Origin of the sequence: Flavobacterium chilense (genome assembly GCF_001602525.1) — a bacterium.
Lineage (GTDB): Bacteria > Bacteroidota > Bacteroidia > Flavobacteriales > Flavobacteriaceae > Flavobacterium > Flavobacterium chilense.
This window is the reverse complement of record NZ_LSYT01000002.1, coordinates 57,672-115,342: the sequence shown is the minus strand read 5'-3', so window position 1 is coordinate 115,342 and position 57,671 is coordinate 57,672. Positions and strand designations below refer to the sequence as shown.

41 protein-coding genes (2 of these 41 cut by a window edge) are annotated in these 57,671 nt (G+C 34.8%); 15 read left to right on the top strand and 26 right to left on the bottom strand.

All coding sequences use genetic code 11. From position 1 onward, the window contains the following. On the bottom strand, window positions 1-1,169 hold the 5' portion of the coding sequence (locus A4F88_RS05535; protein ID WP_068841565.1) for an aminotransferase class V-fold PLP-dependent enzyme. 46 nt of this gene lie to the left of the window's left edge; only the first 1,169 of its 1,215 coding nucleotides appear in the window; its start codon is at window positions 1,167-1,169; its stop codon lies off the left edge, out of view. A gap of 222 nt (window positions 1,170-1,391) precedes the next feature. On the opposite strand from A4F88_RS05535, the gene A4F88_RS05530 reads away from it, so the two are divergent. Both A4F88_RS05530 and A4F88_RS05525 read left to right on the top strand, forming a co-directional pair. Continuing rightward, window positions 1,392-2,741, top strand: coding sequence for a serine hydrolase domain-containing protein (locus A4F88_RS05530; protein WP_068841564.1), 1,350 nt, complete (start codon window positions 1,392-1,394; stop codon window positions 2,739-2,741). Window positions 2,742-2,745: 4 nt separating this feature from the next. Then, window positions 2,746-3,120, top strand: coding sequence for a hypothetical protein (locus tag A4F88_RS05525; RefSeq protein ID WP_143155003.1), 375 nt, complete (start codon window positions 2,746-2,748; stop codon window positions 3,118-3,120). A 98-nt stretch (window positions 3,121-3,218) separates the two neighbouring features. Here the strand turns inward: A4F88_RS05525 and sufD are convergent, their stop codons facing one another. The 6 genes from sufD to A4F88_RS05495 all read right to left on the bottom strand — a co-directional run bounded on the left by sufD (window position 3,219) and on the right by A4F88_RS05495 (window position 8,172). Then, window positions 3,219-4,535, bottom strand: coding sequence for a Fe-S cluster assembly protein SufD (sufD, locus tag A4F88_RS05520; protein WP_068841562.1), 1,317 nt, complete (start codon window positions 4,533-4,535; stop codon window positions 3,219-3,221). A 117-nt stretch (window positions 4,536-4,652) separates the two neighbouring features. Next, window positions 4,653-5,021, bottom strand: coding sequence for a four helix bundle protein (locus A4F88_RS05515; RefSeq protein ID WP_012023264.1), 369 nt, complete (start codon window positions 5,019-5,021; stop codon window positions 4,653-4,655). A 40-nt stretch (window positions 5,022-5,061) separates the two neighbouring features. Further along, the gene (sufC, locus tag A4F88_RS05510; RefSeq protein WP_029271512.1) at window positions 5,062-5,808 is read right to left on the bottom strand and encodes a Fe-S cluster assembly ATPase SufC; all 747 of its coding nucleotides are present in this window, start codon (window positions 5,806-5,808) and stop codon (window positions 5,062-5,064) included. Window positions 5,809-5,819: 11 nt separating this feature from the next. Next, window positions 5,820-6,308, bottom strand: a complete 489-nt coding sequence (locus A4F88_RS05505) for a flavodoxin family protein (RefSeq protein WP_068841561.1) — start codon at window positions 6,306-6,308, stop codon at window positions 5,820-5,822. A gap of 7 nt (window positions 6,309-6,315) precedes the next feature. Further along, on the bottom strand, window positions 6,316-7,764 hold the full coding sequence (sufB, locus tag A4F88_RS05500) for a Fe-S cluster assembly protein SufB (protein ID WP_068841560.1): 1,449 nt from the start codon (window positions 7,762-7,764) through the stop codon (window positions 6,316-6,318). Between the two features lie 78 nt (window positions 7,765-7,842). Beyond that, window positions 7,843-8,172, bottom strand: coding sequence for a HesB/IscA family protein (locus A4F88_RS05495; protein ID WP_068841559.1), 330 nt, complete (start codon window positions 8,170-8,172; stop codon window positions 7,843-7,845). A 340-nt stretch (window positions 8,173-8,512) separates the two neighbouring features. Here A4F88_RS05495 and A4F88_RS05490 point away from each other — a divergent pair, with 340 nt between their 5' ends. The 3 genes from A4F88_RS05490 (at window position 8,513) to A4F88_RS05480 (ending at window position 13,437) form a co-directional block, all read left to right on the top strand. Beyond that, entirely contained in the window at window positions 8,513-9,370 is an 858-nt protein-coding gene (locus A4F88_RS05490) for an MBL fold metallo-hydrolase (protein WP_068841558.1), read from the top strand. Window positions 9,371-9,857: 487 nt separating this feature from the next. Beyond that, window positions 9,858-11,495 carry a S8 family peptidase gene (locus A4F88_RS05485; RefSeq protein ID WP_068841557.1) on the top strand — a complete coding sequence of 546 codons (1,638 nt, stop codon included), beginning with the start codon at window positions 9,858-9,860 and terminating at the stop codon, window positions 11,493-11,495. 61 nt (window positions 11,496-11,556) lie between these two features. Then, window positions 11,557-13,437, top strand: a complete 1,881-nt coding sequence (locus A4F88_RS05480; protein WP_068841556.1) for a M1 family metallopeptidase — start codon at window positions 11,557-11,559, stop codon at window positions 13,435-13,437. Window positions 13,438-13,509: 72 nt separating this feature from the next. Here the strand turns inward: A4F88_RS05480 and A4F88_RS05475 are convergent, their stop codons facing one another. Continuing rightward, window positions 13,510-14,448: an L-threonine 3-dehydrogenase gene (locus tag A4F88_RS05475; protein ID WP_068841555.1), complete on the bottom strand. Its 939-nt coding sequence runs from the start codon at window positions 14,446-14,448 to the stop codon at window positions 13,510-13,512. Window positions 14,449-14,737: 289 nt separating this feature from the next. Between A4F88_RS05475 and A4F88_RS05470 the strand changes: the two genes are divergently transcribed. Then, window positions 14,738-15,364: a hypothetical protein gene (locus A4F88_RS05470; RefSeq protein WP_068841554.1), complete on the top strand. Its 627-nt coding sequence runs from the start codon at window positions 14,738-14,740 to the stop codon at window positions 15,362-15,364. Continuing rightward, window positions 15,357-18,722, top strand: a complete 3,366-nt coding sequence (mfd, locus tag A4F88_RS05465) for a transcription-repair coupling factor (RefSeq protein ID WP_068841553.1) — start codon at window positions 15,357-15,359, stop codon at window positions 18,720-18,722. Before A4F88_RS05470 ends, mfd begins: the two co-directional genes overlap by 8 nt. 140 nt (window positions 18,723-18,862) lie before the next feature. On the opposite strand, the gene A4F88_RS25720 is transcribed toward mfd, so the two are convergent. The 11 genes from A4F88_RS25720 to A4F88_RS05410 form a co-directional block, all read right to left on the bottom strand. Further along, window positions 18,863-22,237, bottom strand: a complete 3,375-nt coding sequence (locus A4F88_RS25720) for an Ig-like domain-containing protein (protein WP_245179044.1) — start codon at window positions 22,235-22,237, stop codon at window positions 18,863-18,865. Window positions 22,238-22,480: 243 nt separating this feature from the next. Next, window positions 22,481-24,658, bottom strand: coding sequence for a glycoside hydrolase family 97 protein (locus A4F88_RS05455; RefSeq protein WP_068841551.1), 2,178 nt, complete (start codon window positions 24,656-24,658; stop codon window positions 22,481-22,483). Window positions 24,659-24,707: 49 nt separating this feature from the next. Further along, window positions 24,708-26,087, bottom strand: a complete 1,380-nt coding sequence (locus A4F88_RS05450; RefSeq protein ID WP_068842303.1) for an alpha-amylase family glycosyl hydrolase — start codon at window positions 26,085-26,087, stop codon at window positions 24,708-24,710. Between the two features lie 107 nt (window positions 26,088-26,194). Beyond that, window positions 26,195-27,304 carry a SusE domain-containing protein gene (locus A4F88_RS05445; RefSeq protein ID WP_068842302.1) on the bottom strand — a complete coding sequence of 370 codons (1,110 nt, stop codon included), beginning with the start codon at window positions 27,302-27,304 and terminating at the stop codon, window positions 26,195-26,197. Window positions 27,305-27,317: 13 nt separating this feature from the next. After that, complete coding sequence (locus tag A4F88_RS05440; RefSeq protein WP_068841550.1) at window positions 27,318-28,823, bottom strand: RagB/SusD family nutrient uptake outer membrane protein; 1,506 nt, start codon at window positions 28,821-28,823, stop codon at window positions 27,318-27,320. Window positions 28,824-28,831: 8 nt separating this feature from the next. Next, window positions 28,832-32,044, bottom strand: a complete 3,213-nt coding sequence (locus A4F88_RS05435) for a TonB-dependent receptor (RefSeq protein ID WP_245179042.1) — start codon at window positions 32,042-32,044, stop codon at window positions 28,832-28,834. 192 nt (window positions 32,045-32,236) lie between these two features. Then, the gene (locus tag A4F88_RS05430) at window positions 32,237-33,415 is read right to left on the bottom strand and encodes a FecR family protein (protein WP_068841548.1); all 1,179 of its coding nucleotides are present in this window, start codon (window positions 33,413-33,415) and stop codon (window positions 32,237-32,239) included. A gap of 344 nt (window positions 33,416-33,759) precedes the next feature. Further along, window positions 33,760-34,323, bottom strand: coding sequence for an RNA polymerase sigma factor (locus A4F88_RS05425; protein ID WP_068841547.1), 564 nt, complete (start codon window positions 34,321-34,323; stop codon window positions 33,760-33,762). Window positions 34,324-34,721: 398 nt separating this feature from the next. Beyond that, the gene (locus A4F88_RS05420; protein ID WP_068841546.1) at window positions 34,722-35,378 is read right to left on the bottom strand and encodes an aspartate kinase; all 657 of its coding nucleotides are present in this window, start codon (window positions 35,376-35,378) and stop codon (window positions 34,722-34,724) included. 119 nt (window positions 35,379-35,497) lie between these two features. After that, window positions 35,498-35,869, bottom strand: a complete 372-nt coding sequence (locus A4F88_RS05415) for a YraN family protein (protein ID WP_068841545.1) — start codon at window positions 35,867-35,869, stop codon at window positions 35,498-35,500. A 159-nt stretch (window positions 35,870-36,028) separates the two neighbouring features. Continuing rightward, on the bottom strand, window positions 36,029-36,928 hold the full coding sequence (locus A4F88_RS05410; RefSeq protein ID WP_068841544.1) for a S66 peptidase family protein: 900 nt from the start codon (window positions 36,926-36,928) through the stop codon (window positions 36,029-36,031). 319 nt (window positions 36,929-37,247) lie between these two features. Between A4F88_RS05410 and A4F88_RS05405 the strand changes: the two genes are divergently transcribed. Beyond that, on the top strand, window positions 37,248-38,357 hold the full coding sequence (locus tag A4F88_RS05405) for an endonuclease/exonuclease/phosphatase family protein (protein ID WP_068841543.1): 1,110 nt from the start codon (window positions 37,248-37,250) through the stop codon (window positions 38,355-38,357). Between the two features lie 83 nt (window positions 38,358-38,440). Then, window positions 38,441-38,980, top strand: coding sequence for a 3-hydroxyanthranilate 3,4-dioxygenase (locus tag A4F88_RS05400; RefSeq protein WP_068841542.1), 540 nt, complete (start codon window positions 38,441-38,443; stop codon window positions 38,978-38,980). Window positions 38,981-39,230: 250 nt separating this feature from the next. On the opposite strand, the gene A4F88_RS05395 is transcribed toward A4F88_RS05400, so the two are convergent. After that, complete coding sequence (locus A4F88_RS05395; RefSeq protein WP_068841541.1) at window positions 39,231-40,190, bottom strand: MBL fold metallo-hydrolase; 960 nt, start codon at window positions 40,188-40,190, stop codon at window positions 39,231-39,233. Between the two features lie 181 nt (window positions 40,191-40,371). On the opposite strand from A4F88_RS05395, the gene amaB reads away from it, so the two are divergent. From amaB to A4F88_RS05365, 6 genes are all read left to right on the top strand, one after another. After that, on the top strand, window positions 40,372-41,925 hold the full coding sequence (gene amaB, locus A4F88_RS05390) for an L-piperidine-6-carboxylate dehydrogenase (protein ID WP_068841540.1): 1,554 nt from the start codon (window positions 40,372-40,374) through the stop codon (window positions 41,923-41,925). A 109-nt stretch (window positions 41,926-42,034) separates the two neighbouring features. Beyond that, window positions 42,035-42,781 carry a hypothetical protein gene (locus A4F88_RS05385; protein ID WP_068841539.1) on the top strand — a complete coding sequence of 249 codons (747 nt, stop codon included), beginning with the start codon at window positions 42,035-42,037 and terminating at the stop codon, window positions 42,779-42,781. Window positions 42,782-42,795: 14 nt separating this feature from the next. Continuing rightward, window positions 42,796-43,608, top strand: coding sequence for a leucine-rich repeat domain-containing protein (locus A4F88_RS05380; protein ID WP_162268784.1), 813 nt, complete (start codon window positions 42,796-42,798; stop codon window positions 43,606-43,608). 38 nt (window positions 43,609-43,646) lie between these two features. After that, window positions 43,647-44,690, top strand: a complete 1,044-nt coding sequence (locus A4F88_RS05375) for a hypothetical protein (RefSeq protein ID WP_068841537.1) — start codon at window positions 43,647-43,649, stop codon at window positions 44,688-44,690. A 6-nt stretch (window positions 44,691-44,696) separates the two neighbouring features. Next, on the top strand, window positions 44,697-45,260 hold the full coding sequence (locus A4F88_RS05370) for a LemA family protein (protein ID WP_068841536.1): 564 nt from the start codon (window positions 44,697-44,699) through the stop codon (window positions 45,258-45,260). Then, window positions 45,241-45,645, top strand: coding sequence for a hypothetical protein (locus tag A4F88_RS05365; RefSeq protein ID WP_068841535.1), 405 nt, complete (start codon window positions 45,241-45,243; stop codon window positions 45,643-45,645). The genes A4F88_RS05370 and A4F88_RS05365 overlap by 20 nt, the downstream gene beginning before the upstream one ends. Window positions 45,646-45,710: 65 nt before the next feature. Here the strand turns inward: A4F88_RS05365 and A4F88_RS05360 are convergent, their stop codons facing one another. The 6 genes from A4F88_RS05360 to nuoL form a co-directional block, all read right to left on the bottom strand. Then, on the bottom strand, window positions 45,711-48,563 hold the full coding sequence (locus A4F88_RS05360) for a pectate lyase family protein (RefSeq protein ID WP_068841534.1): 2,853 nt from the start codon (window positions 48,561-48,563) through the stop codon (window positions 45,711-45,713). 550 nt (window positions 48,564-49,113) lie between these two features. Continuing rightward, entirely contained in the window at window positions 49,114-51,663 is a 2,550-nt protein-coding gene (locus tag A4F88_RS05355; RefSeq protein WP_068841533.1) for a pectate lyase family protein, read from the bottom strand. Between the two features lie 599 nt (window positions 51,664-52,262). Beyond that, window positions 52,263-53,033: a Bax inhibitor-1/YccA family protein gene (locus tag A4F88_RS05350; RefSeq protein ID WP_068841532.1), complete on the bottom strand. Its 771-nt coding sequence runs from the start codon at window positions 53,031-53,033 to the stop codon at window positions 52,263-52,265. 162 nt (window positions 53,034-53,195) lie between these two features. Further along, on the bottom strand, window positions 53,196-54,587 hold the full coding sequence (locus A4F88_RS05345; RefSeq protein ID WP_068841531.1) for an NADH-quinone oxidoreductase subunit N: 1,392 nt from the start codon (window positions 54,585-54,587) through the stop codon (window positions 53,196-53,198). Between the two features lie 136 nt (window positions 54,588-54,723). Then, a complete protein-coding gene (locus A4F88_RS05340) occupies window positions 54,724-56,163 on the bottom strand; it encodes a complex I subunit 4 family protein (protein WP_068841530.1) in 1,440 nt (479 codons plus the stop codon). A 10-nt stretch (window positions 56,164-56,173) separates the two neighbouring features. Continuing rightward, on the bottom strand, window positions 56,174-57,671 hold the 3' portion of the coding sequence (gene nuoL / locus A4F88_RS05335) for an NADH-quinone oxidoreductase subunit L (protein ID WP_068841529.1). Its footprint extends 386 nt past the window's final position; the window shows 1,498 of its 1,884 coding nt (coding positions 387-1,884); the start codon falls outside the window, past its right edge; the stop codon is at window positions 56,174-56,176.

The following is a 57,671-nucleotide window of genomic DNA, read 5'->3' as shown; positions in this document are numbered from 1 at the left end:
TCAATTTCTTCTTTTGTATTGTAAAAAGAGAACGAAGCACGAATGGTTCCCGGTATACAGAAAAAGTTCATAATAGGTTGTGCACAATGATGTCCGGTTCTAACAGCAATACCTAATTTGTCAATAATAGAACCAATATCGTAAGGATGAATTCCATCAATATTAAACGAAACCACCGAAGCTTTATTTTTTCCGGTTCCGTAAATTTTCAAACCTTCAATTTCCAGTAAACGTTTTGTAGCGTGTTCCAATAAATGTTCTTCGTATTTTTGAATGTTATGAAAACCGATATTATTTAAATAATCAACCGCCGTTCCTAAAACAATTCCGCCAGCGATATTTGGAGTTCCGGCTTCAAATTTATGAGGTAAATCGGCATAGGTTGTTTTTTCGAAAGTAACTTCTTTGATCATTTCGCCACCACCCTGATAAGGAGGAAGTTTATTTAGCCAGGCTTCTTTTCCGTATAAAATTCCGGTTCCTGTCGGGCCACACATTTTGTGTCCTGAAAAAGCATAAAAATCACAATCTAAATCCTGAACATCAGGTTTTAAATGCGGAACAGCCTGTGCGCCATCAATTAAAACGGCAGCACCAACAGCATGAGCTTTTTCAATAATATATTTAATAGGATTGATAATTCCTAAAGCGTTCGAAATATGGTTTACCGTTACAACTTTAGTTTTCTCTGATAGCAGCGCATCAAAAGCATCCATAATAAGTTCACCATCTTCGTTCATCGGAATAACCTTTAGAGTTGCTCCGGTTCTCTCGCACAACATTTGCCAGGGCACAATATTACTGTGATGTTCTAAAGAAGAAACAACAACTTCATCGCCCGGTTTTAAAATCGAAGCAAAACCATTTGTAACTAAATTGATTCCGTGTGTTGTCCCGGAAGTAAAAAGCACTTCATGAGAAAACTTAGCATTGATATGATGTTGGATCTTTACTCTCGAAATTTCGTATGCATCAGTTGCCAACTGACTTAGTGTGTGAACGCCTCTGTGAATATTGGCATTGATTTCCTGATAATATTCTGCTTCAGCATCGATCACAATTTGTGGTTTTTGTGAAGTTGCTCCATTGTCGAAATATACCAATGGTTTTCCGTTAACTTTTTCCGAAAGTATCGGAAAATCAGCTCTTATTTTTTGGATGTCTAACATGTCTTATTTAGAAAAATTCTATCTACAAAAGTACTAAAACTAAATTGGTTTATCCATCAAAACTATAATTTCCTTTTATGACACTATCAATTGAAGATTTGAATGTTGATTTGATAAAATTTAAATCTGTTCTTTAAATAATGTGAATTCAGAATCTAAATTAGATGTTAAAATCCTGAACATAAATTATTTATATTGCAGTAAAAATAACTATTGAATACTATGAAAAAAATTGCCAGAATAATTGCGCTTGTTTTATTGATTGTAGTTTTTTATTATGGATTTACAACCTATCCGAAGCTTGAATTAATTTCTGGTTTTTCGGCTAAGAGTGTTGCTTCCGGACATTTTCTGGATCATCGATCGAAAGAACTAATCGAGAAATCGGATAATGATATTCCGTTAATGAATTTAGCAACAAATAAAATTGATGAAGCCGGAAAGTTTGTAACATCTGCCGTTTATGGATTAAAAGAAAGAAAAGCGATTTATCGTGAAGGTTTGGGAGCTACTTTGATTAATGAAAACTTCGATGTTTCAAAACCTTATTTGCTTCCAAAACGAACTAAACTGGTGAATAATCTTCCGTTTCCTTACGGAAATAACGAGCCAAAAGACACTGTTTTTGCTAATGTTGATTATGTTGGATTAAAGAAAGCAGTCGAAAATTCTTTTGATAAAAACGACGGAAAAGAAAAACGTACCCGTGCGGTTGTCGTTTTGTATAAAGACAAATTAATCGCCGAAAAATACGATACAGGTTTTAATAAAGACAGTAAGATTTTAGGCTGGTCAATGACCAAAAGTATAACTAGCTCTGCTTTTGGAGTTTTAGCGAAACAAAGAAAAATAGACATTTATAAACCTGCACCAATTGCGGAATGGAAAAATGATGAGCGAAAAATTATTACCATAAACGATTTGCTTCATATGAATTCCGGTTTAGAATGGGAAGAAAATTACAGTACCATTTGCGATGCTACACAAATGCTTTTTCAGTCTGAAGATATGGGGAAAGTGCAAATGGATAAACCGGCAAAATATAAACCTGATACACATTGGTATTATTCGTCTGGAACAACCAATTTATTGTCCAGAATTTTAAGAAGCCAGTTTAAAACACAGCAGGAATATCTTGACTTTTGGTACAGTGCAGTTATCGATAAAATCGGAATGAATTCGATGATTGTAGAGCAGGATATGAGCGGGATTTTTGTAGGTTCTTCTTATGCCTGGGCAACACCACGTGACTGGTCAAAATTTGGATTATTGTATCTTCATAAAGGAAACTGGAACGGAGAACAAATCCTGGATGAAAGCTGGGTAAAATACACATCAACGCCAACGAATACTTCTGGAGGAAAATACGGAGCACAATTCTGGCTAAACGCTGGAGGTAAATTTCCAGACGTTCCTCGCGATATGTTTTATTGCAGTGGTTACCAAGGACAAATGGTGGCGATTATCCCATCTTTGGATATGGTAATTGTGAGAATGGGGTTGAAGGAAGATGATCAGGGCTTTGATTTTAATGGTTTCCTAAAAGGGATAATTGATAGTGTTAAGAAATAGTTTTATGAAATATAAGTTAAATCATGAACTTAGTTTTTTATACAATTTAGTTTTTAAAATAATTTTTACAGGCTCAATTGGTTTTTTGATATACAGTATATTAATTCAGGAAATTTCTACATTTTTTTTCTGTTCTGCATTCTCCTTGTTTTTGTTCTTTTTGATTCAAAGGTTCAAGAGGTTTAAAATAATAGAGTTTGATGAAAATGCTATTTATTTTGATGATATCAAAATTGATGTAAAAGATATAGAGAAGATAGGTATAGGGAAAATTACATTCAAAATGAATTTGAAAGAAGAACCAATAAGCTTTTTTTATTCTCCTCTTTTTGAGAATAATTTGAACTTGCTAAAAAAGTTTCATCAAGAGAAAATTTAACCGCAAAGATGCCAGGTAAAAAGCGCAAAGTTCGCAAAGTTTTGTAATAAACCTTTGCGAACTTTGCGTAACCTTTGTGTCTTTGCGGTAAAACCTGACTACAAATCAAATCCTAAATTCACGCCTAATTTCATGGCAATGATTTTAGTAATTCTTTGTTTTAATTCTGGTATTTTAATGCTTTCGATAACGGCATTTGAGAATGCGTACATCAACAAAGCTTTAGCTTCTTTTTGAGGGATACCACGAGACTGCATGTAGAACATTGCTGTTTCATCCAATTGTCCAACTGTACAACCGTGTGAACATTTTACATCATCAGCAAAAATCTCTAATTGTGGTTTTGCATTGATAGTTGCTTTATCACTCAATAAGATGTTATTGCTTTTTTGGAAAGCATTTGTTTTTTGAGCTTCTTTTTCTACCAAAACTTTTCCGTTGAAAACTCCTGTTGAGCGATCAGAGAAAATTCCTTTATAATCCTGAAAACTTTCGCAATTAGGTGTTGCGTGGTTTACCAAAGTATAATGATCAACGTGTTGTTTGTCATTTAAGATCGAAATTCCGTTTAACGTACTGGTCAATCTTTCACCAAAGTGATAAAAGTTTAAGTTGTTACGAGTTAAATTTCCACCAAAAGAGAAAGTGTGTACATACGCATGACTTTCCTGTTGTTGCGAAACGTAAGTATTGTCAATTAAATTGGCTTCACTATTATCGTTTTGAATTTTGTAATAATCAACAATTGCACGTTTTTGAGCAAAAATCTCGGTAACCGAATTGGTTAAAACCGGATTTTCATTCAAACTTTGATGACGCTCGATAATTTGAACATGTGAATTCTCGCCCACAATTACCAAATTTCTTGGCTGAACCATTAAAGCCGATTCGTTTCCTGTTGAGAAATACATAATCTCAATTGGTTTGTCAGCTACTTTTTTCTTCGGAATGTTGATGAATGCTCCTTCCATTGCAAAAGCAGTATTCAATGAAGTCAAACTATCATCTTTGCTTGCAATTTGATTAAAGTACGTATCAATAACCATTTTATATTTTGGTTTTGTCAATGCCGATGACATCAAGCAAACATCGATTCCGTCGTGTGTAGTAGAAGACAAATGTGAGCTGAAAACACCATCAATAAACACTAATTTATAAGTGTCGATTTCATGTAAAAAGTATTTTTTTACCTGATTAAATTCGATTGCATTTTCTTCTTTAGGAAAAACCGTAAAGTCATTTTTTAAGATGGCGTTTAGCGATGTATATTTCCAAGCTTCTTCTTTTTTGGTTGGGAAACCTTTATTTTCAAAGTTTTTTAGTGCTTTGGTGCGAATGTCATGCAAATCTGAATGCACATCGACACGCTCTTCAAAAGCCATAAAAGACGATACTAATTTTTCTTTTAAATCCATTTTTCTGTTTAGTCTTAAAGTCGAAAGTCGAAAGTCGAAAGACTTAGGATTGTCGACTGTTTTTGCCAAAAGGTCAAGAATTAAAGCATAAAGTTTTTGACTTTATGACTTTCGACTTTATGACTTTGGGCTCAAATATTTAATGAAACCGCTTAATAATTTCGATATTTCTGTTATCGATTCTAAAAGCATTTCAAATTCTTCTTTTATAATATATTCTAAATCAAATGCTAAATATAATTGAGATCTTACTTCTCCTGCTGATGCTTTGGCTACATATAAAAAGTAAATAAACTCTTTGTCTGTATTTCTCTCAAAACCCTCTGCTATATTTGATGATATCGAAAGTGATGCACGTCTTATTTGTCTAACAAAATCAAAGTCTTTTTTGAAATTAGAATTTTCAGTAATCAAATATATTTTCTTATTGAAGATTCGAGATTTTTGCCAGGAATTTATTTCCTCAAAAGATTTGAACTTACTCATATTGTATTTTCGACTTTATGACTTTTGACTTTATGACTGACTAATTCTCTGCTTTGATCCAGTCGTATCCTTTTTCTTCTAATTCGTAAGCCAATTCTTTTCCGCCAGATTTTACAATTCTTCCGTTATAAAGAACGTGAACGAAATCAGGAACAATATAATCTAATAAACGTTGGTAGTGTGTGATCACAATAATAGCGTTTTTGTCGCTTTTTAATTTGTTTACACCATTTGCCACAATTCTTAAAGCATCAATGTCAAGACCAGAATCCGTTTCGTCAAGGATGGCTAATTTTGGCTCTAACATTGCCATTTGGAAAATTTCGTTTCTTTTTTTCTCTCCTCCGGAAAACCCTTCATTTAAAGAACGAGATAAAAATTTACGGTCAATTTCTAATAATTCAGATTTCTCACGAATTACTTTCAACATTTCGTTTGCCGGCATTTCTTCCTGTCCGTTTGCTTTACGGGTTTCGTTGATTGCCGTTTTCATGAAGTTAGTCACGCTAACTCCGGGAATCTCTACTGGATATTGAAAAGAAAGGAAAACACCTTTGTGTGCTCTTTCTTCAGGAGCTAAATCAGCAAGATCTTCTCCGTCAAGAATAACCTCTCCGTCTGTAACTTCATAGTTTTCGTTTCCTGCAATAACTGCAGAAAGTGTACTTTTTCCAGAACCGTTTGGTCCCATGATAGCGTGTACTTCGCCAGCTTTAACTTCTATATTAATTCCTTTCAGGATTTCTTTATCACCAATTGAGGCGTGAAGGTTTTTTATTGATAACATTGTTTTTTATTTTATATAAATGTCAATTCTATTTTTGTTTGTTGGCTTAGGATGTTAGCATTAAAATGCGCATGTCCTAAATATTCCATGCCTAAATAATCGGCAGTTTTTTTAAACGGAATGTAGAAACTTTCTTCTATTTCATTATCGTGTGAATTTGATATCACACCAATTTTCTTTCCTCTCAGTTTTCTTCCGGTTTCTTTTTCAATTCGGATTAAATCTGAAAACCGATCAAAAAAGACCTTCATGATTCCGCTCATATTATACCAATAAATGGGCGTTGCAAAAATGAAAGTGTCATGATTCTCGATAATTCTTTTAATCAAAGGCAAAAAATCATCTTCTATATTTTTGCTTTCGTAATCATAATATGAAATATTATAATCACTTAGATTCACCACATCAATATTGTATTCTTTGGCGATTTCATCTACAATTTTGGTTGTGTTTCCATTTTTTCTGGAAGAACCTAAAATGATGACTTTTTTATTTTCCATCTTCAAATTATCCTACAGAACCTTCTAAAGAAATCTCTAATAATTTTTGAGCTTCAACAGCAAATTCCATCGGAAGTTTGTTCAATACATCTTTACTGAAACCATTTACAATTAAGGCAATCGCTTTTTCAGTTGGAATACCTCTTTGGTTGCAATAAAAAACCTGATCTTCTCCAATTTTACTTGTTGTTGCTTCGTGCTCTATTTTTGCTGATGGATTTTTACTTTCGATATAAGGAAAAGTATGCGCACCACAATTATTCCCCATTAAAAGAGAATCACATTGCGAAAAGTTTCTGGCATTTTCAGCTCTTGGGCTGATTTGTACTAATCCGCGGTAACTGTTTTGTGATTTTCCAGCCGAAATACCTTTAGAAATAATAGTCGATTTAGTGTTTTTACCTAAATGGATCATTTTAGTTCCAGTATCAGCTTGCTGGTAATTATTAGTAACGGCGATAGAATAAAATTCTCCAACCGAATTATCTCCTTTTAATACACAAGAAGGATATTTCCAGGTAACAGCAGAACCAGTTTCAACCTGAGTCCATGAAATTTTAGCGTTTGTTTCGCATAAACCTCTTTTGGTTACAAAGTTGTAAACTCCACCTTTTCCTTCTTTATTTCCTGGGAACCAGTTTTGAACGGTAGAATATTTAATTTCAGCATCATCCAAAGCGATTAATTCAACTACAGCAGCGTGTAATTGGTTTTCATCACGGCTTGGAGCTGTACATCCTTCAAGGTAAGAAACGTAGCTTCCTTCGTCAGCAATAACAAGAGTTCTTTCGAATTGTCCTGTTCCTGCCTGATTGATTCTGAAATACGTTGAAAGTTCCATAGGGCAACGAACGCCTTTTGGAATATAACAGAAACTTCCGTCAGAGAAAACCGCTGAGTTTAATGCTGCATAGAAGTTGTCTTTTTGAGGTACAACAGTTCCTAAATATTTTTTTACTAATTCAGGATGTTCTTTAATCGCTTCAGAAATTGGACAGAAAATAATTCCTTTTTCGGCCAGTGTTTTCTTGAAAGTTGTAGCTACAGAAACAGAATCGACAACAATATCCATTGCGACATTGTTCATCATTTTTTGCTCATCAACAGAAATTCCTAACTTTTTGTACATCTCTAAAAGTTCCGGATCTACATCGTCCAGAGTTTTGTTAGGATCTACTTGTTTTGGAGCTGAATAATAAGAAATGGCCTGAAAATCCGGTTTCTCATAATGTACGTTTGCCCATTCTGGCTCGATCATTTCTTTCCATGCACGAAAAGCCTCAATGCGCCATTCGGTCATCCATTCAGGTTCTTCTTTTTTAAGCGAAATAGCTCTTACAATGTCTTCATTTAAGCCAATAGGGAAGGTTTCAGATTCTATATTGGTATAAAATCCGTATTCATATTCTTTGGTTTCGAGTTCGATTTTTAAATCGTCTTCTGTGTATTTACTCATTTTTTGATTTAGAGATTTAAAGATTCAATTCGGATATTTCAAAGAATTAATCTTTATTAGTCTTGGTATTCTTTTTTATTATAGTGAAAATGATTCGCCACAACCGCAAGTTCTGCTTGCGTTTGGATTATTGAAAACAAATCCTTTTCCGTTTAATCCTCCAGAGAATTCCAGAATTGTTCCGGCTAAATACAGGAATGATTTTTTTTCAACAGCTATTTGTATGTCGTTGTCTACGAATATCTTGTCGTCGTCGCCTTTGGTTTTATCAAATTTTAAATCATATGACAAACCAGAGCACCCACCGCTTTTTACGCCTACTCTTACGTAGTCGCTGGCAGCGTCAAAACCATCATCAGTCATCAAATCGATGATTTTCTTTTTGGCAGTATCAGAAACTTTTATCATTGTTTATGGTATTTAATTTTTACTTTCGATTGAATCAGTTTTAAAATAGTAATCAAAGTATTACAATTTAAAGCGCTGTGCATCAATGTTAAAATGAAATTGTCTGCAAAGATACGACTTAAAAACCTTTTTCCATAACGGTTCACATTATTATAACAAATGTTAAAATAGACAGAACTTATTTTGAGTAAAGATCTTGCTATTATGGACGTTTTTGAGTTGCGAAAATGATTTTTGAAAAATGTTTAAAAAACAGTGCTTTTTAAGTTTTAAATAAAAATTTTTAGCATAACGAAATTGGATTTCCTAGCTTTGTTTCAATAATTAGAAATTTATTCTCATGAAACTTTACCCAATAGAATCCGGAAATTTCAAGTTAGATGGCGGTGCCATGTTTGGTGTAGTGCCTAAAACTATCTGGAATAAGACCAATCCGGCAGATGCTAATAATTTGATTGATATTGCAGCGCGTTGTTTGCTTATTGAAGATGGAAACAGACTAATTTTGATTGATACCGGAATGGGAGATAAACAATCAGAGAAATTCTTTGGTTATTATTCGCTTTGGGGATCACACTCTATCGATAAGTCATTGGCAAAATATGGTTTTCATCGTGATGATATTACGGATGTTTTTATGACACATTTGCATTTTGATCATTGCGGAGGAAGTGTACAATGGAATTCTGATAAAACAGGATACGAACCGGCTTTTAAAAATGCTAAATACTGGAGCAACGAAAATCATTGGGAATGGGCAACAAAGCCTAATGCACGCGAAAAGGCCTCTTTTCTTTCAGAAAATATTCTGCCTATGCAGGAAAGCGGACAATTGAATTTTATAAAACGTCCTGATAATGATTTTGGCTTTTCGGAAGAAATGAATTTTGGAATTTATTATGTCGACGGTCATACCGAAAAACAAATGATTCCACATATTCAATATAATGATAAAACCATCGTTTTTTGTGCCGATTTGTTAGCAACAGCAGGACATATTCCGTTGCCATATGTTATGGGGTACGACACGAGACCTTTGCTGACAATGCCTGAGAAATCGAAATTTTTGAATGCAGCAGCAGATAATAATTATTATTTGTTTTTAGAGCATGATGCACACAATCAAATCATAACCGTACAGCATACAGAAAAAGGTGTTCGCCTCAAAGACGTTTTTACCTGCGAAGAGATTCTTTAGAAACAAAGATTTTAAACATAAAAAACTCCCATTTTCAGTATGTCGAAAATGGGAGTTTTTAGGTTAACAAATTATAATTACTCTACAATTACTTTTTTAGCTGAAGCGATGCTCTGACTGATCAGATATGCATAATAGGCTTCTTTTGGTAAACCGGATAAATTGATACTATTATAAAGCCAATAACAAGAGTCGTCTTGTTTGCCAGATTGGATTTATAATTTGACGACACAAGTGTACAAATTGCAATTGATGTTTCCTTACGGGAAGCCGTAAAGACTGTTTTTATTTTATAAATTTCAAAGAATTTACAAATCATTTTGTATCAGTAAACAGGGCAAACATATTACATTTAAAAGACCTGTATGCTGTTCTGAAGCTCTTAAAAGGGCATATAAAAATCATAACACAGTGTTAATCGTTAGTTTTATGTAACAAAAAATCATAATTTAGGCGCATAATTTAACTTTATCTTTAAAACAGACACATGAGTCCTATAAAACTAAATACGTTATCTACCTTTGCATTACTTGTACTTGCAGGCTGTAGCGCGACTTTACAAGCACAGGTTTCTACTCCAAAACAAATAATTAAAGCTCCTCTGGCAGTTGTTAAAAAAGCACCTGTTAGCGAAAATGAACTAAAAAGATGGAGTCACCTTGATTTAATCAAAGATTCGATTCCCGGAATGAGTGTTGACAGAGCATACGCTGAATTGTTGACTGGTAAAACAGGAAAAAAAGTAATCGTAGGAATCGTAGATTCTGGTGTAGATATCGAACATGAAGATCTTCAGGGAATGATCTGGACGAATCCTAAAGAAATTCCGGGTAACGGAATCGATGATGATAAAAACGGATTCATTGATGATGTTCACGGTTGGAATTTTCTTGGAGATGCTGTTCACGAAAATCTTGAACTAACACGTATTATCAAAAAAGGTGATGATGGTTCTGCTCAGTATAAAAATGCTTTGGCACAGTATAACGAAAAATACGAAAAAGCTTTACAGGATAAACAGCAGGTTGACTTTTTACTTGAGGTTCACAATACAATTAAAAAAGAGCTAAACAAAACAACCTATAAAATTGAAGATTTAGCAGCTGTTACATCAACAGATCCAAAAGTGGTGCAAAGTAAAAAAATCATGACACAGATTTTTACTAACGCAGGTTCAACTTTTGATCCGGAAGCGGAATTAAAAGAATATAGCGAACAGGTTTATGATCAGTTAAATTACAATTTAAATAAAGAATACGACGGAAGAAAAATTGTAGGCGATAATCCGGAAGACATTAACAACAATCATTATGGAAATAATGTAGTTTTTGGACCAGACAAAGAAAAAGCACTTCACGGAACACACGTAGCCGGAATTATTGGACAAATTCGTGGTAATAATTTAGGCGGAGACGGTGTGACAAACAATGTTGAAATCTTAACAGTAAGAGCGGTTCCTGACGGAGATGAATATGATAAAGATATTGCTCTGGCAATTCGTTATGCAGTTGATAATGGTGCAAAAGTAATTAACGGAAGTTTCGGGAAAAGCTTTTCTCCGCACAAAAAATGGGTTTATGATGCGATTAAATATGCAGCCAAAAAAGATGTTCTAATTGTACATGCAGCAGGAAATGACGGTTATAATATTGATGAAACAAAAAACATCAATTACCCAAATGACTCTGAAGATAACATCAAGGAATTTGCAGATAATGTGATCACAATTGGTGCGATTAATAAACAATACGGAGAAAATGTTGTGGCAGGATTTTCGAACTTCGGAAAAATAAATGTTGACGTTTTTGCTCCGGGTGAAGAAATTTATGCAACAGTTCCAAACAACAAATACAAATATTTACAAGGAACTTCGATGGCATCTCCAAATGCGGCAGGTGTTGCGGCGTTAATTCGTTCTTATTATCCAAAATTAAAAGCATCTCAGGTAAAACATATCCTAATGGATTCAGGAGTTGCACTTCCGGCCAAAGTAGTTTTAGGCGAGAGTGAAAATCCGGGAGAGAAACCTGCAGCAGTTTCTTCGACAGAATCGTCAAGAACAGCGAAAATGGTCAATGCTTACAATGCCTTATTAATGGCAGAAAAAATGTCCGGCAAAAAATAAAATTACAGACGATACTAACCTAATGGAAGAGTGCGAACTCTTCCATTTTTATTGAAAAAAGATGCGCAAAATTATTTTACTTTCTCTTTTGAGTTTGGGTTTAAACTCAGCATTTGCACAAAATGCACCGTATTGGCAACAACATGTTGATTACAAAATGGAGGTATCCATGGATGTAAAAAATTATCAATACAAAGGAAAACAGGAATTAGTTTATACAAACAATTCTCCTGATACCTTAAAAAAAGTATTTTATCATTTATACCCAAATGCATTTCAGCCAGGAAGTGAAATGGATGCACGTTTGCATTCTATAAAAGATCCGGATGCAAGAATGGTAAACAAAATTAAAGATGCTGATGGAAAAGAGGTAAAGCAAAGCCGAATCGAAACCTTAAAACCAAATGAAACAGGTTTTTTAAAAATTACCAATTTTAAACAAGACGGAGTAAATGCTCAAACGAGAACTTCGGGAACTATTCTTGAAGTAACTTTGGCTAAACCAATTTTGCCAAACTCTAAAACTACTTTTACACTTGATTTTGATGGTCAGGTTCCGGTTCAGATTCGTCGTTCAGGACGTAACAATAAAGAAGGTGTTGAACTTTCGATGTCACAATGGTATCCAAAATTGGCCGAATTTGATTTTGAAGGATGGCACGCAGATCCATATATTGCAAGAGAATTTCACGGAGTTTGGGGTAATTTTGATGTAAAAATTACAATCGACAAAGAATACACAATTGGTGGTTCAGGATATTTGCAAGACAAAAACGAAATTGGTCACGGCTATGAAGATGCTGGTGTAACAGTGACTTATCCAAAGAAAACAAAAACCTTAACATGGCATTTTATCGCGCCAAATGTTCATGATTTTACCTGGGCTGCAGATAAAGAATATACACACGATATTGTAAAAGGACCAAACGATGTTGATTTGCATTTCTTCTACAAAAACGATTCAAAAACAACAGGAAACTGGAAACAATTAGAGCCTTTAATGGTAAAAGTTATGGATTATTACAACCATAGAGTTGGAGCGTATCCGTATAAACAATATTCATTTATTCAGGGAGGAGATGGCGGAATGGAGTATGCAATGTGTACTTTGATGTTAGGAAGCGGAACTCTTGAAGGTATTTTAGGAACAGCAACGCATGAATTAGGACATTCATGGTTTCAGCATATTTTGGCTTCAAACGAGTCTAAACATCCCTGGATGGACGAAGGTTTTACAACTTACATCGAAGACAGTGCTTTGAATGAATTAAAAGGAGATAAAAAAGAAGTAAATCCGTTTAAAGGAAATTATGCTGCTTATTACAGTTTGGTAAACTCTGGTAAAGAGCAACCACAAGGAACTCATGGTGATCGTTACGACGAAAACAGACCTTATAGTATTTCATCTTATGTAAAAGGAAGCATCTTTTTGTCACAACTAGAATACGTAATTGGAAAAGAAAATGTAGATGCAACTTTAAAAAGATATTTCAACGATTTTAAATTCAAACATCCAACGCCAAACGATATTAAAAGAACAGCAGAAAGAGTTTCAGGAGCAGAGTTAGACTGGTACTTAATCGATTGGACTGAAACCACAAATACGATCGATTACGGAATTAAAGAGGTAGCTGACAACGCAGGAAAAACTACTGTTTCTTTAGAGAGAATTGGCAGAATGCCAATGCCAATCGATTTGAGAGTAGAATACACAGACGGAACTTCTGAGAATTTCTACATTCCGTTGAGAATGATGAATTTCATTAAGCCTAATCCAAACCCAAATCAAAAAAGAACTGTTTTGGATGACTGGGCATGGGCACAATCAAACTATAGTTTTACCATAGACAAAAACAAAACAGCAATCAAAAAAATCATCATAGATCCAAGCGGATTAATGGCTGATGTAAAAGCTGCAAATAATGTTTATGAAGTAAAATAATCTTCGTACAGATAAATAAAAAAGTCCCGTTTAAAATTAAACGGGACTTTTTTATTTTCAGCTTATAGAGATTTATCCTAAATGCTCCAGCATGTCTTTAGTCATAGACTCTAAATCAAAAGTATGTTTCCAGTTCCAGTCTTCTCTGGCAGATGAATCATCAATACTTGCCGGCCAGCTGTCTGCAATTTTCTGACGGAAATCAGGATTGTAAGTGATTTCAAATTCAGGAATGTGTTTTTTAATTTCATTAGCAATTTCAGTTGGAGTAAAACTCATTGCTGCTAAATTGTATGAAGAATGTATTTTGATTTGCTCAGCTGGTGCTTTCATGATATTAATAGTAGCATCAATAGCATCGTCCATATACATCATTGGCATTTTTGTTTCAGAAGATAAAAAGCACTCGTATTTTTTATCGGCAATAGCCTTATAAAAAATATCAACAGCATAATCAGTCGTTCCGCCACCCGGAGGTGTTGACCAGCTAATTAAGCCCGGATAACGAATACTGCGAACGTCAACACCATAAATATTATGATAGTATTCGCACCATCTTTCACCTGCTTGTTTACTAATTCCGTAAACTGTCGACGGTTCCATCACAGTATATTGTGGTGTGTTTTCTTTTGGTGTTGTAGGTCCAAAAACGGCTATACTTGATGGCCAGAAAATCTTTTTGATCTTTTTGGCTTTCGCTAAATTCAAAACGTGAAACAATGAATTCATGTTCAAATCCCAGGCAAAAGCAGGATTTTTCTCGGCAGTAGCCGATAAAAGTGCCGCCATCAAATAAATATCAGTAATTTGATGTACTTCGACAAGATGCTCAATCTGGTTGAAATCTAAAGCATTGACCACTTCAAACGGACCAGAATTTACAACGTCAGTATTTAGTTTTCGAATGTCAGAAGCAATTACATTTTCTGTTCCGTAAAGCTTGCGTAATTTTTGAGTCAGTTCTGTCCCAATTTGACCGCAGGCACCAATGATTAATATTTTTGGATTCATTTTTTTGAATAGTTTTTTAGAGAGATGCAAATATAACGTTTTCGCAAATGTTTTTACTTTTTCAAATGCTAAATTGTAAATTTAACAATGATAAAGATGCTTTTTTGGATTATTCTCGAATTGAAAATTAATTGTTCTCTTAGGCTTGCGATCTTCACGAATTTTTTTAAGTCAAAGATCTTAAAAATGATTCGCAAAAAAATAACCTTGATTTATAGAATCTTTAGCAAAAAACAGAATTCGTAATTGTAAATTTACTTTGTAACTTTGTAGCTTAATGTTTTACCAAATGAAATATAAAATATCTCTTTTTCTACTTTTTGTTTTTGTGTTGAATTCATGTCAAAATCAAGATGAAAAGCGTCGTGCTGAAAATGAAAAAGAAGCGAAAAAAAAGGAAATTATTTTTAATAATATCAATAAAGCCTGGGTATTTATTGACGAGCCAATTAATGAAATTTCAGAACAAAAAGTCAATTCCTGGAACGAATGGCGCGAATTTCTAAAAGAACTGGGAGATAAGCCAAGAAAGACGATTGGAGCTTTTCAGAAAAAGTCGACAGCAATCTCTAAAAAAGCTCTTGCCCTAAATAATAATATCCCTGCAGAGTTTAATATTCCTCAAGTTAGAAGCCGAATTTCTATTTTGATTACCAAAGTAAAAATGATGGATTTGTTTATTCATTTAAACCAGATTCCATCTGAAAAAGTAACATTTTTAATTGGAGAAATCAATAAAGAATTAGTGTCTCTGGAAAGACAAATGGATAATATTATTGTAAAAAGTAAAATTCCGAAAGAAGAAGGAGAAGAGGATTTCCTAAGAATGTTAGATACCACACGTGCAATTCCAAATTCGGGTTCGCCTCAGGTTCCAATACAAAAAACAGATCAAAACGCACCAAAAGTTGAGTAAGAACGCCTTATATACTACATACGATAATCTGCCAAAAGCCGAGCAGATTGCCAAAAGTTTACTGGAAGGAAATCAGGTAAAAATGAATATCAGCGGATTGTTGGGATCTGCTGTTTCTTTTGTAATACGTTCTGTTTTCAGGAAAACCGAACTGCCTTTTTTAATTGTTTTAGACAATAAAGAAGAAGCTGCTTATTATCTGAATGATTTAGAACAAATGATTGGCGAACAGGATGTATTGTTTTATCCCGCCTCATTTCGTCGTCCTTATCAGGTTGATGAAACAGACAATGCCAATGTTTTGCTTCGTGCTGAGGTTTTAAACCGAATTAATTCCAGGAAAAAGCCAGCTATAATTGTTACCTATCCGGAAGCACTTTTTGAGAAAGTAGTTACGCGCCAGCAATTAGATAAAAACACCTTAAAAGTTTCTTTAAACGATAAAATTTCGATCGATTTTATCAACGAAGTTTTATTTGAATACGAATTTAAAAGAGTCGATTTTATTACAGAACCCGGTGAATTTTCGGTTCGTGGAGGAATTGTCGATGTCTTTTCTTTCTCCAATGATCATCCGTACAGAATTGAATTCTTTGGAAATGAAGTGGACAGTATTCGTAGTTTTGATGTAGAAACACAGTTATCTGTCGAAACACACAAAAAGATCACGATTATCCCGAATGTCGAAAACAAGATTTTTCAGGAAAACCGCGAAAGTTTCTTAGATTATATTGCCGAGAAAACAGTACTGTTTATTCAAAATACCGACGGACTTTTTAGTCAGTTAGACAAACAATTTGCAAGGGCAGAAGAAGCTTTTGAAAAATTGTCAAAAGAAATAAAACACGCCGAACCGGAGCAATTATTCTTGAATCAAAGTTCGTTTATCAAACGTGCTTTAGATTTCTCGATTGTTGAATTGGCTTCAAAACCCATATTCAAAACCACTAAAAAATTCGAATTTCACATTCAGCCGCAACCATCTTTCAACAAACAATTTGATTTATTGCTGAATAATCTGAGTGACAATCATTTTAACGGATACAAGAATTATTTGTTCTGTTCGAATGAAACGCAGGCAAAACGTTTTCACGATATTTTTGAATCGTTGGATGAAGCCAATTCAGAAAATATTCGCAAGCAATATCATACTGTTGTGTTGCCTTTATATCAGGGTTTTATTGATGAAGAAAATCAAATAACGGCGTATACAGATCACCAGATTTTTGAGCGTTATCATAAATTCAACATCAAAAACGGCTATTCTAAAAAGCAGAATATTACGCTTAAGGAATTAACGGCACTTTCTGTTGGCGATTATGTAACACATATCGATCACGGAATTGGGAAGTTTGGCGGATTGCAGAAAATTCAGGTCGAAGGCAAAACGCAGGAAGCCATAAAACTGGTTTATGCTGATAATGATATTGTTTATGTAAGCATTCACTCGCTTCATAAAATTTCGAAATACAACGGAAAAGACGGAACACCTCCTAAAATCTACAAATTAGGATCGAACGCCTGGAAAGTTTTAAAACAAAAAACCAAAGCGCGTGTTAAACATATTGCGTTCAATTTGATTCAGTTGTATGCAAAACGTCGTTTAGAAAAAGGTTTCCAGTTTGCGCCTGACAGTTATTTACAAAACGAATTAGAAAGTTCGTTTATTTATGAAGATACACCGGATCAAACGAAATCAACACAAGAAGTAAAAGCCGATATGGAAAGCGATCGTCCAATGGATCGTTTGGTTTGTGGTGACGTTGGTTTTGGAAAAACAGAGGTTGCGATTCGCGCTGCTTTTAAAGCGGTTGACAATAGTAAACAAGTGGCCGTTTTAGTTCCGACTACTATTTTGGCTTATCAGCATTACAGAACTTTCTCAGAACGATTGAAAGATATGCCGGTTACAATTGGTTACTTGAACCGATTTAGAACGGCAAAACAAAAAACACAAACCTTAAAAGATTTAGCTGAAGGGAAATTGGATATCGTTATTGGAACGCATCAATTAGTTAACAAAAATGTAGTTTTTAAAGACTTAGGGTTATTGATTGTCGATGAAGAACAAAAGTTTGGAGTAAACGTAAAAGATAAATTAAAAACCATTGCTGCCAATGTTGATACGCTGACTTTGACAGCGACTCCAATTCCGAGAACGCTTCAGTTTTCGTTAATGGCAGCACGAGATTTATCTGTAATTACAACGCCTCCGCCAAATCGTTATCCTATTGAAACCAATGTGGTTGGCTTTAATGAAGAGATAATTCGTGATGCGATTTCGTATGAAATTCAGCGAAACGGACAGGTTTTCTTCATCAATAATAGAATCGAAAATATAAAAGAAGTGGCAGGAATGATTCAGCGTTTGGTTCCAAATGCAAGAGTCGGGATTGGACACGGACAAATGGATGGTGCCAAACTAGAGGAATTGATGTTAGGTTTCATGAACGGAGATTTTGATGTTTTGGTAGCAACCACCATTATCGAAAGTGGTCTTGACGTTCCAAACGCCAACACAATTTTTATCAATAATGCCAATAATTTTGGATTATCTGATTTACATCAAATGCGTGGTCGAGTAGGGCGAAGCAACAAAAAAGCATTCTGTTATTTCATCTGTCCGCCATATTCATCGATGACCGAAGATGCGAGAAAACGTATTCAGGCTTTGGAACAATTTAGCGAATTAGGAAGCGGATTTAATATTGCCATGAAAGACCTTGAAATTCGTGGTGCAGGAGATTTATTAGGAGGCGAACAAAGCGGTTTCATTAATGAAATTGGTTTTGATACGTACCAAAAAATTATGAACGAAGCTATCGAAGAATTAAAAGAAAACGAATTCAAAGATTTATATCCGGAAGAAAACAATATTGATACAAAAGAATATGTAAAAGACATTCAGATCGATGCTGATTTTGAGTTATTATTCCCGGATGAATACATCAATAATGTTTCAGAACGTTTGGTTTTATACAACGAATTGGGTGCTATAAAAGACGAAGCAGGTTTACAGGAATTCGAAAGAAAACTAATTGACCGTTTCGGACCTTTACCCAAACAGGCAACAGCATTGCTAAACAGCATCAGAATAAAATGGATTGCGACGAAAGTAGGAATCGAGAAATTAGTACTGAAACAAGGCAAAATGATTGGTTATTTCGTTTCAGATCAACAATCAGATTATTACCAATCGGTGAAGTTTAGAAATGTTTTAAATTTTGTTCAGAAGCACAGTAATCTTTGCAAAATGAAAGAAAAACAAACCGTAAACGGATTACGTTTGTTATTGACTTTTGAAAATGTTAAGTCCATAAAGCGAGCCCTTGAATTAATGGAATTGTTTGAGGAGTAGGATTGAGCTTAAAAAAATAGCCACGAATTCATGAATTAATTTGAGTTAAGATTTTGAAATAATTCGTGAGTTTGTAGGAAAAAATAAAAAATGGCGTATGAAAATCTCATACGCCATTTCATTTTTAATCTAAAACAGAATTATTTTACAATCAGTTTTTTAGTCACATTTAAAGCTGTAGAATTTATAGTTACAATATAAACTCCTGATGATAAATGATGATTAATTGGTCCTGAAGTTGAAAGTTTCTGAGTTAAAACCGTTCTTCCGTTTATATCAGAAATCGTAATTGTTGCGGTATCTCCGGATTCTAATTCTGGTAAGGATACATTAAACTGACTGTCTGTAGAAGGATTTGGATAAATAGCTACTACTTTTTCCGTTGCTATAGCTTCTTCAGTTTTAAGAGCAGATTTAGCAGTTAAACCAGAAATTGTTGTCGTTTCTAATTGCCATTGTGCACTGTACCAGCCGTCTTGAGAATTGCCATATTGTGCAAATCCGGTTTGGTTTTCTACATGAATAATATTTCCGGTTTGCCATCTGTTTCTAAGTCTTACCCAGGTTCCGTCAATATAATCGCTGGACCATTGTGCGCTCCAGAAAGTAGTATCGGTTATATTACATTGTACTGTTCCGGTTTGGCTTTCGATATTGATAAGTTCACCCGTAGCCACATTTTTAAGTACAAAATAAGTAGCATCGATAGCTATTTTTTGCCATTTGTAATTGTTGTTCGCAACGGTTGCCCCATAACCAACATTTGCTCCGGCATCAGATAAATAAGCGCCTGTCCATCTGTTTTTTATGGTATAATATGTTCCTGTTGCAGTTGAAACCGTTACAGTACAAGTGGCTGTTTTACTTCCATCAACAGTAGTTACTGTAATCGTAGCTGATCCGTTTGCTACAGCAGTGACCAATCCGGATGAATTTACAGTTGCTACAGCCGTATTGCCTGAACTATAGTTTACAGCTTTGTTTGTTGCATTTGCCGGGTTCACAGTTGGAGTTAATTGTTGTGTTCCGCCAACAGACAATGATGCCGAAGCTGGACTTAAACTAACACTGGTTACAGCCACATTTGTGGCATTTACAGTCACTGCGCAAGTCGCAGTTTTTGCTCCATCCTGAGTCGTAACAGTAATCGTTGCAGAACCTGCAGCTACAGCAGTTATTAATCCGGAACTATTTACAGTTGCTACAGCCGTATTGCTTGAACTATAAGTTACCGTTTTATTAGTTGCATTTGAAGGATTAACAGTTGGTGTTAATTGTTGTGTTGCACCAACTAATAAAGTGGCTGTTGTTGGAGATAAAGTAACTCCGGTAACAGCTACAACTGTTCCTGGATTCGAATCGTACCAGGTCGTATTCATATACCAGCCTGTTTTGTTTCGGGTTAAATCGGCAGTTTGGTTGGTACCGTCATTAAAAATTAAATTAGTTGATGTTACATTGGTAAACGTATAACTGTACCATCCATTTCCGGCATCGGTCATATTTACTCCCGGCCAGTTTACTGTTGCCAAAACTCCAGTTGGTAAAGCATTCCAATAATAGATTTTAATTCCGGTTCCCCAGTTTGATGGTTTATAGAAATATACCGTGAAATTGGTATTCGGATTTACTGTGATTGTAGCCGAACCCGTTTTGTTTCCGTCTTGTGTAGTGGCTGTAATTGTAGCTGTTCCTGCAGCAACCGCTGTTACAAGTCCGCTTGAATTTACTGTTGCAATAGTCGTATTGCCTGAACTCCAGGTTACATTTTTATTAGTCGCATTTGCAGGCGAAATTGTTGCTGTAAGCTGTTGTGTATTTCCTGCATACAAACTTGCTGTTGTTGGCGAAACCGCTACTGAAGCAACCGGAATTGCTGCAACCGTTATGGCAGAAGTTGCTGTTTTGTTTCCATCTGCAGTAGTAACCGTAATTGTTGTTGTTCCTGCAGCAACGGCAGTAACTAATCCTGATGCATTTACGGTTGCTACAGCTGTATTGCCCGATGTCCAGGTTACATTTTGGTTTGTGGCATTTAAAGGAGCAATTGTAGCATTAAGTTGCTGTGTAGATCCTAAACCAACTGTTGCTGTTGTTGGACTAACCGAAACTCCTGTAACTGCTACAACGGGAGCATTGGTATTGGTTAAAACCAAATATTCATAAGCAGCGAATGTTCTTGTCGCACCTGTTGTTAAAGTTACCGAAGCATTATTATTGTATGGATTTACATAAGTTCCTGCTAATGCTGCGGGAATAACATACGATTTTGAAGCATTTCTCAAATTCGACATTACAATAACTTTTTCTGTGCCCAATGTTTTAGTGAAAATACTAATATCATCATTGGCATACGTCGTCAAATCTCCACGTCTGATCGCTGCACTTGAAGTTCTGAAATTTAATATTTTGGCAAAATCCGCAGCAGCAGTTGGATTTTGAGACCAGTTGAATTTAAAGTTCGTCCAGGGCCAGTCTGTTTTTGGTTCGTAGTCAATTTCTTGTCCGCTCATTAAAAAAGGAACACCTCTCATATAGGCAGAGACTAAGAAATTAGCAACGATTCCGTTATGATTTTTGAATACTACAAATGGTCTTCTTACGCCATCATCATTTGTGTAAGTATCGTGGTTACCAGTGTATCTAACTACTTGCTGATTTCCGGTTGCTTTAGCATATTCGTAAGTAGTCTGATCCTGGATTCTTTGAGAAACCGGTCCTCCATTAGCAATATCATACAAACCGCTATGAAACCATCTGTCACCATAATTCATGTCGAAACCAACCTGAAAGTTTTCTTGTCGGTCTCCTTCAGCTAACATTAATAATTTATGAGAAGATATTCCTCGGAGGTTTGTATTAACTTCAGACCAAAAATCTAAAGGAGGATTATTAGCATAATCACAACGGTATCCGTCAATGTTTGCGGCTAAAATCCAGTAACGCATTGCATCTTTGATAGCAGCTCGTGTGGCTGAACTATTAAGATCAAGAGCAGCAATATCTGAAAAATTTCCGAGTTGTTGAATGGTAGTCCCGCTTCTCATATAATACTCCGGATGTGAATTAATCCAGACATTATCCCAGGAAGTTCCGTTGATGGCGATATCCAAAATAACTGCCATTCCGCGGCTATGAGCACCATCGACCAAAGTTCTTAAATCGGCAAGAGAACCATATTCTGATCCAACTGCTTTAAAATCTTTAATGCAATAAGGTGAAGCCGAACTTCGGGAATCTGTACCATGTGGGTAAATGGGCATTAAATAAATAACATTGGTACCAAGTGCTTTTATGTTATCTAATCGGGCGGTTACTCCGGCTAAATTTCCGTTGGCACTAAACGGACGAATATGTACCTGATACATGTTTACATCCCGCGTATCCGGTACATTGGCGAAAGGTGTGCCATACTGAGGCGGATCTTGTGCGTAAACTGAACTTGCAAATAATAACAGAAAACAGACTAGTGTTTTCGTAAACTGAAATAATCTAGTGGTAATGTTAATTTTCATAATTTTTGTTTTTTGCATGCTTGTCAGCATCTCTAACTAAAATTCATTCTCACTCGCATTGTTTTTTAAATTCGACAAACATTTTGTGGTTAATAGTTTTCAAGTAGTAAAATTTTTAATTTTTGCTCAGAAATGAGCATAAGTTTCCGCCACGAATTCACGAATTTTCAGAGTTAAGGGTTGTGTTTCTTAATCTAAAAATTGTAAATAATTCGTGAATTCGTGGCAAAAGACTTAGTTAATCTATAACTTTTTCAATCCCTTTAATTCTGTAACATTTCCTTCTTTAATACTAATGGCAACACCGCCGCCAAGAGCTAAATACTGTTTTAAAATTGTTTTTGAGGTTATAACAACTTTAGTCACGGTATATTTTTGTGGATTTTCATTCCAATTGGCGCCTTTGGCATCAGCATAAATGGTGGCGATGAATTTTTTTCCGGCAGGTAAATAATCAAATGTAATGTTGGCAGTTCTGGAATTTTCATCAGTAATTCCGCCAATAAACCATTCGTCTTTTCCTTTTGCTTTACGCGCAATTGTGATATAATCTCCCGGCTCGGCTTCCAGAACATAACTGTTGTCCCAATCTACAGCTACATCTTTAATGAACTGAAATGCATCTGGGAAGCGCTCATAATTTCCCGGAATATCTGCTGCCATTTGCAACGGACTGTACATCGTAACATAATAAGCCAATTGTTTTACCAAAGTAGTGTTGACACGTTGTGAACTTCCCGTTCCATAATACGAAAGATCAGTCTGGAAAATCCCCGGAGTATAATCCATTGGTCCACCCATTAAGCGGGTAAATGGTAAAATCGTAGTATGATCCGGCGCTAAACCTCCCATCGATTCAAACTCAGTTCCGCGTGCAGATTCCTGTGCAATCCAGTTAGGAAAAGTTCTGTTTAAACCCGTTGGACGAACGGCTTCGTGACTGTCAATCATGATTTTATAATCGGCAGCACGTTTGGCTACATTAATATAATGATTCACCATCCATTGTCCGTCATGGTGTTCGCCACGCGGAATAATTTTGCCAACATAACCTGTTTTTACAGCATCATAACCGTTGTCATTCATAAACTGAAAAGCTCTGTCTAAACGACGTTCATAATTAGTTGCCGATCCTGAAGTTTCATGGTGCATGATAATTTTTACCCCTTTTGAAGCAGCATATTCATGAACTGCTTTTACATCAAAATCCGGATAGGCGGTTACGTAATCAAAAACTTCCTCTTTCCAGTTGTTGATCCAGTCTTCCCAACCAATGTTCCAGCCTTCGATCAGGATGGCATCAAAACCATTTTTAGCAGCAAAATCAATATATTCTTTTGCACGTTCTGTTGTGGCTCCGTGTTTTCCGTTTGGTGTAAGTTTAGTGAAATCATCCGTTAATTTTACGTTTGTTTCTTTTCCAAAAGCCCAGGTACTTTTTCCGGCTACAAAATATTCCCACCAAATTCCGATGTATTTTACCGGTTTAATCCAGGAAACATCTTTGTAACTTGTTGGTTCGTTAAGGTTTAAAATTAATTTGGAAGCTAGAATATCTGTTGCTTTATCACTTACTACAATAGTTCTCCAGGGCGATTGTGCATCAGTTTGCATATAACCTTTTGCGCCAACAGCATCCGGGGCTAAATGACTAATCATTTTATTGTTTACAGCATCAACTTCAAGGTACATTGCCGGATAATTGATTAATCCTGCTTCATGAATGTTGATGTACAAACCATCATCAGATTTCATCATAGATGGCGTTTGCACGGATAATGCAGCAATAGGCCATTGCGAATTGATTTCGATCGTCGCTTTTTTCATTAGCGAAGGAATCTCTGAAATTTTTGATGTTGTATATGCATATTCATTGGTATCATAATCTCCCGGAATCCAGAAGATTTTATGATTTCCAGCGAGATTAAATTGAGAACGTTCTTCCTTAATGACAAAATAATTTAAATCATTTTGCTTTGGAAATTCATATCTAAAACCTAATCCGTCGTTGAATAAACGAAAACGAATGCGAATGTATCTGTTGTTGTTTTTTGCTTGCGCTAAAGTGACAACCAATTCGTTGTAATGGTTGCGAATTGTTTTTTCTTCACCTAAAACCGGATTCCAATTTTCATCAACAGAAGATTGTGCTGTATTTGTGATGGTAAAACCATCCATAAACGAAGGCAAATTTTGAAGTTCTAAACCCAAAGAACTTGGTTTTATAACTGCTTTTTGTTTGTATGATAATTGGTAAAACGGGATGCCGCCTTCTTTTAATTCAAATTTTAAAGAAAGATTTTTATCAGGTGAAGTTATTTCCTGCGCCTGAATCCATAATGAATTGGCACAAATAAAAAGAAACAACGCTATTTTTTTGCTACGAATCTGAAGCAATAATTTTTGGGATTGAAAATTCATGTTATTTAGTTTTTTGCAAACCTAATTTTGTTTTAAAGTTGGCCTGGTATTAGTTTTTCAATACAACATATTGAAAAGGAAGCAATGTGATTTCACTCCCAAGGGTTACAGCAGTTCCTGTAAAGGCATCTTTCCATGTTGCTTTTAGTGCAGGAGCAACCAAATATTTTACAGAACTGTTAGTTAAATTAGAAAGCACCAAAACTTTTTCGGCATCTTTTATCATCGTAAAAGCGCTTACAGCATCACTACTATAGCCTGTATAAATTCCTTTTTTTATAGCAGTACTGGTGTTTCTAAAAGCAATGATCTTTTTATATTCTGCTAACATTGAAGCATCAGCAGTTGACCAGTCGATAGGAGTTTTTGCAAAATAATTGAGTCTTTTGTCATACCCAATTTCTTGTCCGTTGTAAATCATCGGAACTGATTTTAGATAAGCAGCTACAACAAAAGTGGCTATGGATCCTTTTTTACCTCCAAAAAGCTCCAGTGGCGTTCCGTCTGTCAGGTTTACATCATGGTTAGTAGTATATCTTACAATTCTGTTTTCTTCATTATAATTGTTAGCATATTCTGTTGTATTAGAATCCTGAATTGTGGTTGCAGGCTTACTTTCTTTAAATACTTTTTCTAAAGTACTGAAGAAATTGAATCCAAAAGTATAATCGAAACCGGAAGCGAAATGATTGACTTTTGATCCTTCTGCTAACATTAAAATAGTTTGATTTTTTTTGATGCTTCTTAATTTTGTAATGGCTTCTGACCAGAAAGTTTGTGGTACAAAATCAGCATAATCACATCTAAAACCATCAATGTTGGCATTGTAAACCCAATAGGACATGGCATCGATCATAGCTGCTTTCATTTCGGAATTATTAAAATCCAGTTGCGCTACATCATTGTAATTGGTTCCCGGCGGAATTATGATATTTCCTTTCTCATCTTTTTGATACCAGTTTGGATGCTGTGTAATCCAGGCATTATCCCAGGCGGTGTGATTGGCAACCCAGTCCAGAACTACAGCCATATTTTTTTTGTGCGCTTCTTCAACCAAAACCTGAAGATCCTGTAAAGTCCCGAAATCAGGATTTACAGCTTTGTAATCCTGAACAGCATAAGGCGAACCTAATTCTCCCGAAGCTTTTACTTTTCCAACAGGATAAACAGGCATTAAGTAAATTACATTAGTGCCCAGTTCCTGAATTTGGGTTAATCTGTCCTGAACACCTTTTAAGGTTCCTGCCTGGCTAAAAGCCCGAATGTTTACCTGATAAATGATAGCGTCTTCCTTTTTAGGCATTTTTTCGAATGCTGTTCCGTATTGTGTATAAGGAGAAGGCGGAGTTGAATCGCTATCAGATGAACTACACGAGATAAAAGCCAGTGCCAGTATCAAAGCATAAACGATTTTTATATTTGATTTCATATTTTTTGAATTTGGTTTCAATAAAGTCCGGAGTTTAAGATAGCCTGCCTTTCGCTCAAAAAAGGCAGGTATCACTCAAACTAATCTAGCTTTATTATAATGTTAGATTATTTTTTAACGATAGTACAAGTTGCAGTTGCAGGATAACCTGTAGTTGCAGGATCTGTTTCGTTTATGGTAAAGGTTACTTCGTAAGTTCCCGCTTCGTTAATAGTATAGGCATTGCCATTATCTTTATTAATGGTGTTGGTTGAAGCATCTGCAGGACCATAGTTTACATCCCATTTATCATCTAACCTGAATTTTAGTGCTCCGGGTAATAAATTGGCAGTCACTTTCCAGGTTTTGGCCTGATGATCATAAGACATTGGTACAGAGTGGTTCCATCCGTAATTGGCGTCAGTGGCAGTTTGGTCTGCTGTTGCTGTTGCAGGTCCAACAATTCCCCATGCATAAGGTGTAAAACTCCATTTTGAAGTGTTTAAGTTTACTTTGATTTGATAAGAACCTGAACCCGGAAGAGAAAAATCAGTATCACTCATGTTTTTCAGATCTGTATTGGTGTCTCCGGCGCCGTAAAATTGTGCCCAGTTTCTTGCTGTATTCAATTTAAATCCAGGGCCAGCTCCAACGGCAACAGTCATATAACCCTGATAAATGCCTTTTTGAATGGCAGTTAATGCTGCAGCAGTTTCGATTGCCCAGCCCTGATAACTTCCCGGCATATAAATTTCGCCAAAAACAACACTTTTTTCGTAAGGTGTAACCGTTAATGTAACTGGATCTGAATATATTTTTCGATCCATGGCTGCTTCTACACGAACAACCAGTTTTCCAGCAACATTTGGTTCAAGACCTAAGTCTGTGGCGATCTTGTTTAAATCTCTTTCGATGAATGATTTGCTTAAAACATCGGAACCAACTTCAATTCTTTTGGCTTTTTGCCAGGCATTAGCACCGCTTGTGTCGCCAATTAAATCAAATTGTATGGCATAAGTAACAGGTGCAGCGATAGGAAATGTGACTTGTGGCCAGGAAATAAGTAAAGCAGTATTATCTGCAGTATCTTCTGTTAACACTAATGAGCTGGAAGAAACCTGAATGGCAGAAGGAAAACTTACTGCTTTTAAAGTCGTTAATTCGGCTTCACTGTCACAGGAAGCGCCCAGGGCAAGCAAACCTCCTAATAGAATTAATTTATGGATATATTTTTTCATGATAGTTTTGTTTTTAGTAACCTGGATTTTGTTTAAGTCCACGATTAGCATCTAATGCAGATGTTGGAATTGGGAACAATTTTCGGTATGCAGGAGATGCCGGTCTGAATTCGTTTGCCAATAAAAATTTGTCAAAACGAATCATGTCCTGTCTTCTGTGACCTTCCCAGTTTAATTCGAATCCTCTTTCGTTATATATATCATCAAGTGTTGGATTTGCCGCTAACGGATTCAAACCTGCACGTTGCCTGATTTGATCTACCAAAGGTTTTGCAGCACCAGGGTTTCCTAAACGAACATTACATTCTGCCGTCATTAAAATAACATCAGCATATCTGAAAATAGGGAAGTCGTTTGAAGCTCCTCCGCCGGTTTTTGCTCCTGCCGGATAGAATTTAACATTACGAACTCCCGCTTGCGGATCAGCTCCAGGATTGTCTAAAGAAGCAACATCAAGCGTATAGTTAAATCCTCCTGGTTGTTCACCAAATAAAAATTGTTTTCTGCGGACATCATTTGCATCATATTTCAGGAAAAAATCTTTTGGAACAATAGTACCGTTCCATCCACTAAATCCAAATAAAAGCTGTGCATGAGGTCCGTATAAACTACGAACAGCATATACATTACGGGAAACAACATCGATAGTGGCCGAAATAGGAAGAATAGTTTCATCGTCAGGAAGTACATCTCCAAACAATTCGTAATATTTATTTCCTAATGGACTTGAAGCATTTGCTGCTCCGGAATGTAGTGTAAAACCACCTTCGCTAACTTTGTTACAAGCCGCCAGACATTCATTCCATTTTGCTTCTCCGGTATATACCTGAGCATTCAGGTACACTTTTGCCAGTAAAGTATAACCAGCCCATTTATTGAATCTTCCGTAATAATTTCCTCCTTTTGTTCCGGAAAGTAATTCTACATTTTCGGTTAATTCTTTTACAATAAAAGTATAGACTTCTTTACGACTTGATTGCGGGATTTTATCTACGGTAATATTGTTATCCGTAAAAAACGGAACGTCTCCAAAATCATCAATCAATAAATAATAGAAAAAAGCACGTAATACTTTAGCTTCGGCAATTTTTGTCGCTTCGGCATTTGATTTCTCTAATAAGCTAACGGCTAAATTGGCATTGAAGATCGATTTGTACAACCAGTTCCAGGTGTTGTTAATAATAAAATCAGTTGGTAACCACTCGTGTTTGTGCAAACGGGCAAAATCTTGCTGCCAGTCTCCGGTATTTCTATGCGGAATTACCTGTTCGTCAGACGACATGCAATTCATATCATACCAGCCATTGTCTGCTCCCGCATAACCTACACCCGGTACATTGTTACGTTGAAAGTCACCGGGAATTTCGGCATAAACACTGGCAAGAGCAATATTAGCTCCTTCAGGAGTGCCATAAAAATCATCGGCAGGGTATTTGTCGTACACATTTTCGCTGATATCTGTACATCCAAAAAGCGATAGAAAACATACGCTTGCTATCAATATATTTTTAATTTTCATCTCTTTTACTATTTAAATTTTACAGTCAAACCAAATGCAACGCTTCTGGTACGTGGATAAATTCCTTTATCGCCACCAAAGTTATCGGCAGGGTCGCCACTTCCACTGATATTCAATTCAGGATCAATACCTGTATAATTTGTAATCAGCAGTAAATTGTTTCCTGTAAGTGAAAGTCGAACAGAGTCTACATATTTATCCGTAAAACGGAAAGTATATCCGGCAGTAAGATTTTCTAAACGTACAAATGAACCGTCTTCAAGCCATAAATCAGATCCGTATGGCGAAGTATAAATTCCTGTATCCAGGGCACTTTCTAAAACGTTCGATTTACCAATATTTTCCAATCGGCTTAAGTTAGAGCGTAATCCATTGTAGATTTTGTTTCCTCCTGAACCTCTTACTAACATCGAAGCATCGAAATTTTTATATCTGTAAGAAGGATTAAATGCAAAGGTGTAAGTTGGTAATGCTGAACCTGCATAATAACGATCCGGACTTTTAACTCCCTGATCAATAATTCCGTTTCCATCACGATCTTTTACCGTTTCAACATTGTTTTCGTTTTTTCCGGTATGTTCCAGGATATAAAATGCTCCAACCGGTTTTCCTTGTACCAGATAAGAGTTTAAAGCTCCCCAGCCTACATAATCAGTGTTTAGAGGAACTCCATTAATGCTTCCGCTTAAATTTAGCACTTCATTTTTCATGAAGGATGCGTTTCCTGCCAAGGTAAGTGTACTGTTATCTGTTTTAATAACATCATAAGCCAGAGCCACTTCTATACCTTTGTTTGAAATACTTCCTACGTTGGCTTTAATTTGGTTATAAGGATATGGTGGCTGAGGTACTGTATAATTAAATAACAGATTTTCGGTTTTAGAAGAATAAACATCAACACTACCTCTTAATCTATTGTTTAAAAGGGCAAAATCAAGACCAATATTGGTTTGTTTTTTAGTTTCCCATTTCAAATCAGCGTTTGCATTTTGAGTAATATTGAAATTGGTAATAGGCATTCCTCCAAAATAAGTTGTTCCGGCACCACCTACTAATGATAGTGAAGTTTGCGGATAAAGCCCTTGCTGATTTCCGGTTTCTCCATATCCAACACGCAACTTCAGTTCATTAAATAAAGCCTGATTTTTCATGAAAGATTCGTTGTTGATCTGCCACGCCACAGACGCTGACGGGAAATTACCCCATTTGTTATTTGCGCCAAATACAGATGAGCCATCACGACGGATACTTGCTGTAACTAAATAACGATCTAATAAAGAGTAATTTACTCTTCCTAAATACGAAACTAAAGTTCTGTCATTTTTATAAGAAGAAATATCGTTAGACTGTACTTTTGAAAAATCACCAAACTGCAATGCATTATAAGTCGTTTTATCATTAATAAAACCTCTAGTTTGTGCATAATTTCCCTGATAGGTTTGATTTTGCCATTCGTATAAAGCTAAAGCGTTGATGCTGTGAATTCCAAAAGTTTTCTTGTAGGTAAGACTAACATTCGTTAGTTTTTCATTTTGTCTTTCGTTTTTGATATTTGCATATCCTTTCTGATCAATTGCCATAGCATCTGTTGATTCTGCCGGAAGAAAATATCCAATTGTTTTATTGGTTTTTCTCCAGCTTCCAAACCAGCCTGCGGTTAAACCTTTAGCTAAATCTAAGTCGGCTTTTAAACTCCCGAATAAATTATCGTTTTGAGTTTCATAAGTAACCGTTTGTGCCACAGCATACGGATTTAAATATTGAAATACAGTTGGATCTGTATAGTAGCTTCCGTCAGTATTAAAAACAGGATCTGTTGGTCTTGCCAATAATGAATTGGTAATTAGGTTTGATTTATAAGAAACCGACCCAATATCTCCAATACTGTTTGTTACATTGTTTACTCCTGTATTTAAGTTAAAAGTTAATTTTAATTTGTCGTCAAGAGCCAGTTGTGTTGCCTGAATACGGCCAATATATTTTTGATTGCTGGAATTAATTACCACTCCGTCTTGTAAAATGGCTGTTAAAGAAGCTCTGTAATTAAATTTATCAGTTCCGCCACCAAAAGAAAGTGTATGGGTTTGTGTAATACCGGTTTGAGTTAAAAGATTGTACCAGTCTGTGCTTGAACCATGATTTGCAGAAGCCGGAACACCAACACTTTGAGCTGTTTGCCACCATTGGTCAGCATTTAACATATCTAATTTTTTTGGAATAAAATCGATAGAAGTAGAGCCAATATATTCCAGAGTAGTTTTTCCTGCTTTATTTTTTTTAGTAGTAATGATAATAACACCAGGTGCACCTCTCGAACCATAAACTGCAGTAGCAGATGCATCTTTTAAAACATCAACACTTTCAATTTCGCTTGGCGGAACCTGATTTAATAAATCCATGTTTCCCTGAATTCCGTCTACTACTACCAATGGATCATTTCCGCCAATTAAAGAAGAAATACCACGAATACGAACACTTGGACCTGAACCTGGTTCACTGCCAATTTGAGTGATGTTTACACCTGCAGCTTTACCTGAAATTAATTGCAAAGGATTTACAATAGCGCCCTGATTCATATCTTTTGCCGCAATTGAAGAAACGGCTCCGGTAACGTCTTTTCTAACGGTAGAACCATAACCTACTACAACTATCTCCTGCAAATCTGTAGCATCAGGAATAAGCTGAATGTTTATGATACTTTGGTTTGCTACTACTTTCTTTTCTTTATAACCAACAAAGGATACAATGATAACAGAAGAAGCACTCTCTACGGTAAGTTTATATTTTCCGTCAAAATCAGTTACCATTCCGTTTTTAGTACCTTCTTCAAGAACCGAAGCTCCGGGCAAAGGCAAACCGTTTTCATCTGTAATGATTCCGGAAACCGTTTGTTTTTGATAGGGAATGTTTTGTGTTTTTAGTTCCGGTTTTTTTAAAATAATCTGAGTATCACGAATTTTAAATTCGGTCGAAGTGCCTTTAAAAAGCTTGTCTAAAACAACATTAATTGGCTGATCTTTTACCGTAATAGAAATCGTTCGGTCTAAGTCGATATCATTCAGTTTGTAAATAAACCTGAAATCCGTTTTCTGTTCTATGGTCTCAAGAACCTTTTCGATTGTTGAATTGTTTAATTCAAGAGTAACTTTTGTTTTTTGGGCATAAGTATTCCCTCTAATGTTAAACATGGCGACCAAAATAAGTAGTGTAGTTAGTTTCAATTTTAGGTCATTTTGGAACAATGAGTATAGAAACCCATTATTCTTAGATTTTTTTTTCATAATTTTGTTAATTGATTGTAGTTAATTCGTTATATTCAATCACTTAGTCAATCGGAAATTGTTCGCAGCTCTTTCCGATTTTTTTTATTCCGGTATTCTTATTTCCTCATAAATTGGTATTGGTTTTAGTGGTTATTTAATTAGTATTTGATTGTTTTTTATGGTGTAATTGATGCCATGAATGTCGTTGAAATAACTCATCACTTTCTCAATAGATTCATCGCTAAAGCTCGCATTGAATTTTTCGTTGGCTAATTTTTCGTTTTTATTGATAATGGTAACATTATAGCGTCTTTCCAGTTTCGTAATAATATTTTTGAAAGTCATATTTCTAAACGTAAGACCGCCGTTTATCCATGAAGTATAAATATCCGTAATGACAGGTTTAGTCGAAATCAGGGTATTTTCTTTATTGAAACTTCCTTTAAAGCCAGGTTTTAAGATTGTGTTTTTGGCAGCGTCAAACTCTTCATTTGAGCGGTACATTCCAACAGATCCTTCTACCAAAACAACATCTGTTGCAGTATCTTCCGGATAATTCGAAACATTAAAATGTGTTCCCAGAACGCGTACATTTAGAGCATCAGCATTAACAATAAAAGGGTGTTTTTTATCTTTGGCAACATCAAAGAAAGCTTCTCCGTCCAGAAAAACCTGTCTGTTTTCTCCCGCAATAAATTTTACAGGATATTTTAAAGTGGTTCCGGAATTTAAGTGAACAAGAGTTCCGTCGGACAATTGTAGCTGAAATCTTTTTCCATACGGAATTTTGATGGTGTTGTAGGCTACTTTTTCTACACCGGAATCAGTATCGTAAACAATTTTATCTCCGTTTTGGTTTCCTACTACATTTCCTTTCGAATCTTTTACCTGAACTGAATTGTTTTCGGAGATAATCTGAACTTTTCCATCTTCCAGTTGTAATACAATATCACTGCTTTTAAAATCAAATTTAGGTTCAGATTTGGCAGTAAAGGCGCCTTTTTGATAAGCAAAACCAATTCCTAATAACACCAATACCGAAGCAGCAATCGAAATGTACTTTCTGAAATTTGATTTTCTTGCTGGAAGTTCAATTACAGATTCTTCTTCTTTTGAAGCCAATAAGATATTCATGAAAATATCATCTGCAGTTTTTTTATCCATTTTTGGCATTTCGTCAAGAAGATTTTGAATGTCTTCTACCATTGGAAAATCATCCGTAAGTTTATTTTTTTTGTAATACGCTATTACCTCGCTTGTTTCTTCGGGTGTACATTGGTTCAGAACAAACTTTTGTAATAGTGTTTTTATTTCAGAATTTGAATTCATTACGAAATGGATTTAGGTCAGGGTTTTTATATAATACAGTTGAAAGCAGGCTGAGTACTACTCAAACGTTATAAATTTTTTAATTTTAACATTTATGAGATGGGCTATCGTAAAAATAAAGCTTGGGAAGTGTTGATTTTGCTGATTTTTTGGCTAAAATATTTTTTTTGAAAAAAGCTTGATTTTTTTTGAATAAACGCGTTTTCTATGTGATTTCTCGCTTCGGTCGAAATGACAAACTTTGAAATTAAGTGATCTTTGCGGAAACCTTTGTGTTCTTTGTGAGTAAAACAAAAAAAATCACCCGATATGGAGTGATTTTAATGGTTTAATTGGTTTGTGGTTTAGATAATCTCATCATGAACGTGAAAAAAGACCCGCATAGATTCTAATGCTTTACTCATTTGGTTCCTGACTGTATTGATAGAAATCCCAAGTTCCTGACTAATTTCTTCATAAGTCATTCCCTTTTTTCGGGACATTTTAAAGATTTGCTTTCGTTTGGGGGGTAATTGTTTTATGGCTTGTTTTCGAAGTTTTTTACAATCGGCTTCGCGAATCGAATAATCGCCGTATTCGTGTGATTGCTGACTTTCATAAAAAATTTCTTCTTTGAGCAGCACATCATTTGCTGCTTTATTTAGAAAATTAAAAGCCTGATTTCTGGCAATGGTAAAAATATATGCCTTAAAAGATTGCTCAGGATTTAAGTTCTCACGATGTAGCCAGACTTTCATAAAAACATCCTGTACATTTTCTTCGGCCGCTTCTTTTGATTTTAAAATACTAATGCTATAGCCATAGATATCCTGATGGTATAAATCAAAAAGAGAACGAAATGCTTTTTCGTTGCCATTTTTGAGTTCACTCACCAATAATTTTTCGCTATGTTCCATTACTTCTGACATTAATTTAATTAGTCCGTATTTAAATCTAATTATATTATCATACTATCAAAATTGGTCCTCTAATTTGTTGACTGGTTAGCAAATATATAAAAATATTATTCTCAGCAAATAGTATTAAAAAAAAGTTAATTTGATTTTTTTAAGTAAAGTTTGTGCGCAATCGCACTAAATTCCTTGGTAAATTGCTTTTTATCAAGTCAATATATTTTTAACTGATATTTTAAAAAATTATAGTCCTGACAATGGTTTGTTGCGAATATTCTTATTGTGGTTAATAATGGATTGAGGATTTCCTAAAGAGGTTTAGGCAAAAAAATCCTTTCATCTTTTTACAAAAAGACAAAAGGATTTTATGAAATTGAAAATTATTAAATGACTATTTTAGGGTCAGAACCTGCTTAGTTTTTTAAGTCTTTAATTACTTTAAAAGCAACATCAACCTGATCTTCTCCAACAAGAATTGTAAATTCATTTGAAGTCGAAATTACCTCATTTATGATAATTCCTTCCCACGCTAGACGTTGAAAGATGAAATAATAAATTCCCGGAACTACAATATTTTCTTTTGGTAATTTAACCGTAATAGAAGCCAGATTATCCAGTTTTTGAATTAGTTTTTCGCGCATAAAGTGTTTTTCAACCAAATGATTTACACTACTGCTTACTACAATATTTGTTTCGTTAACACCACGTGATGAGGTATAAAAAATATCAGATAAAGAATTTATATCAGAAATTAAATCAGCCTGTTTGTTTAGAACAGTTTCAGAAGCGGCAAAAGTATAATCTGTCAATTCAGATCGAACCGTAATTTCACCAATATTTTTGATTACTTTATTGATTTTATGGTTCAGTTTAAAATCTAATTCCTCCGTTAGTCGTTTAAGTGACATTACAACAGCGCCTTGTTTCACTTCTTTTCCAAACTCACTTTCCAGTTCAGTCATAATATTTCTGGAGAGAGAAGTAAGGTTAATAATTCCAAGCGATAACGCATTTAGTAAGAAGGGTTTTGTTTTGATGTAATTTTCTACGATTGATGAAACGGTTTTCATAATTTTTTTTCTTTTTTTTTGTAACGTAATTGGTTTTTGTAGTTAATTCGATGTTATAACATCTCTGCAAATATAAATTAAAAAACAATTTGTTACAAATATAACAATGAAAAATTATGTTAAAAATGATAAAAAGCATCAGTAAGATGCTCAATTGCAAATGTTTCTACGTTTTTATGGATAGCAATAATGTCAAATCTGATATTTAAATCTGACTCAAAATCCTTTTCCCTATCGTTTATGTAGGCATTTACTGCTTTTATGAGCAATTGAATCTTTTTTGGCTTTACAAAATCTTGTGGCAAACCAAAATCTAAACTTGATCGTGTTTTGACTTCAATTATGGCTAAAACAGATTCTTTTTGTGCTATAATATCAATTTCGGCCTTTTGAAAAGTCCAGTTTCGATCCAGAATTTCATAACCATTCTCCTCTAAATATTCTACGGCAAGTTCTTCGCCCTTTTTACCAAGCTCGTTGTGTTCGGCCATTTTTAATTATGAATTATGAATTAAGTTTTTTTATGTTATAACAAGCAATTTGCACGCAAAGTCGCCAGGACACAAAGCATTTAACTTTGCGTTCTGGCGACTTTGAGAGGTTTTATATGTGGTATTTTCTCTTATTTAAAAAGATAAGAAACGATTATGTTATTTTTGAAAAGTAACTGTACTTCCGGTTTCATTTACATTAATAGAAATGGTATTACCCATTATCAGGGCTCTGTTGTCCTGAATATGACCGGCAGGGAAATTAAAAATTACAGGGATATTATATTTTTTGGTCACATCGTCAACAATTTCAACCGCATTTTTACCCCATGGCACTTCGTTGTCTTTCATTTTTGTCATGCCTCCTACGATAATTCCTTTAAGATTTTCAATGCAGCCATTTCGTCTCAGATTTATCATCATACGATCAATATGATATAAGTATTCATCTAAATCTTCGATAAATAAAATTTTATCTTTACAATCTATTGCAGAAGGTGATCCTAATAAACTATACAAAATAGATAAATTCCCACCCACTAATTCTCCTGTGGCTTTACCAAAACGATTCATTTTATCCGGTCCGATAGAATAAGCAAGCGGCTCACCAAATAATGCTGATTTCATCGAACTAATCGCTGCCGGAGTTGCACGTGCAACAGTAACAGGCATAATACCATGAATAGATTTGTAACCCATCGTATTTAAATGATTGTGCAAAACCGTAACATCGCTAAAACCAATAATCCATTTTGGGTTTTGTCTGAACTTTGTAAAATCAAGTAAATCGATCATCCTAACTGTTCCATAACCGCCGCGAACACACCAGATGGCTTTAATATTTGGATTGTCTAACTGGTGCTGAAAATCGGCAGCACGCTGTTCATCAGTTCCGGCAAGCTGGTTAAAGTCAAGTCCAATTGTAGTTCCCACTACAGCTTCAAGACCCCAACTGTGTATAAGATCTAATATAGGTTTTAAATTATCATCGATATTTTTTCGGGCTGTTGCAACAATTGCAATAGTATCTCCCTTTTTTAAGTAAGCTGGTGTTATCATGTTTTGTTGAGATTGACAAGTGAACGATTGTAAGGCAAAAATAAGAAATGCCAATTTACAAAATGCAAAGTGTTTCTTTATGAATTGTATTAAGGTTGGTTTCATGATTTTTGTACTTAACTGTATTTTTAATTTGATGCTTATCCTGAGGATTTGAACACTTTATAAGGATAAACATTTTTTGATTTTTAATGTATCAGCGAATTCAGTGGGCAAGTTACATGACAATTTGTAAATAAAAAAACAAAACGAAATTAAATATTTAGAAAATTCTTACAATTTATTTGTAGATTAGACATTCGAAAATTAATAAAATTTTATGCGTCTATCTCTATTTACTTTGTATTTGTTTTTTTGCTGTTTTGTTATTTCTCTAAAGGCACAGTCCAAAAAATATAGCATTCATACGATAGCATTTTATAATTTCGAAAATCTTTTTGACATTCATAATGACAACAATACAGATGATGACGAATGGACACCAAACGGCACTCAGCATTGGACAAAAGAAAAGTACGAACAAAAATTAAAAAATCTTTCCAGAGTCATTTCAGAAATTGGTACACCTGAAAATTCAAATGCACCCACTATTATTGGTGGTTCTGAAATTGAAAACCGTGCTGTTTTAGAAGATCTCATTAAAGAACCCAAATTGCTTCCTTTTGATTATGGAATCATTCACTTTGATTCGCCGGATAAACGCGGAATTGATGTGGCATTATTGTATCAAAAAAAATATTTCAGACCCACCTCATTCTCGAATATTCCTTTACTAATTTATAAAAATCAGTCAGTACTTAAAGAAGAAACTAAAGAAAATTTTGATGATGAATTAGAAATAAAACCAGAAAAAAGCACAGGCAAAAATCGTGTTTTTACCAGAGATCAGCTTTTGGTTACCGGTTTTCTTGAAGGAGAGGAAATTAGTATTATTGTCAATCACTGGCCATCACGATCAGGCGGTGAAAAAGCAAGCAGTCAGTTTCGTGAAGCTGCAGGAAGACTGAACAGAAAAATTATCGATTCTTTACAGCGAATTAATCCGGCTGCAAAAGTGATTACAATGGGCGATTTAAACGACGGACCTTTTAATAAAAGTATAAAAACAGCACTTGGAGCAAAAGCCCAAAAAACAGAAGTGCCTGAATTTGGAATTTATAACCCGTTTGAAGAAATGGCAAATAAAGGAATGGGAACAATCGCTTTTCGGGATTCATGGGATATTTTTGATCAGATCATGATTACTGAAACTTTTATAAAACCCGATTTTTCGACTTTTATGTTCTGGAAAGCCAATATATTTAATAAATCTTATCTTGTCCAGCAATCCGGTCAGTATAAAGGGTATCCATTGCGCCACAGTTTGACCGAAGTTGGTTTTAGTGATCATTTTCCCGTTTATATTTACCTGATAAAAGAAACGAAATAGAAGCACTTTTCAGTTACAGTATTCAATCCGCCACTGAAAACTTTTTATTACCTTAGCTTCTCACAATTTTAGCAGCTTAAAACATGTCAATAGCAAAACCCTTCAATCTTACCAAATGGATCGACGAAAATCGTCATTTACTTAAACCACCTGTTGGAAATAAAAATCTTTATGTCGATTCTGGTGATTATATTGTAATGATTGTAGCAGGCCCAAATGCCCGAAAAGACTATCATTACAACGAAACCGAAGAGCTTTTTTACCAACTTGAAGGCAGCATAAAAGTAATTATTCAGGAAGATGGCGAACGTAAAGAAATGGAATTAAATGCAGGCGATATGTATCTTCATCCTGCTAAAATCCCACATTCTCCGGTTCGTTCCGAAGGTTCAATTGGTTTAGTAATCGAGCGTAAACGTGCCGGAAAAGGATATACAGACGGATTGCTCTGGCACTGCGACAATTGCAATCACAAACTTTATGAAGTGTTTTTTGAACTCCATAATATCGAAAAAGATTTCCTGCCACATTTCGAACATTTCTATAATTCACTGGAACTAAGAACCTGCGATAATTGCGGAACTGTAATGGAATCTGATCCCAGATTTGTAGCGAAGAAATAATAGTTGTCGTTTAGCTACGTCAAAAAACAATTTTAGAATTTTGAAATTTTTTTAGGAGCTGTTTCCCGCTATTCGTTTCAATCTTTTGTGTCCGCCGCCGCGGACACAAAAAGATTTCCACTTCTATCGGGGCTAGGAAATTCAGTTTTATAAGAAGATTTCTGTCTTAATTTAAGTTATCTTGTCATTTCGGCGAAGGAGAATTGACAAAAAATGGAAAAACGATCATTTTAATCTGTGGTATAAAAAACTACAACTCAAATCGCTTTCCCTGTTCAGGATAAATAATCTTCAATCCAAGATCATTTTGCTTTTGTAATTGTTCTTTAAGTTTTAAAATGTTCTTAGTTGGCGGTTTTAAATGCGTAACAATAATGTTAAAACCTTTCAAAGTATCTTTTCCGGATAAATCTGCTAAAGTATGAAGTTCTTTCATCAGATAATTTGGAGTCAGATGCCCAAATAAAAACTGATCAGGCTGTTCATTTGGGAATGAAACTTCAATAAAAATCCCTTTCAGTTGTTTGTTTTGAACAAGTGGTGCAACAGCAGTCCATAATTCTTTTAGTTTATTGCTCTTTTCAACAGCATCCGGACCTGTATCTCCTAAATATAAAATATAAGAATCTCCGTTTTTAACTAAAAAAGCAGTACTCTCAAACGGATTTACATGACTTAAAGGAAAAGCCTTTACCGACATTTGAGTATTGGTAATTGGAGTTTCCTCGCCAATATTCAGAGTCTGAAAATGATATTTTTTCAATGGTTTCCCCGGACCTTTATCTCCAAAATTTGCCCAGGTTTCATCATTGAAATAATGATTTTCCATCATTTCCATACATTTCTCAGTGGCATAAACAGTTTTAGAAGAATCCGCCGGAGAATTGATAATCAAACCCGAAACATGATCTAAATGCGCATGCGAAATAAAATAACCTTTAATATATTTTCGTAAAACCTCGCTTGTCGAAACTTTAAAAACTTTGTTTTCAATCGCCTTTTCGATTCCTGCATTCACAGTTCCGGCATCCAGACAGATAAAATCATTGGTCTGAACCGGCGCTACCAAATAAGCCGAAAGATTTTTTTCGTCAATTCCGCCCTTTATTCCCAAAGGAACAACCTGAAAAGATGATTTTTGCTCTTTCTGGGAAAATGCATGAAATGAAATTAAAACGAAGCAGATAAAAAAACGATTAAAAACAGACATATTTAAATAATTTTGTTGCTGCAAATTTCATGAATTAAGGCGAATAAATTGCGGTTCATTGCTTCAATTCATTTTATTTAATCCTAAATTTACCTGATTTTAACAACTCGCTTCGATTGAAATTCAACTCGAAATAATATCTTTACATAAAAATATAACAATTTTAACTAAAAAAGTTACAATGACAACAATAGCATCGCAATTTGGAATGAATGAGGCTCTGGAAAAATTGGGCATTAAATTGATAAATGAAGGAACATCTACAGGAACACAGCATTTTTCTTCGGGAGAAGTTTTGGATAGTTTTTCACCGGTTGACGGAAAATTAATTGCTTCGGTAAAAATGTCAACACCTCAGGATTACGAAAAAGTGATGCAGGCAGCAACAGAAGCTTTCAAAACATTCCGTTTAATTCCTGCACCGCAACGAGGCGAAATCGTGCGCCAGTTTGGACAAAAGTTACGTGAAAATAAAGAAGCTTTGGGAAAATTGGTTTCTTACGAAATGGGAAAATCATTGCAGGAAGGTTACGGAGAAGTTCAGGAAATGATCGACATCTGTGATTTTGCAGTTGGATTGTCCCGTCAATTACACGGATTAACGATGCATTCAGAAAGACCCGGACACCGCATGTATGAGCAATATCATTCATTAGGAGTCGTAGGAATTATTTCGGCATTTAACTTTCCGGTTGCCGTTTGGTCATGGAACACTGCTTTAGCATGGATTTCGGGAGATGTTTGTGTCTGGAAACCTTCAGAAAAAACACCTCTTTGCGGGATTGCCTGTCAAAATATCATTGCTCAGGTTATCAAAGAAAACAATCTTCCGGAAGGAATTTCATGTTTGATTAATGGAGATTACAAAATAGGAGAGCTGATGACAACTGATACCAGAATTCCACTGGTTTCTGCTACAGGTTCAACCCGAATGGGAAAAATTGTAGCGCAGGCAGTTGCAGGACGTTTAGGGAAATCATTATTAGAATTAGGAGGAAATAATGCTATTATTGTGACTCCGGATGCAGATATTAAGATGACTGTGATTGGTGCTGTTTTTGGTGCTGTTGGAACAGCCGGACAACGTTGTACATCAACACGTCGTTTAATTATTCACGAAAGTATTTACGATAAAGTTAAAGACGCTCTTGTAGCTGCTTACAAACAATTACGAATAGGAAATCCGCTTGACGAAAACAATCATGTTGGACCACTAATCGATACTCATGCGGTTGAAATGTACGCTGTTGCCCTGAACAAAGTAGTTGCTGAAGGGGGTAAGATTTTGGTTGAAGGCGGAGTACTTTCAGGCGAAGGTTACGAAAGTGGCTGTTATGTAAAACCGGCAATTGCCGAAGCTCAAAATTCATTTGAAATTGTACAGCACGAAACCTTTGCTCCGGTTTTATATTTAATTAAATATTCCGGAGAAGTAGATAATGCTATTGAACTTCAAAACGGAGTTGCTCAGGGATTATCATCTGCAATAATGACGAATAATTTGCGTGAAGCCGAAAGATTCCTGTCAGTAGTAGGTTCTGATTGCGGAATTGCGAATGTTAATATCGGAACTTCGGGAGCTGAAATTGGTGGTGCTTTTGGTGGAGAAAAAGAAACAGGAGGCGGACGTGAATCAGGATCTGATGCCTGGAAAATTTATATGCGCCGTCAAACAAATACGATCAATTATACTACAAGTTTGCCTTTGGCCCAGGGAATTAAATTTGATTTATAAGCATAACAATTTAATAAAAAGCCGCTTTTTCCATGCCTTTGGAAGAAGTGGCTTTTTTTATGCAAAATTTGTAGTAAATTATTTAGATTTGCTTTTTAACTTTTTATAAATGAAATATAAAATACTCTCCATAATTCTTGTAGTTTTTATTTTAAGCTGTAAAAAAGAGTCTGTAAAAGTTTCAGAAATTAAAAATGCAGAAACAGAAAAACCGTCAGACACAGCTGCGACTGAAGAAGAAAATGAAATCACAGATAGTGGCGTACTACCCACTTTCCCCCAAACAGGAAAAAAAGCTGAAGACTTCGTGATCAAGCCTTATGAAATACAATTTCAGGCTGAAGGTTTTTTAAATGATGACCAACTGAAAGATATCGTAATTGTTTTAAAAAATAAAAATGATCCAAAAGATCTGCGTCCGGCGCTATTTCTTGTTAAGCAAAAAACAGGAGATTATATCCTGAAAGAAACATCATGGAATGCATTAAGTCCTGAGATTTCGTATGATGATAATAAAATATATGATTACGAAAGTGTTGATATTGATAAAAACAAAATGCTTCACGTGAGGCTTCAGGGAATTGGAGCTGTAGGTACCCGGGAAACAGTTTATAAATACATAGACAATAAATTGGTTCTGGTAGGGGTCCATACTTTTAATGCTGGGGCAGGTTCTCAAATATCAGTCAATTATAATTTGATTTCGGGAGTTGCAGATATGGAATTGACTGATATGATAAAGGATAGCATGCCAAGTACACATAAAATTAAAAACTTTAAATTAAAAAGACAGCAGCTTTTTGTGGATGATGATCCGGATAGCGTGCTGAGAAATCTTCCGCAGGCAGATTGGTAAATAAAAAAATGAAAATGAGTTTAATTTTTTTAGGCGGGCTTACACCTGCCGGATATGGATTTACAGGATTGCTTCTGTTATCGTTTTTACTGGCTTATTTTTGGCTTAAATCTTCTGGTAAAGAGAGTAAATCAGGCTGTATTTCTGTTGGTTTTACAACGCTTATTATTTGGTTTATATTACTGTTTCCGGCTTCTTTTACTTTTTCAATTATCGAAAACGGAAACACAACAGCTAAAATTGGACTGCTCATTTTTTGGGTTTTGGTGCTGGCATTAATTCTTTATTTTGTTTTTGCAAAAAATACAACCAATGTCAAAAAACTCATTTTTACTATTTTTAAGTATTTACTTTATATTATATTTCTGGGGTTGTTTTTAACGCTGTTTTTCGGAATGGCTTATTATGTTTATCAGCGGCTTTTTACAACAGAAAAAAACGAAGATCCAATTTGGGTAGCTTTTTTATGCATCTTTTTTGTAGCAGTACTTATTTTGGCAGGCTTTGGTCTTTTGAGTAGAAATAAAGAAGAAGATAAAAAAGAAAAATCAACTTTTTACGACTTAGAAGCGGCAAAAGTAAAACCAGATTTAGTGGTCGAATTAGATTTGTCCAATAAAAAATTAAGTCAGTTTCCGGAAGAAATTTTACAATTCAGGAACCTGAAATTTCTTGTCTTAAGTCAGAATGAGATTCATGAAATTCCGCTCGAAATCAATAAATTGCAGAAACTTATTGGTCTTGATTTAAGTCATAATCCAATTTCTGATATAGAAAGAAATAAGATTCGTAAATTGTTATCGCACGAAGTCGAAATTGTATTTTAAAGATTTCTTCAGTAAAACAGATTGTAACCTTTTAAACTATGAATGATTTTCTTGCTTTTCTTACTCAGAATAAAACAGATGGAGCCGAAGTTGTTTTCCTGATGCTTTTCAGTTTGGGAATTGCCTTGTTTCAAACGGTAATTTTTTCAGGTTTGTTTAATTTGAAATTTCCCAACTGGCTGTTTTTTGTGTTATGCCCATTGCTTGTAGGTCTAAGTTTTATGGTAAATCCTGCCTATCCGTTTGCAGTTATTTTGTTTCTATTTGCGTCGGTTTTTTTATTTGCAATTATTGGAATAATCTTCTCGGGAATTCGAAGTAGTAGAGAAGAAAGAATAGAAAGGGAAAAATTCAATCAAAAGCATAATATCCAAAAAACACCATGGAGCAAGAGGATTCTTGGAATATTTGTTTTGATTTGTATTGTTGGAGCTTTTATCTATCTGGCAAAAAATGAAAATCTGAAACTTCTTTTTCTCATTATTCCGGGTTTTATTGTAGTTAGTAATATATTTTTCCCAGGTAAAAAGAGCAAGTTTATGAGGTTGCAATCTATTTTGCCAACTTCAAAAATTGATGCTATAGCAATGGGACAAGTTGAGATTGTAGGAGATTTAGAAGAAATTGAACCCATCATATCGCCTTATTTTAATAAGCCCTGTATTGGATATTATTATAAAATAGAGAAAGAAAGCGCACCTGATGATGACGGAAGAACGACTTATAGTACCATTTTTACAGAACTTAAAACAGGAAAGTTTAAGATTAAAGACGAAACCGGTTCTGTAACAGTAGATGGGGAAGGACTGGAGTATTATTTTGACAGGATCGACAATCAAAAAGGCGGAAAAACAAGATATAGCGAAACTTACCTGAAAAAAGATGATTATATGCTTTTGATAGGCTACGCTGCTTCAGACAATGGTAATGTAATAATCAGAAAAGGAAATACGGATGATGTTTTTGGTATTGCAATGCCCAGAGAGATTTCATTTAGAAATAAATATAAACCATTGCTTGATTCTTTTTTAGCGACTTTGTTTTTTATATCGCTTATACTCATTTATATCATTTTAAATTAAAGAAATATGACTGTTCAAAACATTGCATTAATTGCCGGATTACTTCTGTTGATTATATTTTTCAATTTTTTTATCAGAATTTATAATAAACTCGTAATGCTCAAAAATAATAACGAAAAAGCATTTAGAAATATCGATGTTATTTTGATGCAGCGGGCTGATGAAGTTCCTGAATTGGTTAAGGTAGCTTCTAAGTTTATGGAACATGAAACAGATATGCTTACAAATCTGACCAAATTAAGAACAGATTTTCTGAATGCTAAAACGGTAGAAGAAAAAATTGATAATGCTAATGAGTTTTCTAAAACAATGAAAAACCTTTTTTCAGTTTCAGAGAATTATCCAACATTGTTATCCAATAATAATTTTGTAGAGCTGCAAAAAAGAGTTTCCCAGATGGAAGATAAAATTGCAGACAGACGTGAGTTTTTTAATGACAGTGTGAACCTTTACAATGTGGGGATTCAGGAGTTTCCTAATTTTATTTTAGCTAAGATAATGGGGTATAAAGCACAATCATTGTTTGATGTTACACCTGAAGATAAAAAGTATGACGGGATTCAGTTTTAATACTTTTTTTGGTTACGAGACTAAAATTAATAACCTTGGAGATCAGATTTTGATCTATGGTTTTGCAGGAATTATTTTTAGCCTTGTGGCTTTGGTATTTGTTGCAATGTTCATTAGAAAACTTGGCTTTAATAGCGTGAATAGTTTTTTTATTAACCCGCTTATGTTATCCTTAGGGTTAACATTGCTGGTAGCGATTTTGCCTACCATTATTTTTTATGTAGTGGCTTTAGATGTTTCAGGTGTAAAGATTCTCTACAGTTGGATCACGATTTTTATCGCAATGTTTCTGTTTGTTTTATTCAATCTTGAAACGATTAAAAAATTATTTCATGAACGTGCAAAAATGAGCGAACAGGAAGAATTTCGTAATAGAAAAAGATAAATTTAGATCATAATGTATAAAAAAAGGCTTCCGGATTTTGGAAGCCTTTAGTTTTAAGATTAGATTTATTTTTTTAGAATAGTTTGATTAAACGAACCTTCGGTAGTATATACTTTTACTAAGTAAGTTCCGGGAGCCAGTTGATTAAAATCAATACTTTCTGTGTCCTTTCCGGCACTTTTAACCAATATGCCAGACAAATTGTAAACCAAAACCTGTTTAATATTTTGACTTGAATTTGATAAGTATAAGGTATTGCTAACAGGATTTGGGTATAGAATTATTTTAGCTGTTTCAGTTACTTCCGGTGCCTCACTTATTTGTGCGGTTTGAGCCATTTTTGAAGTACCGCCACTGTATTTTGTACTTATATAAAATAAATTACCAACTGATCCTTTAGTTATAGTGTGAGAACCTGAAGCTATTGAAGCTGTAACGATTCCGGCAGAAGCGGTGTACGAAACATTGTCTACTTTAATCGTTCCGGTAAAATTAGAATCGAAAACTAAAGTCAATGTTGAAGCACTTGCTGTTGTGTAAGTAATCGAAGTACTTGATTCGATTTTCAAACGCTCTGTTAATGTTAATCCAGCATACGTTACAGATCCGGGTGTAGAATTCATGTTTCCTGAAATGCTATAAAAAGTACTTGTTTTTCCGGAAGTAGTAAAATTATGTATCTGATCTGTACCTGGATTGCTTGGCGTTACAGTTATCGTTCCTGATCCTGTAGCAACTGTTCCTGTTCCGGTTGTAGCGATAGAGTAAGAGACTGTGGCAGTTGGAGTTCCTGTAATAGTGATAGTTTTTGCAGTTGTGTTTTTTACAAAACTAATTCCGGAAGCCGGTAATCCTGTTACTGTAGCATCTGTTGCACTGCCGCCCCATGTAAAAACGATAGAACTAATAGCGGTTCCACTGGTTACCGTTTGATTGTTATTGGACGTAGAACTTAATGTTTGATTGCCGGCAGTTGTAACTGTAATCGTTCCTGAACCTGTGGCTGTTGTTCCTGTTCCAATTGTAGTAATAGAATAAGATAGTGTAGCAGTTGGAGTTCCTGTAATGGTAATGGTTTTTGCAGTTGTATTTTTTACAAAACTAATTCCGGAAGCTGGTAATCCTGTTACTGTAGCATCTGTTGCACTGCCGCCCCAGGTAAAAACTATTGAACTTATTGCTGTTCCGCTTGCTACCGTCTGATTATTGTTGCTTGTAGATGTAAGTGTTTGTGTACTTGCCGGCGGATTTCCTTCGCCTTGTACAGCAACCAGTGAGCCCGTATAATTGGTAAGTGCAGATTTTAATGCTGTAATAACAATAGACGATGCATCGTCTACACTATTATTAAAAGTCCATTTTAAATCTCCACCGGAAACACGTCCTGCATATTGCATTACTTTTGTTTTTGCAGTTGCCGGCTGATCTACAACTAAGTTTTTTACATACAATGCTGCGTTTGTGTCAAAGTTGTTATAGATGTTTGCGCCTGATTTAGACTTAACACTACTGCTCACGGTTTCTCCTCGTGTTGTCGCTACATAAGCATCAAAATCAGTAGTGGAGCTGATTTTACCTGAAATGTTATACAGAGGATTTGGGTCATTATAGGCTACAAAACGCATATTGTTTGTTGCATTTGAAGCATCAAAAGTATTATTAAAAGCTTTAATTGATCCGCCTGCTTCACCGGAGAAAGTTCCCATAGTTCCGGCATTGTTTACCTGATTGGCTTCATCCCAAATATCAGTTCCCTGTAAAGAAGTCATCATTGGGTGCTTACTATTACGGAAATAATTTCCTTCAACAAAAAGCGATGACCCCATTGTTGATCCTGCACCATATTTTGCTACACCATCATAATAATTGTTGTAAATGTGTGCTGAGTAATAACGAACCCGGGGATGACGCGAATCCGAATGATCAAACCAGTTGTGATGATAGGTGACATACAAACCGGTTGTAGTGCCTTCGCTTAATCCTAATAAACTTGCTTTTCCGTTATCCCAAAAGTGATTATAAGACATAGTGATGTAGGTAGAAGATTTGTTATCCAAAGCTCCGTCACCTTTGATCTGATCAGCATCACTGCCAGCATTTCCATAAAATAAATCACAGTTATGTACCCAGATATGATCGTTATCCTGTTGCATTCCAACATTGTCACCGGCAGTACTGTCGCAATTCATAAAACCGAGATTACTAACTTCAATATTCGAAGCCGATTTAAGTCGTACACCCCAGCCATTAGCAACTGCATCATTTCCTATACCTTCTATGGTCACGTAACTTGATGCATTATTGGCATTTTCAATTACAACATCTCCGCCTTCCATTACTGTCATATCTGTAATATTTCCGATTAGACGGATAATAAACGGACGTGTATCTTTTCCTTTTTTGATGGCATATAAGATATTTTGTAAACCAACACACGGATTAGCACTGGCACCTGTAATGTCCATTGAGATTGTATTTTTAGTATTTTGGGTAATGTAAAGAATAACAGCGCCGGTTTTTGGAGTTCCATCTGCATTATAGCCTCCTGGAACGCGACCTCCGTCAAAAGCAAATCCATTGCGATCCTGGGCCGTAACAGTTAAGTTACTTGTAGTAGATCCCGTTCCTTCAGCTCCTGAAATAACAGGTTTTACTTTAACGGTATAAGTTCCTGCTTTTAATCCCGGAATATCAGCGCGAAAATAAGAGCCATAACTACGGATAAGCTGATCGTCTATTTTTTTATCGACTAAACCATTACCCGTATAATAAACATTGTAGGTTTGAGCATTGCTTAAAGGCTGCCATTTTACAAAAGCCGACTCTAACCAGCCTGAAGATTCTGTAATTTGAATTTGTTGTGACCAAATCTGAATGCTGACAAGCAGGAAGCTCAGAAGAAGTAGGTTTTTTTTCATAATTGTGGTTTTTTAGTTAATAAAATTTTTGTGGTTATTTAGGGTATCGAAATTACCTGGTTAATTGTAATCGATTGCACAAAAATATATAATATTTTGAAATTTATTGATTTTTTGTGAAATAAATTAAATTAACTATAAAAAATTATATATAAAATTATGTATTATGTAATAAATTGCATCAAATGTAATTTATTACATAATGTAAGAAAAACGCATCAGGTCTTGTTTTTGTTATGTTTTGATGATGAAGAAATTTAAAAACGAAGGTAGATAATCTTGATTTTGGACCATTAAAATTTTTTTTAACAGCATTCTTTTTAAAGTAGGAAAAAAGTTATTTTTTAAAACTATATGACAATAAGTTTTTATTAAATAATTATTTTTAGACAAATATTTGCGGTCAATTTGAGAATGGATTAGGTGTAAATTTTATGATGTTGAATATTGATTCTGCTTTTGTTGCGACATGTAAGAAGATAGTATAGTTATAAATGAAAAAAAGGCTTCCAATTTGGAAGCCTTTGTAAAATGTATTATCGGAGTTGAATTATTTTTTGATAATCTTTTTGGTTATGATGCCTTGGTCTGTTGTTGCTTTTACTATATAACTGCCAGAAGCCAGATGACTCAGGTCAATTGATTCAGCATCTTTTTCGGCTGTTTTTACTAATGTTCCAAGAAGATTGTAAATTTCAATTTTTTGAATATTATCAGCGGAAATATACATTTGATTCGAAACAGGATTTGGGTAAATAATCATTTTATTCGGTTCAAAGTTTTGGTCTAGTCCTAGCGTACCGCTATAAGCTGTTTTTATGTAGAATAAATTTGCTGTATCTTTTTTAGCAATGGTATGATTTCCTGCAGGAAGATTTACAGTAATTATTCCTGCTGTAGCGGTATAATTGGTTCCGTCTATTTTTGCAGTTCCGGCAGCTTCAACCAGTACAAGAGTGAGTGTACTTGGCAGAGTGGTGGTGTAAGTTATCATAGTTGCTGTTTCTAGTTTTAAACATTGTGTTAATGTTAGACTATTGTATGTAACAGTTCCTTTGTTAGTAGCCAGATTACCGGTAATGGTATAGAAAGTACTGCTTGACCCAGAAAGTGTAAAATTATGGATCTGATCTCCTGGAGGAGGAGTTGCTGTACCTTCTAATGTAATTGTTCCCGTTGAGGTAACTGGAGATCCGCTTGAACCGCTTGTGGCTATCGAATACGATACACTGGCAGTTGGAGTTCCGGAAATTGTAATTGTTTTATCTGTGGCGTTTTTTACAAAACTTATTCCAAATGCTGGTAATCCGGTCACTGTAACATCGGTAGCGCTGCCTCCCCAGGTAAAAATCATAGGTTCAATTGCGGTGCTTGCGCTTACGGTTTGGTTATTGTCAGTGTCCGTGGTTAGAGTTTGACTGCTTACTACTGCTGGTGTTTCTCCTTGAACAGCTACTAAGGTTGAAGTGTAGTTTGTAAGTGCTGCTTTTAAGGGTAAATTTACAGCAGAAGAGGTGTCATCAACAGCATTATTAAAAGTCCATTTTAAGTCACCTCCTGAAACGCGACCAGCATATTGTGTCACTTTAATCTTTGCATCAGCAGGTGATTCTACTACAAGATTTTTGACATACAAAGAAGCATTTGTATCAAAGTTGTTATACACATTTGCTCCTGAAAATGATTTTACAGTAGCCGGAACCAAATCTCCGCGATTTGCAACCACATAGGCATCAAAATCAGTAGTAGAATTAATTTTTCCGGAAATATTGTATAGAGGATTAGTGTCGCCATAAGCTACAAAACGCATAGTATTAGTGGCAATATCTGCATCAAAAATATTGTTGAATGCTTTTATAGATCCGCCTGTTTCGCTTGAGAAAGTTCCGTTGCCGGGAATATTTTTTTGAGTTGTTTCATCCCAAACATCAGTTCCCTGCAAAGAAACCATCATAGGGCGTTTACTGTTGCGGTAATAATTGCTTTCTATAAATAAGGATGAACCCATAGTGGCTCCTGAGCCATATTTTGAATTACCATCAAAGTAATTATTGTAAATATGAGCAGAGTAAAAACGAACACGTGGATGACGTGAGTCTGAATGATCAAACCAGTTGTGATGATAGGTTAGATACAAGCCAGTTGTCGTGTTTTCACTTAAGCCTAATAAGCTTGATTTTCCGCTATCCCAAAAGTGATTGTATGAAAAAGTAACATAAGTAGAGCCTTTATTGTCCATTGCTCCGTCGCCTTTTATCTGATCAGCATCAGAGCCGGCATTGCCATAAAATAAATCGCAATTGTGAACCCAAACGTGGTCGTTTTTGTCTTGTAAGCCCACATTGTCACCAGCAGTACTGTCGCAATTCATAAAACCCAGATTGCTTACTTCGATGTTTGATGCTGATTTAAGTCTTATACCCATTCCGTTTACAACAGCATCATTACCAACACCTTCTATGGTAAGATAACTATTAGCGTTATTTGCATTTTCAATTGTAATATCGCCGCCTTCCATTACAGTCATATCTGTAATATTTCCGATTAATCGAATAATGAACGGGCGTGTATCTTTTCCTTTTTTTATTCCATAAAGGATATTTTGTAAGCCAATACATGGATTTGCACTGGCTCCTGTGATATTCATTGAGATCGTATTTTTTGTGTTTTGAGTAATGTAAAGTATAACAGCATTGTCTTTTGGGGTTCCGTCTGCCTTGTAACCTCCCGGTACACGTCCGCCATCAAAAGCAAAACCATTTCGATCTTGTGAGAGTACTGTTAAGCTTGAAGTTGTTGATCCTGTTCCTTCTACACCAGCAGTTACTGGTTTAACTGTAATCGTATAATTTCCGGCTGCAATTCCCGGTACATCAGCACGGAAATAAGAGCCATAACTGCGTATGAGTTCATTGTCAATTTTCTTGTTTGTCTGACCTCCTCCTGTATAATATACATTATAACTGTCAGCACCGGAAAGTGGTGTCCATTTTACAAAAGCTGACTCTAGCCAGCCTGAAGATTCGGTAAAAGTTATCTGCTGTGCTGCTATCTGTATAGAAGCAAATAGCAAAATGAGATAAAGTAGTTTTTTTTTCATGGTTAGTGGTTTTTTAAGGTTGTTTAGTTTGTGGTTTTTTGTGATCTAAATTCCTAAACTGAAAAGTGTTGAAATTGTAATCGATTACACAAAAATATATATAATTTTTGAATTATGATTATTTTAGAAATAAAAAACACATAATATAAAAAAAAGTTATTTTAATTATTGAATATGTAATAAATTGCACAAAATGTAATTTATTACATATTGATAAAAATAAGGGGTTGGCAGGTTTTTTGAAATGTTTTTCTTGTATTTTTAATAACTATTTTAACAAGCTGAGTAAACAGATAATTTTACTTTAGAAAACACTTTATTTCATTTATTTGAAAGAAAAGTATTCTAAGTTGCTCGTTTTGTGCTATCAGGCAATGTGTTTTTTATCCCTGAATAGTTCTTTTATTCAGGAATTTTAAAAGGATTTAGAAAAGAAAATTTCTTTAAATAAAAGAAGAAAGGGCTAGAATTATAAGAAATATTTATGAGCTGTAAAATCGTCTTTTTAATAAGAATAGAAGAAGATATAATTATATAAACGATATAAAAAAAGCCTTTTTGAATTTCAAAAAGGCTTAACTTATATAAGGTGATAAAAACTATTTTTTGGATAATTTAAGTAAAAGTCGAAGGAATTCAATATACAACCATACTAACGTTATCATTAATCCCATAGCACCGTACCATTCCATGAATTTTGGCATTTTTTGCTGAGCCCCTTTTTCGATAAGATCAAAGTCTAAAAATAAGTTCAAAGCAGCAACGATAATTACAAAAACACTAATTCCGATACTCATCATTGAATTTCCGTAATGAACAGGAGTAAAGCTGGTAAACATCGAGAATAACCACGAAATTAAATAATAGGTTGCAATTGCTAAAGTCGCAGCTACAACAACTGATTTAAATTGCTCTGTAACTTTAACGATTTTAAATTTATATAATCCTAGGCAAACTAAAAAAGTTACCAGAGTTGCTCCAACGGCATTAATTACAATACCAGGATACATTGCTTCAAAAATTGCTGATATTCCACCAATAAACAATCCTTCAAATAATGCATAACCTGGTGCAAGATAAGGGGAGTATTGTGGTTTGAAAGCCGAAATTATAACTAAAATTAATCCAACAATAGCACCACCCATTGCTGGTAACATCACATTCATCTGGTTAAATGCCATCCACCATGTTATCATTGCAGATCCGCATAAAATTAAAAACAAAATAGCTGTTTTATTAATAGTGCCTGACACAGTCATTTCCTGATTGTAATCAATAATTTGTGCCTGATGTACTTGTTCAGTTTTTGAAACAGCATTTGATGAAAAACGCTTGTTGCTTAAAAATGGGTTGTTTGAATTGAAGGCCATAGTTTTAATACATTTAATTGAACCCAAATATATGGAGTTTTTTTGAAGTCTAATGATTTGAGTTAAATTTTTAACATGATTTTTTGGGCTATAAAAGCGGGTATAAATAAAAAGTCCATCAAAAAAAATCTTGATGGACTAGTATATAATTTGAGTAAATTTTTACTTCAATAAATCTAAAACTAATGAAGGAAATAAACCTAAAGCAATATTTAAAGCAATCGAAATAACAGCAACTGCATAAATAAGGAATGGTTTTCCTGTACGTTTTTCATTAGGTTCTTTAGAGTACATTGCTAAAATAAGTTTGAAATAGTATCCAACACTTATAATGGAGTTAATTACTGCTACGATAACTAAAGCAATATATCCTGCCTGAATGGTTTGATTGAACAAGAATAATTTTGCAAAGAATCCTGAGAAAATAGGAATACCGGCCATAGACAATAATGAACCAGTCAAAATTGCAGCCAACAACGGATTTGTTTTTCCTAAACCGTGAAAATTAGTAATGTCTTCGTTGTCCTGATTTTTGCATACATATAAAATAACACTAAAAGCCGCAATTCCCGCTAAAGCATAAGCAGATGTATAATACAATAAAGTACCTGCAGATGTTGCGATAGATAAGAAGGTCATTAACATAAAACCTGCATGTGAGATTCCGGAAAATGCTAACATACGTTTTACATTTACCTGGCGTAATGCCATTATGTTTCCAACTGTCATAGAAGCAATTGAAATGATAACAATAATATTTTCGAATGTTCCTAAAAGATCCTGATTTTCTAAAGACGGGATTAAATTTAATCCGGCAACTAATTTATAAAGTGTTGCAATTGCTATCACTTTTGCCAAAGTACTCATCAAGGCAGTAGTTAAAGCTGGCGAACCCTCGTAAACATCAGGTGCCCAGAAGTGAAATGGTACAGCTGCAACTTTAAACAGCATTCCGATAGTCATTAAGATCATTCCGATTGGAAACCAGATTGGCAATTCGGCAGACAAAGAGCTTTCGTGAATTTCTGTAATATCAAAAGTTCCCATAGCTCCGTAGATCAAACAAATTCCGAATAAGATAATTCCTGAGGCAAAAGATCCCATTAGGAAATATTTCATACCCGCTTCATTGCTTTTTATATTCAAGCGGTCGCTTGCTGCAAGCACGTATAATGCAATTGATAAAATCTCAATTCCAAGGAAAAACATAGCTAAGTTTCCAAAAGAAACCATAGCAACTCCTCCTGCTAATAAAAATACTTTTATGGCAATAAAATCAGAGATTTTAGTTGGATGATTCTCGTAAAAATTATGACTTAAAGCTACCAGGAAGATCGTCAGTATGATAAATAATGATGAAAAAGCAGTTGAGAATTTATCTACTGCAATCATATTATTGTAATAACTTGCTGTTAATCCAAATTCGTAAAAGTTAAGTGCTAAAACGCCCAATAAACCAACAATGGTAAACGGAACGATGCCCTTTCTAAAATTTAGAATTTCAAACAATAGGCAAAAAATACCCAATCCTGTTATAGCTATTAATGTATTCATTTTTGTTTTTTTGATTTAGGAAATCTAAAACGCCCTAATTTATTTTATTTAAAATATATTTTTATTTTTTAATACTTAACTTTTTAAGTTTCGGAAAAATCTGAAATCAAAAATCGTTAATCATTATTCTAAAATCTTAATTTTTATTGATAACGTTTAAAATCGTTTCTAAACTTGGAGTAATCAAATCTGTAATTGGTTTTGGATAAAAACCAAAGAATATCAAAACTCCAATAATTGCTACCATAGAAATTCCTTCATTCATAGTAACGTCTGCAAATATTTTTGAATTGGTTTCGCCCAACATTACGTTTTGAAACATTTTCAGCATATAGTAAGCTCCTAAAATAATAGTTGTTCCGCCTAAAACAGCAAACCAAATATTAATTTGAGAAAGGCTATACAATACAGTAAATTCTCCAACAAAATTAAAAGTAGTTGGCAAAGCAACAGAAGCTAAAACCAAAATTAAAAACATAGAAGTAAATTTTGGAGATTGTGTACGGATTCCGCCTAATTCTGCAATTTCTCTGGTTTCAAATCTTCTGTAGATAATTTCTGCAGCATAAAATAATCCAACAACCACAAAACCATGCGCGATCATTTGTAAAACTGCTCCTCGGAAACCATCAATAGTTAAAGTATAAGTTCCGGCAGCAATTAATCCAACGTGAGCAAGAGATGAATACGCCAGTAATTTTTTCAGATCTTTTTGTCTTAATGCAACGATAGAACCATAGATAACTCCGGCAATTCCTAAAGCAATAAAAATATTCATGTATTCTTTTGCAGCAAGAGGTGCAATTGGCAATTGCCAACGAATAACACTGTATAATCCCATTTTAAGCATGATACCGGACAAAAGCATTGTTCCAACAGTTGGTGCTTTTTGGTATACATTTGCCTGCCATGTGTGGAAAGGAATAATTGGAATTTTAATCGCGTAAGCTAAGAAGAATGCTAAGAAAATCCAAAGTTGCTCACAAGCAGATAAGTTTACTTTGTACAAATCTTCAATTAAGAAACTACCTGCTTTTTGGTATAAATAAATAAAAGCAGTCAACATGAATAAAGATCCGGCAAGTGTGTAAATAAAGAATTTAACTACTGCTTTTCTTCTTTCTTCAGCATCTCCATTACCCCAGATAAGAGCAATAAAATAAATAGGGATAAGAGCTAATTCCCAGAAAATATAATATAAAAGACCATCTGCAGCAAGGAAAGTCCCTGTCATTGCAAACGCCATAAATAAAATCAGAGCATAAAAAGCTTTTGAGTTTTTATATTCATTTCCAAAAGAAGAGAATATAATAATTGGAGTCAAAGCTGTAGTCAATAAAAGCATTGCAAGTGCCAATCCATCAGCATTTAGAGCAAATGAAATTTTAGGTTGTGTGATCCACGCATTGATAAGGCTGATATTCTCACCAGCATTAAAATGGTTTAACAATACAACCGAACAACCTAAGGCTGCCAAACTAAAGAACAAAGCTACTTTTGAAGCGAGTTTGTCACCAGCAAAATAGGTGATAAAGGCACCAACTAAAAGAATAATTAATATAAGAGAAACGTTCATAGTTATAAAATTATTGAGCTAAAAATATATAAGAAACAATGGCACAAAGACCTAAAACGAAAACGAAAAGATATAATCCGATACTTCCGGTTTGAAGTTTTTTACCCTGAAAAGCTAATTCATTTGCAATTTTTCCTAATCCAAAAACAAGTGCTGATAAGCCAGTTTCAATATAGTCTCTAAAGAATCTTGATAATCCGTTTACAGAACGAACAAAAATGGCATCATAAGCTTCGTCAACATAATATTTGTTGTATAATACTTTTGTTAAACCTGTAATATTTTCGTCTGTTTCAGGAACATTATCCTGTTTGAAATATTTGATGTAAGCAATTAAAATTCCTAATAATCCACCTAAAACAGCAACACCCATTAAAGTATATTCTGTTGCGCCCAAATGGTGTTCTTCGCCAGCTACTTTTGTGAAAAGAGGAGCTAAATATCCATTTAACCAGCTGTTTCCGGGTAAACTAATCAATCCTCCAAAAGTTGCTAAAACAGCTAAAATCATTAAAGGGAAAGTAATTAAACCGTCACTTTCATGTAAATGATGCTTTTGCTCTTCAGTTCCTCTAAAATCTTTAAAGAAAGTTAAGAACATTAATCTAAACATATAGAAAGCAGTCATAATTGAAGCAACAGATCCAACAACATATAATGGAATGCTGTGGTGGAAAGCAGTCAGTAAAATTTCATCTTTTGAGAAGAAACCTGAGAAAAACGGAACTCCTGAAATAGCCAATGAAGAAATCAACATGGTCCAGAAAGTAATTGGCATTGCTTTACGCAATCCGCCCATTTTACGCATATCCTGTTCACCGTGTAATCCGTGAATTACAGAACCAGATCCTAAGAATAAACAAGCTTTAAAGAAAGCGTGAGTAATTACATGAAATACAGCTACTTCGTAAGCTCCAAAACCTAATGCTAAAAACATTAAACCCAATTGAGAAACGGTAGAGTAAGCTAATACTTTTTTAATGTCTGTTTGTACTAAACCAATTGTAGCAGCAACCAAAGAAGTTATAGCTCCAATAACAGCAATTACGGTTTGAACGTCTGGTGCTAAATCAAATACAAAATTTAATCTTGTTACCATAAAAATACCGGCTGTAACCATTGTTGCAGCGTGAATCAATGCCGAAACCGGAGTTGGTCCAGCCATCGCATCAGGTAACCAGGTATATAACGGAATTTGTGCAGATTTACCACAAGCTCCAATAAACAAACATAATGCTGCTAATGAAAGCAACGGAATATTTAAGTTAGCAGCTCCGGCAATTGCCGTTTTTAAAGTTGTATAATCTAAAGTTGAGAACATTGAACCAATGATGAACATACCAATTAAAAGACCTAAATCTCCAATTCTGTTCATGATGAAAGCCTTTTTTGCAGCATCGTTATAATCCTGGTTTTTATGCCAGAATCCGATTAGTAAATAAGAGCAAAGTCCAACACCTTCCCAACCGATAAATAATACTAATAAGTTGCTTCCAATTACAAGCGTA

Bases quoted from the DNA above. Each gene is read 5' to 3' on its own strand.
- A4F88_RS05400 (WP_068841542.1), top strand. From the start codon at position 38,441: ATGTCAATAGCAAAACCCTTCAATCTTACCAAATGGATCGACGAAAAT.
- A4F88_RS05530 (WP_068841564.1), top strand. From the start codon at position 1,392: ATGAAAAAAATTGCCAGAATAATTGCGCTTGTTTTATTGATTGTAGTT.
- A4F88_RS05380 (WP_162268784.1), top strand. From the start codon at position 42,796: ATGAGTTTAATTTTTTTAGGCGGGCTTACACCTGCCGGATATGGATTT.
- A4F88_RS05455 (WP_068841551.1), bottom strand. From the start codon at position 24,658: ATGAATTTTCAATCCCAAAAATTATTGCTTCAGATTCGTAGCAAAAAA.
- A4F88_RS05445 (WP_068842302.1), bottom strand. From the start codon at position 27,304: ATGAAAAAATATATCCATAAATTAATTCTATTAGGAGGTTTGCTTGCC.
- A4F88_RS05410 (WP_068841544.1), bottom strand. From the start codon at position 36,928: ATGATAACACCAGCTTACTTAAAAAAGGGAGATACTATTGCAATTGTT.
- sufC (WP_029271512.1), bottom strand. From the start codon at position 5,808: ATGTTATCAATAAAAAACCTTCACGCCTCAATTGGTGATAAAGAAATC.
- A4F88_RS05340 (WP_068841530.1), bottom strand. From the start codon at position 56,163: ATGAACGTTTCTCTTATATTAATTATTCTTTTAGTTGGTGCCTTTATC.
- A4F88_RS05450 (WP_068842303.1), bottom strand. From the start codon at position 26,087: ATGAAATCAAATATAAAAATCGTTTATGCTTTGATACTGGCACTGGCT.
- A4F88_RS05440 (WP_068841550.1), bottom strand. From the start codon at position 28,823: ATGAAAATTAAAAATATATTGATAGCAAGCGTATGTTTTCTATCGCTT.
- A4F88_RS25720 (WP_245179044.1), bottom strand. From the start codon at position 22,237: ATGAAAATTAACATTACCACTAGATTATTTCAGTTTACGAAAACACTA.
- A4F88_RS05480 (WP_068841556.1), top strand. From the start codon at position 11,557: ATGCGCAAAATTATTTTACTTTCTCTTTTGAGTTTGGGTTTAAACTCA.
- A4F88_RS05360 (WP_068841534.1), bottom strand. From the start codon at position 48,563: ATGAAAAAAAACCTACTTCTTCTGAGCTTCCTGCTTGTCAGCATTCAG.
- A4F88_RS05355 (WP_068841533.1), bottom strand. From the start codon at position 51,663: ATGAAAAAAAAACTACTTTATCTCATTTTGCTATTTGCTTCTATACAG.
- A4F88_RS05485 (WP_068841557.1), top strand. From the start codon at position 9,858: ATGAGTCCTATAAAACTAAATACGTTATCTACCTTTGCATTACTTGTA.
- A4F88_RS05470 (WP_068841554.1), top strand. From the start codon at position 14,738: ATGAAATATAAAATATCTCTTTTTCTACTTTTTGTTTTTGTGTTGAAT.
- A4F88_RS05525 (WP_143155003.1), top strand. From the start codon at position 2,746: ATGAAATATAAGTTAAATCATGAACTTAGTTTTTTATACAATTTAGTT.
- A4F88_RS05415 (WP_068841545.1), bottom strand. From the start codon at position 35,869: ATGGCCGAACACAACGAGCTTGGTAAAAAGGGCGAAGAACTTGCCGTA.
- A4F88_RS05370 (WP_068841536.1), top strand. From the start codon at position 44,697: ATGACTGTTCAAAACATTGCATTAATTGCCGGATTACTTCTGTTGATT.
- A4F88_RS05490 (WP_068841558.1), top strand. From the start codon at position 8,513: ATGAAACTTTACCCAATAGAATCCGGAAATTTCAAGTTAGATGGCGGT.
- A4F88_RS05430 (WP_068841548.1), bottom strand. From the start codon at position 33,415: ATGAATTCAAATTCTGAAATAAAAACACTATTACAAAAGTTTGTTCTG.
- A4F88_RS05505 (WP_068841561.1), bottom strand. From the start codon at position 6,308: ATGGAAAATAAAAAAGTCATCATTTTAGGTTCTTCCAGAAAAAATGGA.
- A4F88_RS05405 (WP_068841543.1), top strand. From the start codon at position 37,248: ATGCGTCTATCTCTATTTACTTTGTATTTGTTTTTTTGCTGTTTTGTT.
- A4F88_RS05515 (WP_012023264.1), bottom strand. From the start codon at position 5,021: ATGAGTAAGTTCAAATCTTTTGAGGAAATAAATTCCTGGCAAAAATCT.
- sufB (WP_068841560.1), bottom strand. From the start codon at position 7,764: ATGAGTAAATACACAGAAGACGATTTAAAAATCGAACTCGAAACCAAA.
- A4F88_RS05420 (WP_068841546.1), bottom strand. From the start codon at position 35,378: ATGAAAACCGTTTCATCAATCGTAGAAAATTACATCAAAACAAAACCC.
- A4F88_RS05395 (WP_068841541.1), bottom strand. From the start codon at position 40,190: ATGTCTGTTTTTAATCGTTTTTTTATCTGCTTCGTTTTAATTTCATTT.
- A4F88_RS05475 (WP_068841555.1), bottom strand. From the start codon at position 14,448: ATGAATCCAAAAATATTAATCATTGGTGCCTGCGGTCAAATTGGGACA.
- amaB (WP_068841540.1), top strand. From the start codon at position 40,372: ATGACAACAATAGCATCGCAATTTGGAATGAATGAGGCTCTGGAAAAA.
- sufD (WP_068841562.1), bottom strand. From the start codon at position 4,535: ATGGATTTAAAAGAAAAATTAGTATCGTCTTTTATGGCTTTTGAAGAG.
- A4F88_RS05425 (WP_068841547.1), bottom strand. From the start codon at position 34,323: ATGTCAGAAGTAATGGAACATAGCGAAAAATTATTGGTGAGTGAACTC.
- A4F88_RS05365 (WP_068841535.1), top strand. From the start codon at position 45,241: ATGACGGGATTCAGTTTTAATACTTTTTTTGGTTACGAGACTAAAATT.
- A4F88_RS05345 (WP_068841531.1), bottom strand. From the start codon at position 54,587: ATGAATACATTAATAGCTATAACAGGATTGGGTATTTTTTGCCTATTG.
- A4F88_RS05495 (WP_068841559.1), bottom strand. From the start codon at position 8,172: ATGATAAAAGTTTCTGATACTGCCAAAAAGAAAATCATCGATTTGATG.
- A4F88_RS05375 (WP_068841537.1), top strand. From the start codon at position 43,647: ATGAATGATTTTCTTGCTTTTCTTACTCAGAATAAAACAGATGGAGCC.
- A4F88_RS05350 (WP_068841532.1), bottom strand. From the start codon at position 53,033: ATGGCCTTCAATTCAAACAACCCATTTTTAAGCAACAAGCGTTTTTCA.
- A4F88_RS05385 (WP_068841539.1), top strand. From the start codon at position 42,035: ATGAAATATAAAATACTCTCCATAATTCTTGTAGTTTTTATTTTAAGC.